The organism is Bradyrhizobium sp. WSM471 (genome assembly GCF_000244915.1).
Classification (GTDB): domain Bacteria; phylum Pseudomonadota; class Alphaproteobacteria; order Rhizobiales; family Xanthobacteraceae; genus Bradyrhizobium.
Genome location: NZ_CM001442.1, coordinates 6,129,480 through 6,184,204, shown reverse-complemented (window position 1 = coordinate 6,184,204; position 54,725 = coordinate 6,129,480). Strand labels below are relative to the sequence as shown.

Annotated in this window: 52 protein-coding genes and 1 pseudogene (2 of these 53 cut by a window edge); 24 read left to right on the top strand and 29 right to left on the bottom strand. The window is 64.7% G+C overall.

All coding sequences use genetic code 11. The annotated features are described in order from the left end of the window. From ftsZ to recN, 4 genes are all read left to right on the top strand, one after another. Positions 1 to 935, top strand: the 3' portion of a protein-coding gene (gene ftsZ, locus BRA471DRAFT_RS28130) for a cell division protein FtsZ (protein ID WP_007613529.1). 871 nt of this gene lie to the left of the window's left edge; the window shows 935 of its 1,806 coding nt (coding positions 872-1,806); its start codon lies off the left edge, out of view; the stop codon is at positions 933 to 935. Positions 936 to 1,295: 360 nt separating this feature from the next. Continuing rightward, positions 1,296 to 2,258, top strand: a complete 963-nt coding sequence (gene lpxC / locus BRA471DRAFT_RS28125; protein WP_007613528.1) for a UDP-3-O-acyl-N-acetylglucosamine deacetylase — start codon at positions 1,296 to 1,298, stop codon at positions 2,256 to 2,258. A 262-nt stretch (positions 2,259 to 2,520) separates the two neighbouring features. Continuing rightward, positions 2,521 to 3,426: an outer membrane protein assembly factor BamD gene (locus BRA471DRAFT_RS28120; RefSeq protein WP_007613526.1), complete on the top strand. Its 906-nt coding sequence runs from the start codon at positions 2,521 to 2,523 to the stop codon at positions 3,424 to 3,426. A gap of 13 nt (positions 3,427 to 3,439) precedes the next feature. Then, positions 3,440 to 5,113, top strand: coding sequence for a DNA repair protein RecN (gene recN, locus BRA471DRAFT_RS28115; protein ID WP_007613523.1), 1,674 nt, complete (start codon positions 3,440 to 3,442; stop codon positions 5,111 to 5,113). An 89-nt stretch (positions 5,114 to 5,202) separates the two neighbouring features. Here the strand turns inward: recN and BRA471DRAFT_RS28110 are convergent, their stop codons facing one another. After that, a complete protein-coding gene (locus BRA471DRAFT_RS28110; RefSeq protein ID WP_007613521.1) occupies positions 5,203 to 5,490 on the bottom strand; it encodes a GIY-YIG nuclease family protein in 288 nt (95 codons plus the stop codon). A gap of 120 nt (positions 5,491 to 5,610) precedes the next feature. On the opposite strand from BRA471DRAFT_RS28110, the gene ligA reads away from it, so the two are divergent. Then, on the top strand, positions 5,611 to 7,764 hold the full coding sequence (gene ligA / locus BRA471DRAFT_RS28105; protein WP_007613519.1) for an NAD-dependent DNA ligase LigA: 2,154 nt from the start codon (positions 5,611 to 5,613) through the stop codon (positions 7,762 to 7,764). Positions 7,765 to 7,864: 100 nt separating this feature from the next. Here ligA and BRA471DRAFT_RS28100 read toward each other — a convergent pair whose 3' ends face one another. Both BRA471DRAFT_RS28100 and BRA471DRAFT_RS28095 read right to left on the bottom strand, forming a co-directional pair. Then, complete coding sequence (locus tag BRA471DRAFT_RS28100) at positions 7,865 to 9,139, bottom strand: multidrug effflux MFS transporter (protein WP_007613517.1); 1,275 nt, start codon at positions 9,137 to 9,139, stop codon at positions 7,865 to 7,867. A 320-nt stretch (positions 9,140 to 9,459) separates the two neighbouring features. Then, positions 9,460 to 11,289 (bottom strand): aminopeptidase P family protein, encoded by a 1,830-nt coding sequence (locus BRA471DRAFT_RS28095; protein ID WP_007613515.1) that lies wholly within the window; start codon positions 11,287 to 11,289, stop codon positions 9,460 to 9,462. Positions 11,290 to 11,477: 188 nt separating this feature from the next. Between BRA471DRAFT_RS28095 and BRA471DRAFT_RS28090 the strand changes: the two genes are divergently transcribed. Further along, positions 11,478 to 11,657, top strand: coding sequence for a hypothetical protein (locus tag BRA471DRAFT_RS28090; RefSeq protein ID WP_007613513.1), 180 nt, complete (start codon positions 11,478 to 11,480; stop codon positions 11,655 to 11,657). 24 nt (positions 11,658 to 11,681) lie between these two features. On the opposite strand, the gene BRA471DRAFT_RS28085 is transcribed toward BRA471DRAFT_RS28090, so the two are convergent. Further along, on the bottom strand, positions 11,682 to 12,569 hold the full coding sequence (locus BRA471DRAFT_RS28085; protein ID WP_007613512.1) for a 50S ribosomal protein L11 methyltransferase: 888 nt from the start codon (positions 12,567 to 12,569) through the stop codon (positions 11,682 to 11,684). A 163-nt stretch (positions 12,570 to 12,732) separates the two neighbouring features. On the opposite strand from BRA471DRAFT_RS28085, the gene BRA471DRAFT_RS28080 reads away from it, so the two are divergent. Next, complete coding sequence (locus tag BRA471DRAFT_RS28080) at positions 12,733 to 12,888, top strand: Flp family type IVb pilin (RefSeq protein ID WP_085349137.1); 156 nt, start codon at positions 12,733 to 12,735, stop codon at positions 12,886 to 12,888. Positions 12,889 to 13,161: 273 nt separating this feature from the next. Here BRA471DRAFT_RS28080 and BRA471DRAFT_RS28075 read toward each other — a convergent pair whose 3' ends face one another. Next, on the bottom strand, positions 13,162 to 14,772 hold the full coding sequence (locus tag BRA471DRAFT_RS28075) for an NAD(P)/FAD-dependent oxidoreductase (protein WP_007613508.1): 1,611 nt from the start codon (positions 14,770 to 14,772) through the stop codon (positions 13,162 to 13,164). A gap of 206 nt (positions 14,773 to 14,978) precedes the next feature. On the opposite strand from BRA471DRAFT_RS28075, the gene BRA471DRAFT_RS28070 reads away from it, so the two are divergent. Then, a complete protein-coding gene (locus BRA471DRAFT_RS28070; RefSeq protein ID WP_007613506.1) occupies positions 14,979 to 17,258 on the top strand; it encodes a fused MFS/spermidine synthase in 2,280 nt (759 codons plus the stop codon). 221 nt (positions 17,259 to 17,479) lie between these two features. Here the strand turns inward: BRA471DRAFT_RS28070 and BRA471DRAFT_RS40450 are convergent. Beyond that, a pseudogene (locus BRA471DRAFT_RS40450) lies at positions 17,480 to 17,628 on the bottom strand (glycerophosphodiester phosphodiesterase); the annotation flags it as partial. Positions 17,629 to 17,801: 173 nt separating this feature from the next. Between BRA471DRAFT_RS40450 and BRA471DRAFT_RS28065 the strand changes: the two are divergent. The 3 genes from BRA471DRAFT_RS28065 to BRA471DRAFT_RS28055 are packed head-to-tail and all read left to right on the top strand — an operon-like array spanning position 17,802 to position 21,177. Beyond that, entirely contained in the window at positions 17,802 to 18,761 is a 960-nt protein-coding gene (locus BRA471DRAFT_RS28065) for an acyl-CoA desaturase (protein WP_231170980.1), read from the top strand. Positions 18,762 to 18,806: 45 nt separating this feature from the next. Continuing rightward, positions 18,807 to 20,189, top strand: a complete 1,383-nt coding sequence (locus BRA471DRAFT_RS28060) for an MBOAT family protein (protein WP_007613504.1) — start codon at positions 18,807 to 18,809, stop codon at positions 20,187 to 20,189. Between the two features lie 25 nt (positions 20,190 to 20,214). After that, complete coding sequence (locus tag BRA471DRAFT_RS28055; protein ID WP_231170979.1) at positions 20,215 to 21,177, top strand: hypothetical protein; 963 nt, start codon at positions 20,215 to 20,217, stop codon at positions 21,175 to 21,177. A 6-nt stretch (positions 21,178 to 21,183) separates the two neighbouring features. Here BRA471DRAFT_RS28055 and BRA471DRAFT_RS28050 read toward each other — a convergent pair whose 3' ends face one another. The 3 genes from BRA471DRAFT_RS28050 to BRA471DRAFT_RS28040 form a co-directional block, all read right to left on the bottom strand. Then, on the bottom strand, positions 21,184 to 22,884 hold the full coding sequence (locus BRA471DRAFT_RS28050; protein ID WP_007613502.1) for a fatty acyl-AMP ligase: 1,701 nt from the start codon (positions 22,882 to 22,884) through the stop codon (positions 21,184 to 21,186). 24 nt (positions 22,885 to 22,908) lie between these two features. Beyond that, positions 22,909 to 23,292 (bottom strand): acyl carrier protein, encoded by a 384-nt coding sequence (locus BRA471DRAFT_RS28045; protein ID WP_231170978.1) that lies wholly within the window; start codon positions 23,290 to 23,292, stop codon positions 22,909 to 22,911. A 94-nt stretch (positions 23,293 to 23,386) separates the two neighbouring features. Beyond that, a complete protein-coding gene (locus BRA471DRAFT_RS28040; protein ID WP_035975192.1) occupies positions 23,387 to 24,157 on the bottom strand; it encodes a L,D-transpeptidase in 771 nt (256 codons plus the stop codon). A 306-nt stretch (positions 24,158 to 24,463) separates the two neighbouring features. Between BRA471DRAFT_RS28040 and BRA471DRAFT_RS28035 the strand changes: the two genes are divergently transcribed. Continuing rightward, entirely contained in the window at positions 24,464 to 24,787 is a 324-nt protein-coding gene (locus tag BRA471DRAFT_RS28035) for a hypothetical protein (RefSeq protein ID WP_007613499.1), read from the top strand. Between the two features lie 107 nt (positions 24,788 to 24,894). Here BRA471DRAFT_RS28035 and BRA471DRAFT_RS28030 read toward each other — a convergent pair whose 3' ends face one another. Together BRA471DRAFT_RS28030 and BRA471DRAFT_RS28025 are read right to left on the bottom strand one after the other, a co-directional pair. Beyond that, a complete protein-coding gene (locus BRA471DRAFT_RS28030) occupies positions 24,895 to 25,656 on the bottom strand; it encodes an ABC transporter permease (protein WP_007613498.1) in 762 nt (253 codons plus the stop codon). Further along, the gene (locus BRA471DRAFT_RS28025) at positions 25,653 to 26,576 is read right to left on the bottom strand and encodes an ABC transporter ATP-binding protein (protein ID WP_007613497.1); all 924 of its coding nucleotides are present in this window, start codon (positions 26,574 to 26,576) and stop codon (positions 25,653 to 25,655) included. Before BRA471DRAFT_RS28025 ends, BRA471DRAFT_RS28030 begins: the two co-directional genes overlap by 4 nt. Before the next feature lie 278 nt (positions 26,577 to 26,854). Between BRA471DRAFT_RS28025 and BRA471DRAFT_RS28020 the strand changes: the two genes are divergently transcribed. Together BRA471DRAFT_RS28020 and BRA471DRAFT_RS28015 are read left to right on the top strand one after the other, a co-directional pair. Then, positions 26,855 to 27,568 (top strand): hypothetical protein, encoded by a 714-nt coding sequence (locus tag BRA471DRAFT_RS28020; protein WP_007613494.1) that lies wholly within the window; start codon positions 26,855 to 26,857, stop codon positions 27,566 to 27,568. 417 nt (positions 27,569 to 27,985) lie between these two features. Continuing rightward, positions 27,986 to 28,975: a putative zinc-binding metallopeptidase gene (locus tag BRA471DRAFT_RS28015; RefSeq protein ID WP_007613493.1), complete on the top strand. Its 990-nt coding sequence runs from the start codon at positions 27,986 to 27,988 to the stop codon at positions 28,973 to 28,975. 22 nt (positions 28,976 to 28,997) lie between these two features. Here BRA471DRAFT_RS28015 and BRA471DRAFT_RS28010 read toward each other — a convergent pair whose 3' ends face one another. Continuing rightward, a complete protein-coding gene (locus BRA471DRAFT_RS28010) occupies positions 28,998 to 29,849 on the bottom strand; it encodes an alpha/beta fold hydrolase (RefSeq protein WP_007613492.1) in 852 nt (283 codons plus the stop codon). 127 nt (positions 29,850 to 29,976) lie between these two features. Between BRA471DRAFT_RS28010 and BRA471DRAFT_RS28005 the strand changes: the two genes are divergently transcribed. Beyond that, on the top strand, positions 29,977 to 30,594 hold the full coding sequence (locus BRA471DRAFT_RS28005; RefSeq protein WP_007613491.1) for an ABATE domain-containing protein: 618 nt from the start codon (positions 29,977 to 29,979) through the stop codon (positions 30,592 to 30,594). A gap of 128 nt (positions 30,595 to 30,722) precedes the next feature. Next, positions 30,723 to 31,658 (top strand): LysM peptidoglycan-binding domain-containing protein, encoded by a 936-nt coding sequence (locus tag BRA471DRAFT_RS28000; RefSeq protein ID WP_007613489.1) that lies wholly within the window; start codon positions 30,723 to 30,725, stop codon positions 31,656 to 31,658. A 341-nt stretch (positions 31,659 to 31,999) separates the two neighbouring features. On the opposite strand, the gene BRA471DRAFT_RS27995 is transcribed toward BRA471DRAFT_RS28000, so the two are convergent. The 4 genes from BRA471DRAFT_RS27995 to BRA471DRAFT_RS27980 form a co-directional block, all read right to left on the bottom strand. After that, a complete protein-coding gene (locus tag BRA471DRAFT_RS27995; protein ID WP_007613483.1) occupies positions 32,000 to 32,239 on the bottom strand; it encodes a hypothetical protein in 240 nt (79 codons plus the stop codon). Positions 32,240 to 32,265: 26 nt separating this feature from the next. Continuing rightward, positions 32,266 to 32,583 (bottom strand): hypothetical protein, encoded by a 318-nt coding sequence (locus BRA471DRAFT_RS27990; RefSeq protein WP_007613481.1) that lies wholly within the window; start codon positions 32,581 to 32,583, stop codon positions 32,266 to 32,268. 117 nt (positions 32,584 to 32,700) lie between these two features. Next, positions 32,701 to 33,156 (bottom strand): Hsp20 family protein, encoded by a 456-nt coding sequence (locus BRA471DRAFT_RS27985; protein WP_007613480.1) that lies wholly within the window; start codon positions 33,154 to 33,156, stop codon positions 32,701 to 32,703. A gap of 235 nt (positions 33,157 to 33,391) precedes the next feature. Next, entirely contained in the window at positions 33,392 to 34,465 is a 1,074-nt protein-coding gene (locus BRA471DRAFT_RS27980; RefSeq protein ID WP_007613479.1) for a tartrate dehydrogenase, read from the bottom strand. A 134-nt stretch (positions 34,466 to 34,599) separates the two neighbouring features. Here BRA471DRAFT_RS27980 and BRA471DRAFT_RS27975 point away from each other — a divergent pair, with 134 nt between their 5' ends. Together BRA471DRAFT_RS27975 and BRA471DRAFT_RS27970 are read left to right on the top strand one after the other, a co-directional pair. Continuing rightward, a complete protein-coding gene (locus BRA471DRAFT_RS27975) occupies positions 34,600 to 35,517 on the top strand; it encodes a LysR substrate-binding domain-containing protein (RefSeq protein WP_007613478.1) in 918 nt (305 codons plus the stop codon). A 37-nt stretch (positions 35,518 to 35,554) separates the two neighbouring features. Continuing rightward, positions 35,555 to 36,379, top strand: a complete 825-nt coding sequence (locus tag BRA471DRAFT_RS27970) for an aspartate dehydrogenase (RefSeq protein WP_007613470.1) — start codon at positions 35,555 to 35,557, stop codon at positions 36,377 to 36,379. Between the two features lie 223 nt (positions 36,380 to 36,602). On the opposite strand, the gene BRA471DRAFT_RS27965 is transcribed toward BRA471DRAFT_RS27970, so the two are convergent. The 9 genes from BRA471DRAFT_RS27965 to BRA471DRAFT_RS27925 all read right to left on the bottom strand — a co-directional run bounded on the left by BRA471DRAFT_RS27965 (position 36,603) and on the right by BRA471DRAFT_RS27925 (position 45,060). Next, a complete protein-coding gene (locus BRA471DRAFT_RS27965) occupies positions 36,603 to 37,907 on the bottom strand; it encodes a sorbosone dehydrogenase family protein (RefSeq protein WP_007613468.1) in 1,305 nt (434 codons plus the stop codon). Positions 37,908 to 38,049: 142 nt separating this feature from the next. Next, positions 38,050 to 38,259 (bottom strand): hypothetical protein, encoded by a 210-nt coding sequence (locus BRA471DRAFT_RS27960; protein ID WP_007613466.1) that lies wholly within the window; start codon positions 38,257 to 38,259, stop codon positions 38,050 to 38,052. 332 nt (positions 38,260 to 38,591) lie between these two features. Further along, positions 38,592 to 39,218, bottom strand: a complete 627-nt coding sequence (locus BRA471DRAFT_RS27955) for an isoprenylcysteine carboxylmethyltransferase family protein (RefSeq protein ID WP_007613464.1) — start codon at positions 39,216 to 39,218, stop codon at positions 38,592 to 38,594. Between the two features lie 30 nt (positions 39,219 to 39,248). Further along, positions 39,249 to 40,280, bottom strand: a complete 1,032-nt coding sequence (locus tag BRA471DRAFT_RS27950; protein ID WP_007613462.1) for an NAD-dependent epimerase/dehydratase family protein — start codon at positions 40,278 to 40,280, stop codon at positions 39,249 to 39,251. 29 nt (positions 40,281 to 40,309) lie between these two features. Beyond that, on the bottom strand, positions 40,310 to 40,846 hold the full coding sequence (locus tag BRA471DRAFT_RS27945) for a DUF962 domain-containing protein (RefSeq protein ID WP_007613460.1): 537 nt from the start codon (positions 40,844 to 40,846) through the stop codon (positions 40,310 to 40,312). A 154-nt stretch (positions 40,847 to 41,000) separates the two neighbouring features. After that, on the bottom strand, positions 41,001 to 41,672 hold the full coding sequence (locus BRA471DRAFT_RS39150) for an OmpA family protein (protein WP_007613458.1): 672 nt from the start codon (positions 41,670 to 41,672) through the stop codon (positions 41,001 to 41,003). Next, positions 41,672 to 42,088, bottom strand: a complete 417-nt coding sequence (locus tag BRA471DRAFT_RS39145; RefSeq protein WP_035974344.1) for a hypothetical protein — start codon at positions 42,086 to 42,088, stop codon at positions 41,672 to 41,674. The genes BRA471DRAFT_RS39150 and BRA471DRAFT_RS39145 overlap by 1 nt, the downstream gene beginning before the upstream one ends. Before the next feature lie 88 nt (positions 42,089 to 42,176). Further along, positions 42,177 to 42,467 (bottom strand): type II toxin-antitoxin system HicB family antitoxin, encoded by a 291-nt coding sequence (locus BRA471DRAFT_RS27930; protein ID WP_007613451.1) that lies wholly within the window; start codon positions 42,465 to 42,467, stop codon positions 42,177 to 42,179. A 7-nt stretch (positions 42,468 to 42,474) separates the two neighbouring features. Continuing rightward, positions 42,475 to 45,060, bottom strand: coding sequence for an ATP-dependent helicase (locus tag BRA471DRAFT_RS27925; protein ID WP_007613449.1), 2,586 nt, complete (start codon positions 45,058 to 45,060; stop codon positions 42,475 to 42,477). 241 nt (positions 45,061 to 45,301) lie between these two features. Between BRA471DRAFT_RS27925 and BRA471DRAFT_RS37180 the strand changes: the two genes are divergently transcribed. Then, positions 45,302 to 45,475 (top strand): DUF1328 domain-containing protein, encoded by a 174-nt coding sequence (locus BRA471DRAFT_RS37180; RefSeq protein WP_007613448.1) that lies wholly within the window; start codon positions 45,302 to 45,304, stop codon positions 45,473 to 45,475. A gap of 123 nt (positions 45,476 to 45,598) precedes the next feature. Here the strand turns inward: BRA471DRAFT_RS37180 and BRA471DRAFT_RS27915 are convergent, their stop codons facing one another. Further along, on the bottom strand, positions 45,599 to 46,105 hold the full coding sequence (locus BRA471DRAFT_RS27915) for a thioesterase family protein (protein WP_007613447.1): 507 nt from the start codon (positions 46,103 to 46,105) through the stop codon (positions 45,599 to 45,601). Positions 46,106 to 46,192: 87 nt separating this feature from the next. On the opposite strand from BRA471DRAFT_RS27915, the gene BRA471DRAFT_RS27910 reads away from it, so the two are divergent. Continuing rightward, positions 46,193 to 47,617: an FAD-binding oxidoreductase gene (locus BRA471DRAFT_RS27910; protein WP_007613446.1), complete on the top strand. Its 1,425-nt coding sequence runs from the start codon at positions 46,193 to 46,195 to the stop codon at positions 47,615 to 47,617. A 50-nt stretch (positions 47,618 to 47,667) separates the two neighbouring features. Continuing rightward, positions 47,668 to 48,030 carry a hypothetical protein gene (locus BRA471DRAFT_RS27905; protein ID WP_007613445.1) on the top strand — a complete coding sequence of 121 codons (363 nt, stop codon included), beginning with the start codon at positions 47,668 to 47,670 and terminating at the stop codon, positions 48,028 to 48,030. A gap of 262 nt (positions 48,031 to 48,292) precedes the next feature. Here the strand turns inward: BRA471DRAFT_RS27905 and BRA471DRAFT_RS27900 are convergent, their stop codons facing one another. The 3 genes from BRA471DRAFT_RS27900 to BRA471DRAFT_RS27890 form a co-directional block, all read right to left on the bottom strand. Further along, complete coding sequence (locus tag BRA471DRAFT_RS27900; protein ID WP_007610752.1) at positions 48,293 to 49,630, bottom strand: IS1182-like element ISBrsp10 family transposase; 1,338 nt, start codon at positions 49,628 to 49,630, stop codon at positions 48,293 to 48,295. Between the two features lie 110 nt (positions 49,631 to 49,740). Continuing rightward, the gene (locus BRA471DRAFT_RS27895; RefSeq protein ID WP_007613443.1) at positions 49,741 to 51,408 is read right to left on the bottom strand and encodes a SulP family inorganic anion transporter; all 1,668 of its coding nucleotides are present in this window, start codon (positions 51,406 to 51,408) and stop codon (positions 49,741 to 49,743) included. Between the two features lie 304 nt (positions 51,409 to 51,712). Beyond that, entirely contained in the window at positions 51,713 to 53,197 is a 1,485-nt protein-coding gene (locus BRA471DRAFT_RS27890) for a caspase family protein (RefSeq protein WP_007613442.1), read from the bottom strand. Between the two features lie 194 nt (positions 53,198 to 53,391). On the opposite strand from BRA471DRAFT_RS27890, the gene BRA471DRAFT_RS27885 reads away from it, so the two are divergent. The 3 genes in view from BRA471DRAFT_RS27885 to BRA471DRAFT_RS27875 are tightly spaced (at most 18 nt apart) and all read left to right on the top strand, a layout consistent with a single transcriptional unit that may run on beyond the window. Continuing rightward, positions 53,392 to 53,607, top strand: a complete 216-nt coding sequence (locus BRA471DRAFT_RS27885) for a hypothetical protein (protein ID WP_035974343.1) — start codon at positions 53,392 to 53,394, stop codon at positions 53,605 to 53,607. Positions 53,608 to 53,625: 18 nt separating this feature from the next. Then, positions 53,626 to 54,657: a TRAP transporter substrate-binding protein gene (locus BRA471DRAFT_RS27880; protein ID WP_007613440.1), complete on the top strand. Its 1,032-nt coding sequence runs from the start codon at positions 53,626 to 53,628 to the stop codon at positions 54,655 to 54,657. A 7-nt stretch (positions 54,658 to 54,664) separates the two neighbouring features. After that, positions 54,665 to 54,725, top strand: partial view of a TRAP transporter large permease subunit gene (locus BRA471DRAFT_RS27875; RefSeq protein ID WP_007613439.1) — the 5' portion only. 1,805 nt of this gene lie beyond the right edge of the window; 61 of the gene's 1,866 nt are visible here — the first part of the coding sequence; it begins with the start codon at positions 54,665 to 54,667; its stop codon lies beyond the right edge, outside the window.

Genomic DNA, 54,725 nt, shown 5'->3' with positions numbered 1-54,725 from the left:
ACCAGGACGCCAACATCATCGTCGGCGCCACCTTCGACGAGGCCCTCGACGGCCTGATCCGCGTCTCGGTCGTCGCCACCGGCATCGAGCAGGCCGCGATCGCGCGCAACAGCCAGGCCACCAGCGCTCCCGTGGCGAATCCTGCACCGCAGGCGCAGCAGGCTCCCGCCGCTCCGGCCGCGGCTGCCGAGAGCCGTCTTGCCGATTTGACCGCACGGCTGCGCGCCGACAATCAGCGCATGGCCGAGCGCGCCCAGAAGTTCGAAGCGCAGAGCCCGGCCGCCGGAACGGGCCAGTTTGCCGCCGCTCCCACGGCTCCGCGTCCGAACGTCGAGCGCGCTGCGCTTGCCGCCATCGCCGCCGCCGTTGCGGACGTCCCGCAGGCTCCCGCGCCGATGCAGACCTATGGCGATGTCACCGTGCGCCCGATCGCGCAGAAGCCGACGCTGTTCCCGGAGCCCGAGCAGGCGCCGATGGCCATGCATGAGCCGATGACGCCGGAAACCTTCATCCCGCCGCAGGCCGAGCGTGCGCCGGTCCGCACGCCGCGGATGCCGCGTATCGAGGAACTTCCGATGCCCGCCCAGGCCGAGCTTCGCCAGGCCCGCGGCGAGGTCGAGGAGGAGACCCCGCAGAAGACCCGGCTGTCGCTGCTGCAGCGCCTCGCCAATGTCGGCCTCGGCCGTCGTGACGAGGAGAGCGAGGCGCCGATCGCAGCCCGCACCGCCGGTCCCGCGATGCCGCCGCTGCCCGATCGCCGCCCCCAGAAGACCGTGGCGCAGCAAATCGCTTCCGCCGAGCCGGTGTCTGAGTATGCCCGTCGTCCCGCGCCGCAGGGGCTGGACATGCACGGTCGTCCCGCGCCTGTTGCCCCGGCGCCACAGGGAGATGACCATCTTGATATCCCGGCCTTCCTGCGGCGGCAGGCGACCTGAGGATTGTTACAATAAGGCAGACGAAAAAAGGTCCCGGCGGGAAGCTTGCCGGGACCTTTTCTTTTGCCCCGTGCATGTCCGGATTGCGTAGCCAAGCAACTGATTTTAAATCATTAATTACGTATTCGATGGTTCAGTAAAACTGCTGAAAACGGCTCCGAACTCCGGTCCAATTTGGTTAAGCCTTGGCGCGAATACGGCGGGTTTGGGGTAACAATCGGTAAAAAAGCGTGAGTTGGCGCTGTTTGAGGCAGTGACTATGGTTTGCCGTGACTTGGGGATACGGATTCGGAACGAGCGGTCCAGGCCGCTCAGTCGGGTTCAGTATAAGTCGCGATGGTCGTAGTGGGGCGGTTCCTGATGAAATTTAGCCGGCAAACAACGCTTCGTGCGCAAGCCAGTGTGGCAGGCGTCGGCGTTCATTCCGGTCTTCCCGTCACGCTTACGCTTGGACCTGCGCCTGTCGACGCGGGCTTTGTTTTTGTCCGCACCGGGCTCGAGGGAAGCGATCGCGAAGTCCAGGCCACCGCCGAGCAGGTGATCGCGACCGATTTCGCCACCGTCCTCGGTGATCGCGACGGTCCGCTGGTTTCCACCGCCGAGCATGTGCTTGCTGCACTGCGGGGCATGGGCGTCGACAACGCCATCATCGAGATCGACGGGCCGGAAGTGCCGATCATGGACGGCAGCGCGGCAGCCTTCGTTGCGGCGATCGACCAGGCCGGCATCGTGACCCAGCCGGCACAGCGCCGCTTCATCCAGGTTTTGAAGCCGATCTCGGTCAAGATCGGCGACTCCTTCGGTGAGATCAGGCCCTATGCCGACGGGTTCCGCGCCGAGGTCGAGATCGACTTTACCAATCCTGTCATCGGCCAGCAGAGCTACGCCTTCGACCTGAACCCGGAGCGTTTCCGCCGCGAAGTCGGCCGGGCCCGGACTTTCGGCCTGATGTGCGACGTCGCGCGGCTCTGGAGCGCCGGCTATGCGCTCGGCGCCTCGTTCGACAACACCGTCGTGTTCGACGAGGAGCGGCTGCTCAACACCGAAGGCCTGCGCTACGCCGACGAATGCGCCCGCCACAAGGTGCTGGACGTGATTGGCGACCTCGCGCTGGCCGGTCTGCCGCTGCTCGGCGCCTACCGCTCGGTACGTGGCGGCCACAAGCTCAACCACGCCGTCCTGACTGCGTTGCTCGCCGACCGCACCGCCTGGCGGGTGGTTGAGGGCGAGGCAGCCCGCCGCACCACGCGTCCGGTGGCCGAAACCGGTCGCGGCATCGTCGGTGGCCGGATCGCCGCGGTCTACGGACCGGACGTTTCCTAAAAGAGAAACGGGTCCTGCGAAGACCCGTTGCCATGGGCGTCTTGTGGCGGCTTTCCCCGGGAAACTCCTGGTAACGATGATCGGCTAGGATTGCGGCGCGTTCGCCTTAATCCGGGCGGAATGCCTGCCTATCCGGTTGGTTGAAGATCGTTTTTCGGTTACACCGGCGTGGCTGCATGGCACGCACCACGGCTATATTTCGCGCCCAGGACGGGTTCATGGGCTGGCGGACACCGCATCACAGGGCGTCAGGGCAATACTCATGTCGGCACAGCGTATGACGCGCGGATATCTTCAGGTCTGGTCTCGAGAGGTCTCGTCTCGAGCCCGTGGGTTGCTTCAGGTTGTCGCCCTCTTCGTGCTCGCGCTGCCGCTGGCCGGCTGCGGCACCGGCGCGCTTTGGGACAAGTTCATCGCCAAGGACGACACCTTCGTCGAGGAGCCCGCCGACAAGATCTACAATGAGGGCCTGTACCTCATGAACGAGAAGAAGGACATGAAGGCGGCGAACAAGAAGTTCGAAGAGGTCGACCGCCAGCATCCATATTCCGACTGGGCCCGCAAATCGTTGCTGATGTCGGCCTACGCGTCCTACCAGGGCGGCGACTACGACAGCTGCATCGGCGCGGCCACCCGCTACGTCACGCTGCATCCCGGCAGCCCGGATGCGGCCTACGCGCAATATCTGATTGCCGCCTCGCATTACGACCAGATTCCGGACATCAGCCGCGACCAGACCCGCACCGAGAAGGCGATCGCCTCGCTGGAAGAGGTGGTGCGCAAATATCCGACCTCCGAATATGCGACCTCGGCCAAGGCCAAGATCGAAGGTGCGCGCGACCAGCTCGCCGGCAAGGAAATGAACGTCGGCCGCTACTACGCACAGAAGCGCGACTACACGGCGGCGATCAACCGTTACAAGGCCGTGGTGACGCAGTACCAGACCACCCGCCATGTCGAGGAGGCGCTGTACCGCCTGACCGAGGCCTATATGGCGATCGGCATCGTCGGCGAGGCCCAGACGGCCGCCGCCGTGCTCGGGCACAATTTTCCTGACAGTCGCTGGTACAAGGACGCCTATAATCTTGTAAAATCAGGCGGTCTCGAACCGAGCGAGAATCAGGGGTCCTGGATTAGCAAGACCTTCAAGAAAATGGGTCTCGGCTAGGAAATAGAATTCCATGCTGGCGCGTCTGTCGATCCGTGACATCGTCCTGATCGAACGGCTCGATATCGAATTTGCACCGGGCCTCGCGGTTTTGACCGGCGAGACCGGTGCGGGCAAATCCATCCTGCTCGATGCCTTTGCGTTGGCGCTCGGCGGCCGCGGCGATGCCGGCCTCGTGCGGCATGGGGCGGAGCAGGGGCAGGTCACTGCCGTATTCGATATCCCAAAAAACCATCCCGCGGCCAAAATCCTCGCGGAGAACGGGCTGGAGGATACCGGCGAGATGATTCTCCGCCGGGTCCAGCTCGCCGACGGCCGCACCCGCGCCTTCATCAACGACCAGGCGATCAGCGTGCAGACGCTGAAGGCGGTCGGGGCCGCCCTGGTCGAGATCCACGGACAGCACGACGAGCGCGCGCTGGTCGATGCCGCCACCCACCGCCGCCTGCTCGACGCCTTCGCCGGTCTCGAAAAGGACGTCTCGGCGGTCGAAGCGCTCTGGGACGCCCGCCGCACCGCCAACAATGCGCTGGAGGAGCATCGCGCCGGCATGGAGCGCGCCGCGCGCGAAGCCGACTACCTCCGTCACGCCTCTGACGAATTGAAGCAGCTCGCGCCCAGGGACGGCGAGGAGACCTCGCTGGCCTCCCGTCGGACCACGATGATGCAGGGCGAGAAGATCGCCTCCGACCTGCGCGAGGCGCAGGAGGCGGTCGGCGGCCATCATTCGCCGGTCGCCTCGCTCTCGGCCGCCGTGCGGCGGCTGGAGCGCCGCGGCGTCAACGCGCCGGCGCTGGTCGAGCCCGCGGTGAGGGCGATCGACATCGCCATCAACGCGCTGGAGGAAGCCGACCAGCATCTGCAGGCGGCGCTTGCCGCGACCGATTTCGATCCCTCGGAGCTCGAACGCATCGAGGAGCGGTTGTTCGCGCTGCGCGCCGCCTCGCGCAAATATTCGACGCCGGTCGACGGGCTCGCCGCGCTTGCCGCCAGATATGCCGCCGATGTCGTTCTGATCGATGCCGGCGCCTCACGGCTGAAGAAGCTGGAGCAGGCCGCGATCGAGGCCGATGCGCGCTATGCGGCGGCCGCCAAGAAGCTGTCGATGGCGCGGCAGAAATCGGCGGAGAAGCTCAACAAGGCGGTCAATGCCGAGCTCGCGCCGCTCAAGCTCGAACGCGCCAAGTTCATGACCCAGGTCCAGACCGACGAGGCAGCTCCGGGGCCGCAAGGGTTCGATCGCGTCGAGTTCTGGGTGCAGACCAACCCGGGCACCAAGCCAGGGCCGATGATGAAGGTCGCCTCCGGCGGCGAGCTGTCGCGTTTCCTGCTGGCGCTCAAGGTCGTGCTGTCCGACCGCGGCTCGGCGCCGACCCTGGTCTTCGACGAAATCGACACCGGCGTCGGCGGCGCGGTCGCGGACGCGATCGGCGGACGGCTGGCGCGCCTCGCCGGCAAGGTCCAGGTGATGGCCGTCACCCACGCCCCGCAGGTCGCTGCCCGTGCCGACCAGCATCTGCTGATCTCCAAGGACGCACTGGACAAGGGCAAGCGCGTCGCCACCCGCGTCAATGCGCTCGCCGCCGACCACCGCCGCGAGGAGATCGCGCGGATGCTCGCCGGCGCCGAGATCACCGCCGAGGCGAGGGCCGCCGCGGACCGGCTGCTCAAGGCGGCGACGGCTTGATTGCCACCGTCATTCCGGGCGCACGAAGTGCGAACCCGGAATCTCGAGATTCCGGGTCTGGTCCTTCGGACCATCCCGGAATGACTCTTTCAATTGCAGATCGACTCGTAACGATCATCCCAATTCGGATTGTCTTTCTCGATCAGTTGAATCTTCCATGCGCGCTTCCACTTCTTCAGCTCTTTTTCGCGCGTTATCGCCGAGACTGGGTCATCATAAGTCTCGAACCAAACCAGCCGCGTGATGTTGTATTTCGCCGTGAAGCCCGGAACGGCTTTGATTTGATGCTCATAGACGCGCCGTATGAGGTCGTTGGTGACGCCCACATAGATTGCTCCGTCGCGCCGGCTTGCTAGGATATAGACGTAATACGCCATGACTCCCGAGCCTTTCTCAACTGTCATTCCGGAGTGTACGAAGAGCGAGCCTGGAATCTCGAGGTTCCGGGTCTGGTCCTTCGGACCATCCCGGAACGACGAGGCACAACCATAAGTATAATGACAAGAGCAGCAAAATCGAAATCAACACCGCTTCGCGACGTTGCCGGCCTCACCAAGGCGCAGGCCAAGGTCGAGCACATGCGGCTCGCGCTCGAGATCGAGGGGCACAACGAGCGCTACTACCAGGACGACGCGCCCACCGTCACCGACGCCGAGTATGACGCGCTGCGCCAGCGCTTCAACGCGATCGAGAAGCGTTTTCCGGAATTCGTCAGTGCAGACTCTCCGTCGCAGAAAGTCGGTGCTGCACCGTCGGGCCGCTTCAAGAAGGTGCGGCATGCCGTTCCCATGCTGTCGCTCGACAACGCCTTTGCGGAAGAGGATCTGCGCGACTTCGTCGGTCGTATCGTGCGCTTCCTGAAGCTCGACGACGACAAGATCGATTTCTCCGCCGAGCCGAAGATCGACGGCCTCTCGATGTCGCTGCGCTACGAGGGCGGTGAACTCGTCACCGCGGCGACTCGCGGCGACGGCGCGGTCGGCGAGGACGTCACCGCCAACATCCGCACGCTCGAGGACGTGCCGCAGAAGCTGAAGGGCCGCAACGTCCCCGACATCTGCGAGGTGCGCGGCGAGGTCTACATGACCAAGAAGGCCTTCCTGGCGCTCAACGAGCGGCAGAAGGCGGAGGGCAGCACCATCTTCGCCAATCCGCGCAACTCGGCCGCGGGCTCGCTCCGGCAGAAGGATCCGACCATCACCGCCTCGCGCCCCCTCGGCTTCTTCGCCTATGCCTGGGGTGAGATGAGCGCGATGCCGGAGGGCACGCAGAGCGGCATGATCGGTTGGTTCGAGCGCTGCGGCTTCAAGACCAACCCGCTGACCAAGCTCTGTCACTCCGTCGAGGAGCTGCTGGCGTTTCATCACGCGATCGAGGAGCAGCGCGCAAAGCTCGACTACGACATCGACGGCGTCGTCTACAAGGTCGATCGCATCGACTGGCAGGAACGGCTCGGCTTCGTCTCGCGCACGCCGCGCTGGGGTATTGCCCACAAATTTCCGGCCGAGCGCGCCACGACGGTGCTGCGCGACATCGAGATCCAGGTCGGCCGTACCGGCTCCTTCACGCCGGTGGGCAAGCTCGAACCGGTCGGCGTCGGCGGCGTGATCGTGCAGAACGTCACGCTGCACAACGAGGACTACATCAAGGGCATCGGCAACAAGGGCGAGGTGCTGCGCGAGGGCCGCGACATCAGGATCGGCGACACCGTCGTGATCCAGCGCGCCGGCGACGTCATCCCGCAGGTGGTCGACGTCGTTCTCGACAAGCGGCCGAAGGCTGCCAGGGAATTCCAGTTTCCGAAGAAGTGCCCGTGCCCGCTGCATACCGACGTCGTGCGAGGAGAGACGGCCGCTGGCGAAGAGGAAGCACGCGCCCGTTGTACCGGCGAGTTCGCCTGCCCCTATCAGAAGATCGAGCACCTGAAGCTGTTCGTGTCGCGGCGCGCCTTCGACATCGACGGCCTGGGCGAGAAGCAGCTCCAGTACTTCTTCGACGAGGGTTTTGTGAAGGAGCCAGCCGACATCTTCACGCTGGAAAAGCGCAATTCGAAGCTCAAGCTCGAGGACATCGAGGGTTACGGCGCAACTTCGGTGCGCAATTTGTTCAGCGCGATCGAGAGCCGTCGCAAGATTGCACTGGAGCGCTTTATCTACGCGCTCGGCATGCGCCATATCGGCGAGACCACGGCGCTGGCGCTGGCGCGCGGCTACGGCTCCTGGGACGCCTTCCACGACGCCAGCCTGAAGGTCGCCAAGGGCGACGAGGAGGCGATGGCCGAGATGGATGCGCTCGACCAGATCGGCGAGACCGTGATCAAGAGCATCGCCGATTATTTCGGCGAGAGCCACAATCGCGGCATCGTCGAGCGGCTCACCAGGGAAGTCGAGATCATCGACGCCGAGAAGCCGAAGAGCAACTCCGCAGTCGCCGGCAAGACCGTGGTGTTCACGGGCTCGCTGGAGAAGATGACGCGCGACGAGGCCAAGGCCACCGCTGAGCGGCTAGGCGCAAAAGTGTCCGGATCGGTGTCCAAGAAAACCGATTTCGTCGTCGCCGGCCCCGGCGCGGGCTCGAAGCTCGCGGAAGCCAACAAGCATGGCGTCAAGGTGCTGACCGAGGACGAGTGGTTGCAGCTGATCGGGGAGTGATGTTTTCTTCCGTCATTCCGGGGCGATGCGCAGCATCGAACCCGGAATCTCGAGATTCCGGGTTCGCACTTCGTGCGCCCCGGAATGACGACTTAAACCCTCACATCATCCCGCTCTCTTCCTCTTCCGCCTGCCCGATCAGCGTCTCGCTGACCATGATCTCGCGGCGGGGGACGACGAAGATCATCGTGCAGGCGCAGAGCAGGGAGATCGCCAGCACCGCGGCGGTGAGCGGCAGCGTGGTCGCGGAATGGCCGCCGAGATAGGCGCCGAATTGCGACATCAGCGCGCCGATACCCTGCTGCAGGAAGCCCATCGCACCTGATGCGGTGCCGGCGGCCTCGGGACGGATGCTGATCGCGCCGGCGGCCGAGTTCGCCATCACGAAAGCATTGCCGACCATCACGATCATCTGCGTGCCGAACAACCAGGCGGGTGCCTCGTTCCAGCCAGTGAAACTCCACAGCAGGTTCAACAGGCTGCCGCAAAGCTGCAGCGCGAGGCCGAACCAGATCAACTTCTCCAACGAGTGCCTGGGCGCGAAGCGCACGCAGAGCAGATTGCCGACGAGATAGGCAAAACCCGTCGTCGCGAACCACGCGCCGTATTCGGCGCTGGTCCTGCCCATCTGCGTCACCACGATATAGGGGCCGCCGCCTGCGAAGGTGAAGATGATCTGCGAGGCCAGCACCTGGCACATCACGTAGCCGACGAAGGCGCGGTTGCGGATCAGGATGCCGACATCGCCGCGAAAGCCGCTGCCGGCGGCGCGGTCTCGCCGCGTCTCGGGCAGCGCGAATGCGATGCCGACGGCGACGATGATCGCGGCGACGGTGATGGCGTAGAAGATCGCGCGCCAGCCGAATGCGGTTTCGATCAGGCCGCCGGTGAGCGGGGAGACCATCTGCCCGATCATCAGCGCCGCGACGACGAGGCTGATCATCGAGGCGACGCGATCGCGCTCGTAGATGTCGCGGATGATGGCGCGGCTCACCACCATGCCGGCGGCGCCGCCCAGCGCCTGGAAAAAGCGTGCGGCGATCAGCTGCGGCAGGGTTTCCGCGAAGATGCAGGCGACGCTGGCGACCACCATCAGCGCCAGTCCTCCGAGCAGCACCGGGCGCCGCCCGAAACGGTCCGACAGCGGACCCATGATGAGTTGCGACAGCGCGATGCCGACCATGTACAGCGACACCGTCATCTGCGCGACCGAGATGTCGCTGCCAAATGTCGTCGCCAGCACCGGCAGCGCCGGAACCAGCATGTAAAGCGAGATCGGCGCGATCCCGGTCATGACGACGAGCAGCAGCAACACCAGGCGCGAGGTCGCGAGGTTCTTCGCCGTTTCCGGCGGCTTGCTGATCATGCCGTGCATGCGTGTCCGTCTCGTGGAAATTCGAATCGGACTGTAGCGCGCTCGCGCAAGACGGATATCGGCGTTTCGGAATGCGGCTATACGGATTCCGGGAGGGTAACAATGACAGCGCGATGACGATGAATTGGGCGCGCTGCTCGCGTCAAAAACTCGGTGTCATTCCCCGCGAAGGCGGGGAATCCAGTATTCCAGAGGCAGTCGTGATTGAATCGAGAGGCCGCGGCGTACTGGATGCCCCGCTTTCGCGGAGCATGACAGCTGTGGTGGAGAAGCAGCCTTGCACAAAGCGCGTGGTGCCATGCGGCTTCGCGACGACGCGCTTACGCCTTCAGCTCCGCCGTGGCCTGGTCCAGCCAGGCCTTCGTCGTCGCGTCCAGCGCCGGCCGCACCTCGGCCCTGACGCGCGCATGGTAGGCATTGAGCCAGTCGAGCTCGTCCTTGCCCAGCATGGCCACATCGATCAGCCGGCGGTCGATCGGTGCCAGGGTCAGGGTCTCGAACGCGTTCATCGATTTTTCCGCGCCCTTGATGTCGGCCGCGACCACCAGTTCGAGGTTCTCGATGCGGATGCCGAAACCGTCGGTCTTGTAGTAGCCGGGCTCGTTGGACAGGATCATGCCGCGCTTCAGCGGCGTGGTGCCGAGCTTCGATATCCGCGCCGGTCCTTCGTGCACCGAGAGATAGCTGCCGACGCCGTGGCCGGTGCCATGCTCGAAATCGACGCCGGCGGCCCAGAGATATTGCCGTGCCAGCGTGTCGAGCTGCGCGCCGGTGGCGCCGTCGGGAAAGATCGCGCGGGCGATTGCGATGTGGCCGCGCAGCACACGCGTGAAGCGGTCGCGCATCTCGTCGGTCGGCTCGCCCACGGCCATGGTGCGGGTGACGTCGGTGGTGCCGTCTTCATATTGTGCACCTGAATCGATCAGCAGCAGATCGCCAGGCACGATCCGCCGGTTGCTCTTGCGGGTGACGCGGTAGTGCACGATGGCGCCATTCGGGCCGGTGCCCGATATGGTCGGGAACGACACGTCCTTCAGCGCGCCGGTGTCGCGGCGGAACGTCTCCAGCGCCTCGACCGCGTCGATCTCGGTGAGCTTCCCGCTTGCCGCCTCGCGGTCGATGAAGGCAAGGAAGCGCGCCAGCGCCACGGCATCGCGCCGATGCGCCGTTTGCGTGCCCTTGATCTCGGTCGGGTTCTTGACCGCTTTGAGCAGCGCGATCGGATCGCTGCCGCGCACCGGCTTGCCGCCGGCGCCCGTGATCAGCCGGCTAAGCGCGTCGGCCGCGGTCGCATTGTCGAGCGCAATCGATCCACCGCTCTTGGCGAGCGCCATCAGCGTCGGCGCCATCGCATCGGGCTCGCGCACGTCGGCGGACTGCTCGAGATGGTCGCGGGTCAGATTGGAGAGCTTGCGGTGATCGATGAAGATGGTGGGACGGCCGTCCTTCGGCACCAGCGCATAGGACAGCGGCAGCGGCGTATGCGCGACGTCGGCGCCGCGGATGTTGAAGGTCCAGGCCACGGCATGGCTGTCGGACAGCACCAACGCATCGACGCCGAGCTTGCCGATCTCGCTCCTGATCTGCGTCAGCTTCTCGGCTTCAGTCACGCCGGCATGTTGCATCCCGTGCACCGTGACCGGCGCAATCGGCGGCTGTGGCCGGTCCTGCCAGATCGCATCGACCGGATTGCTGTCGACGGCGACCAGCTCGGCACCGGCCTTGGTGCAGGCGGCGGACAAACGCTCGGCTGCCGCAAAAGTGTGCAGCCACGGATCAAATCCTAGGCGGTCGCCGGCCTTCAGGTGTGCCGACATCCAGCTTTCCGGCGGGGGATCGATCAGAGACTCCACGGCCCAGGCCCTTGAATCGACCTGCTTGGCCGCCTGGATCGTGTAGCGGCCATCGACGAAGACCGCGGCCTCGTGCGTCAGCACCACCGCCAGTCCCGCCGAGCCCGTAAAACCGGTCAGCCAGGCCAGACGCTCTTCCGACGGCGGCACATACTCATTCTGCTGCTGATCGGCGCGTGGAATCACGAAACCGGTCAGCTTGCGGCGGGCGAGTTCTTCACGGAGCGCGGCCAGCCGGGCCGTCAATGCGACGCCGGCCTCGGGCTCCTCGAATGTCTGGAAGTGCGCTTCGAACATGGTGGATCACTTTAGGATCATGCGGATCAGTCCGCAATGTAGACGCATTTGAGGTCGCATCTGGCATGGACTGTGCTTGAACAAGTTCCATTCGAATTGAGTGGAGTACAGGATGCGGCAGTTGCGCTTCGTCCGGATAACAGGGAAATTCGAGCAAGTTGTTCATCTCAACGACGAGGGGACACTCGATGCCAGCGTTCACGTTTGAGAAGATTACGCCGCCGGTGCGCCGCGCTCCGACTGCGGCGACACCGAAGAAACCGCGCGGCCTCATCAACCAGATGATCGAGCGTTTCGCCGAACGCCGCGCGAGGCGCGCCTCGCAGGCCGAGCGCACGATGCGCCGGGACGAGAAGGCGTCAAAGTAGCGGCATCTACGGCAGCACCCGTACTCACCCCATCTTCCGCAGCAACAGGCTGCTCCACCCCTCGATCCGCAAGTGCTTCAGAGGCACGAGGCCGCGTGCGCGGTAGGCGGCGATCACGGCGGGGACCTGGGGCGTCAACAGGCCGGATAGGATGACGCGCCCGCCAGGGGCGAGGTGGCGCGTCATCGGGCCCGCCAATTGCCGTAACGGATTGGCAAGGATGTTGGCCAGCACCAGGTCGAACGGACCGCATCTGCCGAAATCAGCCGCAGCGAAGCCGGTGGCGCGGATCACGCGCACATGGTGACCGACCTCGTTCAACAAGGCGTTCTCGGCTGCCACCTTGACCGAGGCCGGGTCGATGTCGGAGGCCAGCACCGCGCGATGCAGCGCCTTCGCCGCCGCTATCCCCAGCACGCCGGTCCCGGTGCCGAGGTCGAGCACGCGGCCGGGCCGGGTGCTTTTCAGGACATGGTCAAGCAGAAGTAAACAGCCGCGTGTGGTGCCGTGATGGCCAGTGCCGAAGGCGAGAGCCGCCTCGATCTCGATGGCGAGCTTGTTTGGCGCCACGCGGTCGCGGTCATGGCTGCCATGGACGACGAAGCGCCCGGCCGGCACCGGGACGAGATCTTCCAGGCTCGACTTGACCCAGTCCCTGGCTTCGACGGTGTCGAAGGCGAGCGTGTCCGCGATCTCATTTCCTGCTGAGGTTGCAACGAGTTCGCGCAGCCACGCCCGGTCCGGCGCGTTCGCGAAATGCAGCGCGACGTCCCATTGTCCGTTCGGCTGCTCGAAGGCGGCGATCGCCGCATCGTCCTCGAAGAACATTTCGGTGAGGACGTCGACAATGCGCCTGGCGGCGATCTCGCTGCCCATCGAAAAACTGGCGCGATGTGTGGGGGAAGGCTGCATTCTCAGGGTTCCGTCCGGTTCAATTTTTGGAACTTTTGTTCCCAATTTTTCCCATAACTTGCGTTCCGGAGGTTAACCCGACCGCAGGTTGTAGGACGTAGATTTGCGGGTGTTGGACAACCCACACAGCTCTAAATGGAATAGGAGGCGAGACTTGAAGCGCATGATTTTGAAGTTCTGGACCGACGATTCAGGTGCAACCGCAATCGAATACGGCCTGATCGCAGCCGGTATCGCGCTGGCGATCATCACCGTGGTGAACGGCCTGGGCACCACGATGAACGAGAAGTTCACTTCGATTAGCAGCTCCTTGAAGTAATTTCCGCCTTCCATTTCCCGGCGGGGCCAATTCTCCATACGACTGCTTCCGAGCCGCGCCCGTCGGGGGATTCCCCTGACGGGCGAAGTCGTTTTTGGGATTGGCTTGCACAGAATGCCCACAGGCTATCCGGCGGTTTTTCCGGACTTTGTCCACGGATTATCCCGCCGTTCATCCCCGGATTTTCCACCAACTTGTACCAGGCTTGGACGGGCGCAACCCACCCCTCTTCCACAGCTCTGCCAACAGTCTGTCCACAGCCCATCCACAGGCTTATCCACGGCTACCGAACAACGACCGGTGATCCCTCAGGATCGTCTGCGCGGCGTTGTGGCCGGGCGCGCCGGTGACGCCGCCGCCGGGATGGGCGCCGGAGCCGCAATGATAGAGGCCCTTCACGGGCCCGCGATAATCGGCGTGGCCCAGCATCGGCCGCGCCGAAAACAGCTGGTTCAGCGTCAGCGCGCCGTGGAAGATGTCACCGCCGAGCAGGCCGAACTGCCGTTCGAGATCGAGCGGTGACAGGATCTGGCGGCCGAGCACGCTTGTCGCAAAACCCGGCGCGTATTTGTCCACCGTCGCGATCATGAGGTTGGCGACCTCGTCGCGATGGTCGTCCCACGACTTTCCATCAGGAAGCTCCGGCGCGACGTGCTGGCAGAACAGGCTCGCGACATGTTGTCCTGCGGGCGCGAGCGTGTCGTCGAGCGTCGAGGGGATCAGCATTTCCACCACGGGCTCCCGGCTCCAGCCGTATGCCCGGGCATCGAGAAAGGCGCGGTCCATGTAGCCGAGGTCAGGGGCCAGGATGATGCCCGAGGTGAGATGATCGCCGTCGCCCGGCAGCGCCGTGAAGGAGGGCAGGCGGTCCAGCGCGACGTTCATGCGAAAGGTGCCGGAGCCGTTCTTCCAGTGCCGGATGCGGGCGAGGAAGTCGGCCGGCAGCGCATCGGCGGCGACCAGCCGCGTGTAGAGCAGCTTCGGATTGACGTTGGCCGCGACATATTTCGCGCGGATGGTCGTGCCGTTCTCCAGCGCCACACCGACCGCGCGGTCGCGCTCGACGATGACCTCGCGCACGCCCGCATCGGTGTCGATCACGACGCCGCGGTCGCGTGCGGCGCGCGCCATGGCTTGCGTGATCGCGCCCATGCCGCCGATGGCGTGACCCCAGACGCCCTTCTTGCCGTTCACCTCGCCGAAGGCGTGATGCAGCATCACATAGGCCGAGCCCGCGGCGTAAGGGCTGGCATAATTGCCGACGATGGCATCGAAGCCGAACAGCGCCTTGACCAGATCATGCTCGAAACGTTCGTCCAGCATCTCGCCGGCTGAGCGCGTGAAGAGATCGAGCAGGCTGCGGCTCTGCTCCAGCGACAGCCCACGCAGGATGTTGGCGCTCTGGAATGCGTTCACGGCTTCGCGGATCGAGGCCGTGCCGAAACCATCGAGCAGGTTTGGCGGCGCGCGCAGCACGAATTGCCGGAGCACGTCGGCGATATCTTCCAGGTCGCGCGAAAACCCGTCGAGCGCATTTGCGTCATGCGCGCTCAGCCGCGCGACGGACGCCTGCGTCCGCCCCTCGCCGGTAAGGAGATAGCTGCCGTCCGCCGCGGGCAGAAAATTCTGCGCGCGCCGTTCAACGATGCGCAGGCCCTGTTCGGCCAGCTGCAAGTCACGGATCACCTGCGGATTGAGCAGGCTCACGGTGTAGGCCGCGACCGAATTGCGGAAGCCGGGATGAAATTCCTCCGTGACCGCGGCCCCGCCGACCACCTTGCGGCGCTCGACCACGCGCACGCGCAAGCCGGCCATCGCAAGATAGGCCGCGCAGGTGAGGCCGTTATGGCCAGCGCCGATGATGACGACGTCGGTTTCGCTCATGATTCCCTGGTGTCATTCCGGGGCGATGCGCAGCATCGAACCCGGAATCTCTAGGTTCCGGGTTCGCCTCTTCGAGGCGCCCCGGAATGACATCTGTATATCAAGCATTTCCCTCTGCAACATCACGAGACCCTTTATTGCCCGTTCAGGCGCCTTGTGCTCCATTGCGCGCGCCCGGCGCCCGCCGGGATTATGCCGGAGCTTCCATGGATTCGATCGTGCAACCCGCCGCCACGGAGCAGCCGTCCTCGTCGCGTAACCGGCTGCTGCTGACGGTCTACACCGCCGCGATCTTCGTCAGCGCGCTGTTGCTGTTCTCGGTGCAGCCGCTGTTCACGAAGATGGTCCTGCCGCGGCTCGGCGGCTCGCCGGCGGTGTGGTCGGTGGCGATGGTGTTCTTCCAATCGCTGCTGCTGGCGGGCTACGCCTATGCGCATGTGTTGATGCAGGTGAGGAACCGCATCGTTCCGGTGGTGGTGCATCTCCTGCTGCTGATCGCAGCCTTCGCCACGCTGCCGCTCGGCATCGCCTCGGCCTATGGCGAGCCGCCCGGCTCGGGCTACGCGGTCTGGCTGCTCGGCCTGTTCGTGATCTCGATCGGGCTGCCGTTCTTCGCGCTCGCCGCCAACAATCCGTTGCTGCAGGCCTGGTTCGTCCGCACCGGGCATCCTGCCGGACATGATCCCTATTTCCTCTATGCGTCCTCCAACATCGGCAGCTTCCTCGCCCTGCTGTCCTATCCGTTCCTGCTGGAGCCGATGTTCACGCTGCACACGCAGAACCGGCTCTGGACCGGCGGTTACGGCATTCTGATCCTCCTGATCGCCGCATGCGGCGTGCTGCTGTTGCGCTCGCCGAAACTGGCCATGGTCGACGCGCGAACCGAGGATTTGAATGCGCCGGCGCCCGGTTTCATGACACGGCTGCGCTGGATATTCCTCGCCGGAGTGCCGTCGGGCCTGCTCATCGCCGTCACCGCGCACATCTCGACCGACGTTGCGGCCGCGCCGCTGCTGTGGGTGCTGCCGCTGTCGCTGTACCTCTTGACCTGGGTGGTGGTGTTCCAGTCGCGGCCGCTGCTGCCGCACAAATGGATGCTGATGCTCCAGCCGGTCGCGATCGCGGGCGTCGTCTTCCTGCTGGCGTTCGGCGGCGAGCAGAACCTGCTGCTGACGCTCGGCGGGCATCAATTGTGCTTCTTCGTCATCGCGATGGCCTGCCACGGCGAATTGGCGCGGACCCGGCCGGCCGCGAAATATCTCACCGGATTCTATGTCGCGTTGTCGTTCGGCGGCATGGTCGGCGGCCTGTTCGCAGGGCTCGTTGCGCCGTTCACATTCTCCTGGATCGCCGAATACCCGATCCTGGTCGCGCTTGCCGCGCTGTGCCGGCCGCCCGCGAACGAGCGGTTGGCGGGCATCGTCAAATGGTACTGGCTGGCGCTTGCCGTGCTCGCCGTCGTCCTCGTTGCTCCGTCCATCACGACGGGCGGGCTGTCGACCTGGTTCGAGGATCACCGGGTCTGGATGGCCGGCGGTGTCGGCGTGCTCGCCGCGCTGCTGGCGCTGGCGGTCAACGCCGGCCGCTGGAAGATATTCGCCACCGTCGCGTTGGCGCTGGCGTTGATCCGGGTTTATCCGGCGGACGAAGGCCGCGTCACCACGGTGCGCAGCTTCTTCGGCGTGCACAAGATCGTGGTGACGCCCGGCGGCTATTTCCATGTGCTGATGCACGGCACTACGATCCACGGCGCCGAGCGCTTCCTCAACAATGACGGCACGCCGGTCACCGGCCGGCCCGAGCCGATCACCTACTATCACAGGGACGGCGGCATCGGTCAGGCCGTCACCGCGATCCGCGAGCGCAAGGGCGCGCCGCTGAAGGTCGCCGCGATCGGCGTCGGATCGGGCACGCTCGCCTGCGCCGCCGAGCCAAACGAGAGCTGGACATTCTTCGAGATCGACCAGTCCATGGTCGACGCGGCAAGCGATCCGAAGAATTTCCGCTACATCTCGAGCTGCATGCCGGGCCTGAAGCCGGTGATCGGCGATGCCCGCCTCACCTTCGCGAAGGAGCCGGACGGCGCCTATGATCTCATCATCGTCGACGCCTATTCGTCGGATGCGATCCCGATCCATCTTGCGACCGAAGAGGCGATGAAGATCTACAAGGACAAGCTCGCTCCGCACGGCGCCGTGGTGATGCACGTCTCCAACCGCCACCTCGATCTCGAGACCGTCGTGGTCGGCATCGCCGATGCCAACGATCTCAAGAGCTGGGTCTACAACGAGGATTCGGGGCGCGATGGCGACTACATCTTCTCGACCGACGTCGTCATCTCCGCCCGCGAGGATGCCGACGTCGGCAGGCTCGCATCGTCGAAAGCATGGGAGCAGACCGAAGCCGACGACAGGGTGCGGGTCTGGACCGACGACTACTCCAACATTTTGGGCGCGCTGTACCGGCGCTTGCGGGACGGGGAGTAGGGACGACATGGCAACACTCTCGTGCCCCGGACGCAGCGCAGCGCTTCTTTAGCGATGCGCTGCAGAGCCGGGGCCCATCGCAGCTTCTGGGTCCCGGCTCTGCGGAGCAGCGTTGCACGCTGCACCGCGTCCGGGACACGAGACTTGCCTCACGGCTCCACCGGTGTCCCCGAGGGCAACGCAATTGCCTTCTCACCCGCGACCTGTCGCAGCAGGTCGGGCGCGTTGGCGAACGCGGGAAGCGTGTTTTCCGGCAGCAGTCCCCGCCCGCCGCGGTGAGCCTCCGAATCGAATGCCAAATCAGCCCCCATGGCCGGTCCCGAAATGAGAAGTGACAGCACGTCAAGATCGTCGCAGCACGTGACGGCATGGCGGCTCGTGGGGCAAGGGGAAAGGGGCGATATTTCAACGCGTTTTGGCGCGTCCGGCCGATTGTATAGGCTTTCGTGGCTGTTGAAACCTTGGGCGGTGGCTTCGGCGGTGGCTTGGGTTGTAGCCGTCGCGGGGGTATGTACTCATAGTCGGTGCCCTGGAATCCCGCCCGTGCAGCAGCAACGCGATCATCGAATTATCCGTAGCCGGCATTTTCGCCGGATGCAGCGCCGGCATTTCATCATCTTCGACGTCTTGCCCTTCCTCGGCACGCTGCTGGCACTGGTGCTTCTGTTCTACCGCCCGATCGGCGCGGTGGAACTGGGCTTGTTCGTCGGCTTCTGGCTGGTCACCGGCCTCGGCCTCACCGTCGGCTATCACCGGCTCTTCACCCACCGCGCCTTCGCGACCTCCACGGCGATGAGTGCGATCCTGGTCGTGATGGGATCGATGGCCGGCCGCGGCCCCATGCTGTCCTGGGCGGCAATGCACCGCCGGCACCACGAATTGTCCGATCACGACGGCGATCTGCATTCGCCGCGGCTGCATGGCGACGGCGCGTTCGGCCGCCTGCGCGGTTTCCTGCACGCGCATTTGACCTGGATGATCGAACACGATTATCCCAACGTTGCGCACTATGTCCCGGACCTGATAGCGGATCGCAGGCTGGTTGCCGTCAACAGCTACTATTACACTTGGGTCGGTCTCGGCCTGGTGCTGCCGGCCGCGATCGGCGGCCTCGCCACGATGAGCCTGTGGGGCGTGCTGACCGGCTTGCTCTGGGGCGGCGTGGTGCGCATGTTCGTGGTCGAGCAGACCATGTCCGCCATCAACTCCGTGATGCATAGCTTTGGCGCGCAGCCCTTCGTCACCCGCGACGACAACAGCCGCAATCTCGGCGTGATGGCCTGGCTTGCCTGGGGCGAGGGCTGGCACAACAACCACCATGCCTTTCCCTACTCCGCGGCCTTCGGCCTGCGCTGGTTCGAGTTCGATCCGGGCTTCATCTTCATCAGGGCGCTGGAGGCGCTGGGACTGGCCTGGGACGTCAAGGTGCCGAGCGAAGAGAAGATTGCGCGACGCATGCTGCGGCAGCCGGGTGACGCTGCGCCCGACCTCGAAACGGGCTGAGCATCATCCGCCGGCTCACCCCGGCGATGGCGCGGCTATGAACCGATGCTGTTCAACGACTATCCCTTTCTCCTGGTCTTCCTGCCCGCGGCGCTGCTGATCTATCGCCTGGCCGATCCCTATCCGCGGTTGCGCATCGGCGTGCAGGTCGCGCTGTCGCTCTCCTTCTATGCCTGGGGCAGCCCGTCCTTCATCATGCTCCTGGTCGGCTCGATCGCGATCAACTGGCTCGCTTCGGTCGCCTATGGGCGCGTGAAGTGGCCGGCGGTGCTGACGCTGGTGATCGGGCTCGATCTCGCGGTGCTGGCGCTGTTCAAGTACGCCAACTTCCTTCTCGCTAATCTGGGTCTCGTGCTCGGTACGACGCTGCCGGTGCTCGACGTCGGGCTGCCGCTCGGCATCTCCTTCTTCACCTTCCACCACATCATGTATCTGGTCGACCTGAAGCGCGGCAGGGCGCCGCTCTATGCGCTCGACCGCTACGCGCTCTACATCGTCTTCTTCCCGCAGGCGATCGCGGGCCCGCTGGCGCGCTGGTCGGAGGTGATGCATCAGTTCGGCAGGCAGGTCTACGTTCCGGGCTGGCAGCGCCAGTTTTGCGTCGCGACCTGTTTCATCGCGATCGGCCTGTTTGAAAAAATCGTGATCGCCGACGGCCTCGCGCATCTGCTCGATCCCATCTACGCGCAGGCAGCGAACGGGCCGCTCGCGAGCGGTGACGCCTGGCTCGCCTTCTGCTTCTCCTTCCAGATCCTGTTCGATTTCTCCGGCTATTCCGACATCGCAATCGGCCTCGGCCTCTTGTTCGGCGTACAGCTGCCATACAATTTCAATGCGCCGTTGCGCTCGACCAATATCCAGGATTTCTGGCAGCGCTGGCACATCACCCTGATGCTGTTCCTGCGCGACTACGTGTTTTATCCGCTGGTCAACCTGCGTCTTTTGCCGCGGCGCTGGCTGCCCGTGCAGTTTTTCGCCGCCATGATGATTACGATGGCGCTGTGCGGCCTCTGGCACGGCGCGAGCTGGACCTTCGTGTTGTGGGGCGTGCTGCACGGGCTTGCGCTGGTCGCCTGCACGCTGTGGCGTCGCTATGGCCCGGAGTTCCCGTCATGGCTCGGCTGGGCGCTCACCGTGCTGTTCGTGCTCGCGACCGGCGTGATTTTTCGCGTGGGATCGGTGGAGGCGGCATGGCATGTCTTCGCCGGGCTGATTTCGCCGCTGCCGCTCGAGCGCGGAAAGCATTTGTGGCCGCTGATTGCAGCGCCGCTGTTCGCCTTCCTGCTGCCGGCGAGCCAGGACATCGTGGCGGTGCTCACGCGCCGTCCCAATCCGTGGCTCGCGGCTCTGCTCGGTCTTGGGCTATTCGCATTGCTGCTCCATATGGGTGGTCGGAATCTGCATGACTTCGTCTACTTCAAGTTCTGAGACCGACCCCGGCTGGGGCCGGAGCTTGCTCGCGTGTCTGGGCACGCTGATCGGGGCTGCGCTGCTGGTGCTCGCACTCGTGGTGGTGGTCGATCCCTATGACAGCGGCAAGCTCGGCCTGCTCGGTATCGACGGCGTCGACAATCGTCTCACCCAGATCACGGCCGCGAGCCGCGCCAGGAATCCGGATTTCAATGCCGCCATCCTGGGCAACTCGACGGCGCAGATGATCGAGCCGATGGAATTGTCGCGCGCAACCGGCCTGCGATTCGTGCAGCTCTACATGACCGGTGCGTTTCCCCGCCAGGAACTCGCGGTGCTGGACTTTTTCCTGCGGAATCACCGGGAGGTCGGCGCACTGGTGATCGTGACTGACCCCGGCTGGTGCGCGCATGCCCGGGTGAAGGAGGAGGGCGGCGTCCCATTCCCCGGCTGGCTCTATGACAGAAGCGTCGTCACCTACGCTGCACGGCTGATCTCCTGGCAGGCGATCGAGCACGCTTTTCAGCGGATCAGCATCGGGCTTGGCCGGCGACCGCGGATGAATCCCAACGGCTTTGTCAGCTATGAGGACATCTGGCCGCCGGGTCAATTCAAGGAAGTCGGCTGGCCCAGGGATCCGGCGGCGTCCTCGTCTGCCGGGATGCGGGCGACATTTCCCGAGATCGCTGCGCTGGCCGATATCGTCAGGACATTGCCGGCCGATGTGCCCGTCGTCATCATCGTGCCGCCGACCTTCGCAACCACTGTGCCGAAGCCCGGCACGGAAGCCGCCCTCGAGCGCAGCGCCTGCGACGCCGCGCTGAAAAAAGTGGTCGCGGGCCGACCGCGCAGCAATTTCATCAGCTACCGCGTTGACAACGATCTCACGCGCGACCGCGCCAATTTTGCCGACTTCATCCACTATCGTCCAATCCTCGCGCGCAAGATCGAGCAGGGGATCGCTGCGAGCCTGCGCGATGGGGAAAGCGCGAAGATCGATTTCTGAGCCGGCTCAGCCGAACTGCTCAAAACCGCCATCGAGCCAGAGCTTGCGTGCCAGCTTGCGCTGGATCTTGCCGCTGGTGGTCTTCGGCAGCGTGCCGGGCCGGATCAGCGCGATGTGGCGCGCGGAGAGTTCGTGGTTGTCGGCGATGGCCTCGCGAATCAGGCCCCTGATCGCTTCAGTGTCGATCGAGTGGCGCGCGGTGCGCTCGACTTCCTGAATGATGACGAGTGTTTCTTCGCCGGTCTCGTCCGGCACCGAGAACGCCGCGCCGCAATTTTCGCGCAAAGCTCCGTCGAGCGATTGCACCGTGCGCTCGACGTCCTGCGGATAATGGTTGATGCCGCGGATGATGATGAGGTCCTTGATCCGTCCCGTGACGTACAATTCGCCGGTGGCGTCGACGAAGCCGAGGTCGCCGGTGCGCAGCCACGCTCCATTTTCGCCGGAAATCCGCGCATTGAGCCCCTCGCGCGTCACCTCGTCGTTGCGCCAATAGGCACGGGCAATATTGGCCCCACTCACCCATATCTCGCCGACGCGGTCCGCGGGCAGGCGTGTGTGGCTCTCTGCGTCCACGATGGCGATCCGCTCGCCGGTGAGTGCGCGGCCGCAGCCGACGGCGACCTGCGTATCTTCGGCGTCGGCAGGCGCCTCCGCCGTATGCGCCTGAAGCGCCGTGCGGCTCACGCTGCGGGTGACATGACCGCCGCCGCGGCTTCCGCCGGAAATCAGGAGCGTCGCTTCCGCCATGCCGTAGGCGGGGTACATCGCGCGCGGATCGAAGCCGTGCGGCGCGAATGTCCGGACGAACCGATCGATGGTCTCCGCATGCACCGGCTCTGCGCCGTTCAGCGCGATCCCCAGCGAGGACAGGTCGATGCCCTCCATCTGGTCGGCGCGATAGCGGCTGACGCAGAGGTCGAAGCCGAAATTCGGGCTGCACGCCACTTCGGCGCGATAATGCGAGATCGCGCGCAGCCAGCCGAGCGGCCGCTGCATGAACGCATTCGGTGCCATCAGCACGCAGGTCGCGCCGACATAGAGCGCCTGCAGTGCGTTCAGGATCAGCCCCATGTCGTGATAGAGCGGCACCCAATTGACGTAAGTCGATTGCCGGGTGTTGCCGAGCGCGAGCCGGATCATCTCGAGATTAGCGAGCAGATTGGCGTGGCTCACCATCACGCCTTTGGGCTCGGAGGTAGAGCCGGAGGTGTATTGCAGGAAGGCGATATCGTCCGGCGCCGGCTCCGGCAGTTCGATTGTCTCACCGTCGGCCGCGGCGAGATCGACCTCGATCCAGCGAATGTCCGCTTGCTCGAAGCGTGCCCGCAGATCACCACGGAGCAAGACGGCCGAATTGGTCAGCGCCACCGCCGGCGTGCAATTGGCGAGTATCGCGGCGCTGGCATCGCGCGCGCTGTTTCGCCGCGGCATCATCATCGGCACGGCGATGATGCCGGCCATCAGACAGCCGAAGAACGCCACCATGAACTCGATGCCGGGCGGAAACACCAGGATGGCGCGGTCGCCGGGACGCGCGGTCGCGGTCAGTCGTGACGCGAGCGCGCCCGCGGCATCGTGCAGCTGTCGAAAGGTGAGGGCAGCTTCCTCCGTCCCGCGATCGGAGACGAAGACATAGGCGCAGTCGTCGGCCTGGTCCGCCGCACGCCGGGCCAGCACTGCCACGAGCGAGCGGAAGGTTTCCATGGGTTGCGTCGGCTTCAGCCGCCCTCAGGCGGCGGGGCGGATTGCGCGCTTGTCGGCGAGAAATCGCGACAGCGCCTCAACGGTCGGATGGTCGTAGAAGTCGTCTGTCGATAGTTCGAGGTCGAGCTTCTCCTCGAGTTCCATCATCAGGTAGACCAGCATCGCCGAATCGAGGCCGAGGCGGCTGAACTTCGTGCCGAGGTCGACGCGGTCCCTCGAAATTCGCAGGATATTTGCCAGGGCGTTAACGCAGAAATCCGAAATCTGCTCGCGTGTCATGTCATGTCCCAGAAACAATGGGAACGACAATACGGGCGACCCTCCGGTTGTCAATTTTGCCGGGTCGCCGCTGCGTTGAAGGTTGTGGACTGTTGCTTCCTTGCGTCGGCCGGTGCCCGATCCGCGCACCGGCTGGCGCTATTCCTGCGGTCGACTGCGGCAAGCGCCGGTCGCGGCGGCGGCTTTCTGATTCGCTGGCGCGGCAACGCCGCGTTCAGATAGGTCAATTCTGGTAGTAATAGCCACGCGGTTGGTAAACCTGCCGGGGCTGCGGCTGATAATAGGTACCGTAGCCCTGATTGTAATATTGCTGCGGCTGCTGCTGATAGACCTGTGCGTCATAGAGCGGACGGCTGCCGCGCGGGGCGGGGTAGCGCGCGACGGTGTCGCTGCCGTCGGCCGGATAGATGTAGTTGTCATCCTGCGGCATGTAGCGGCGGGCAGGTGCGGCCTGAGGCGTCAGGTTCACGGGATCGCCTGATGTGGCGTACTGCTCTTCGGCGGGCTGCGGCGCGCGGGCCACGGCCGTGGGGTTGCGGCCACGCGGATTGCGCGCGAGCGCCACCTGCGCCGAACCGGTCAGCGTTACCGTGGTGTTGAGCACGCCCTGCTGCTGCACCAGCGCGTAGAGCGTCGTGGCATTCTGGCGCGACAGCCGCACGCAGCCATGCGAGGCGGGCGTGCCGAGCCGGCCGACCGAGTCGGTGCCGTGGATGGCGTGCCCGACTTTGGTGAAGAAGATCGCGTGCGGCATCGGCGCGTCGTCGAATTCCTTGGAATAGTGATCCTCTTCCATGCGGAAGGTGCGGAACGCGCCGTTCGGCGTCTCCCGCGAGGGGATGCCTGTCGACACCGGCCAGTGGTAGCGCGCGACGCCGTCGACGGCGACGGTCATCTGCTGATTGTCCTTGTCGACCGTGATCTCGACCTTGGCCTGCGCGGTGCCCGCGCTCAAAAGCATCAGGGAGGTGAAAGCAATAAAAAACGAACGCATCTGACTCGTGGCCTCCGGCCTGTTCACACTAGGCGCCGCGGCTCTCCGTCCCCCGGCGTGCATTATGCCTGCAATCCGGCTTTCGTTCCAGCGGCCTGCCCACCCATCGTTAACGGGACGCCCGGCGTAAGCAAGGCCGCTTTGTGCCGCAACGCCAGCGGCGGTGCTGACATTTTCGCGAGCCGGAGATGCGTTCACAACGCCGACAATTCGTCACAATGGCGCAACCATTTGGCTGCATCGGGGTTAGGAGTGACCTGCCTCGACCGGCGGCTTCCGCGGCCGGTTTTACCTTTGGGAATGAAGATGAACAAAGTTTGCGTCGCCGCCGCTTCACGGCCGGCTGGTCTGCCTTTCCGTCTGCTCTTCGCTGGTGCCGCCATTCTGGCCGCGCTGTCCTGCGTCCCACAGCCTGGTCATGCCCAAGGCATCGTTCGGGGCGCCCAGGAAGGTTCTTATGAAGGCAACCGGATCGCCGGCCCCGTCGGCGGCGTGGTGGGTGGTGCGGTCGGCGCCGGTGTCGGCGGTGCCGTCGGCGCGGTCGAGGGGGTGTTCGGCATTCCCCATCGCGGACACCGTCGCTGCCGCGGCTATTACGACGGATACAACCGCTTCCACTGCTATCGGTGATGTCGTCGTAGCCCGGATGGAGCGAAGCGCAATTCGGGGCCTCTATCGTCTGAAAGCCGCGCCTGTCCCGGATTACGCTTACGCTCCATCCGGGCTGCGCCTCTCGGTCAGTTCTTCAACCGATACCCCGTGCGGAAAATCCACCAGATCACCACCAGACAGATCACCAGGAACGCCGTCGTCATGCCGATGCTGACGGCCATGCTGACGTCCGCGATCTCGTAGAAACTCCAGCGGAAGCCGGAGATCAGATAGACGACCGGATTGAGCAGCGCCACCGTGCGCCAGGCGGGCGGCAGCATGTCGATGGAATAGAAGCTGCCGCCGAGGAAGGTCAGTGGCGTCACCACCAGCATCGGGATCATCTGCAGCTTTTCGAACCCGTCGGCCCAGATGCCGATGATGAAGCCGAACAGGCTGAACGTCACCGCCGTCAGCACCAGGAAGGCCAGCATCCAGACCGGATGATGGATGTGCAGCGGCACGAACAGGCCGGCCGTGGCGAGGATGATCAGGCCGAGGACGATCGATTTGGTCGCCGCCGCGCCGACATAGCCGAGCACGATCTCGAAATAGGAGATCGGCGCCGACAGGATCTCGTAGATCGTGCCGGTGAATTTCGGGAAGTAGATGCCGAACGAGGCGTTGGCGATGCTCTGCGTCAGCACCGAGAGCATGATCAGGCCCGGCACGATGAAGGTGCCGTAGCTGACGCCCTCGACCTGGCTGATGCGCGAGCCGATGGCCGCGCCGAACACCACGAAATACAGCGAGGTCGAGACCACCGGCGACACGATGCTTTGCAGCAGCGTTCGCCAGGTGCGCGCCATTTCGAACAGATAGATGGCGCGGACAGCCCGGTAGTTCATGACGCCCTCACGAGATCGACGAAGATGTCCTCGAGCGACGATTGCGTCGTGTCGAGATCGTTGAAGCGGATGCCGGCGGTGCGGAGGTCGCCGAGCAGGCTGGTGATGCCGGTGCGCTCGCCCTTGGTGTCGTAGTCGTAGACCAGCGTGGCGCCGCCGTCGCAGAGGTCGAGCTCGTAATGCCCGAGGCTCTCCGGCAGGGCATCGAGCTTGCCTTGCAGATGCAGCGTCAGCCGCTTCTTGCCGAGCTTCTGCATCAAGGTGGCCTTGTCCTCGACCAGCACGATCTCGCCCTTGTTGATGACGCCGATGCGGTCGGCCATCTCCTCGGCTTCCTCGATGTAATGCGTGGTCAGGATGATGGTGACGCCGGATTGCTGGAGCGTGCGCACCACCTCCCACATGCCCTTGCGCAGCTCGACGTCGACGCCGGCGGTCGGCTCGTCCAGGAACAGGATCTGCGGCTCGTGCGACAGCGCTTTCGCGATCATCACGCGACGCTTCATGCCGCCGGAGAGTGTGATGATCTTGCTGTCCTTCTTGTCCCACAGCGAGAGGTCCTTCAGCACCTTCTCGATATGATCGGGGTTCTTCGGCTTGCCGAACAGCCCGCGGGAGAAGCTCACGGTCGCCCACACGCTCTCGAAGGCATCGGTGTGCAATTCCTGCGGCACCAGACCGATCAGCGAGCGCGCCTTGCGATAGGAGGTCTGGATGTTCTCGCCGCCGACGAGGACCATGCCTTCGCTCGGATTGGCGATGCCGCAGATGATCGAGATCAGCGTGGTCTTGCCGGCGCCGTTGGGGCCGAGCAACGCGAAGATTTCGCCGCGCTTGATGTCGAGATTGACGTTCTTGAGCGCCTTGAAGCCGGACCCATAGGTCTTCGACAAATTGGCGACGGAAATGATGGAGGACATGATGGCCGCAAGTCTGAGGGGCTAAGGCTGGGGAGGGAGGCTGGAACCTGCCGGGAGGGGCGGGTCAGCGGAGCCCTGAGATAGGAAGGCCCTTGCGCGGCTGCAATTAGCCGGAGAAAAATGGCCCCAAAACAGGCCCTTCCGTGGCAGGTTTCGGGTAAGTGTTGCGCGATGGTCACGGCTTGCTGCTAAGATCGTCGTTCACGCGGCTCTTTGTTGCGTCTGCGAGCGGGCCAGGGCTACGATTCCGGCGAAGCATATTCCCAGGGAAAAGATCGATGAGTCTTAACGGCCGTCATACCGCCGGCGTGAGCCAGTTGTCCGCCTTCCGCGCGTGGGCGATGGGCCTGCTCCTGCTGTCAGCTGTTGCCATCAGCCCGACCACCGCCAAGGCGGCGCCGAGCCAGGCTGCGGTCGCGACCACGCATGTCTACCTGCTCCGCGGCGTGCTCAACATCTTCTCGCTCGGGCTCGACACGATCGGCGCCCGCCTTCAGGCGCAGGGCATCCCGGTAACCGTCGCGAATTTCGTGTCGTGGTCGTCGCTCGCCGATGAGGCCGCGACCGCCTATAAGGCCGGCCGGCTCAAGACCATCGTGCTGGTCGGACACTCCTCCGGCGCGACCGCACTGCCGGACATGATCGCCAAGCTCAACCAGCTCGGCGTGCCCGTGAAGCTCGCGGTGGGCCTCGACTCCGTGTTCAAGACCAAACTCTCTACCGGCGCCGAACGCTACATCAACATCTATATCGGTGATGGTCCCGGCGAGCCGGTGCGGGCCGCGGCCGGCCTGCGCGGCAAGCTCGACAATGTCGACGTCCGGGGATCCGGCGTCGGCCACATCTCGATCGACAAGAACGAGGCGATACAGCGCCGCGTGATTGCCGAGATCGACGCCGCAATCATGCGCTCGCGCGCACCTGCTCCAGTTGCTGAACCCGGTGCGCCCAGGCCGGCGCGGTCGGCGGCGGCAACGGCTCCCCGGAATTAAGCCCTTCGCGGCAAGCCGCTGAATTGACAATGCCGCCGTCACCCCGACGGCGGCATTGTCGTATCTGCACAAGCCAGACGTCTGCACAGGACAAGGCTTGAGCACCTGCCGGTCGAAGGAAGGGAACTCGGCACCCGATCTGGTGTTGTCACACCATGACAAGGAAACGAAACGTCGGCCCCATGGCGGTTCAGCCCGAGCGGGCATGGGCCGGTCGCCCTGTTTCCGAAAATGTCCTTGAGAAAAAGCCGCAGCCTCAATCGCGCCAGTTGAGCGCGACGCGTGCCGGCCTGTTGAGACAGCACGCGCTCCGAACGCAGCGGGCGTTGCTGGCCGGCAACCGCGACGGTCGCAAGAGTTAAAAGTTCGATTGACAGGCCGGTGTTCCGGTGTGCCGTCTGTCTGGGGCCAGTCCACGTGAAATTTTTTCAGTGCCCGTCATGCCGCCATCCTGTCTCGTTCGAGCACGTCGCGTGCGCGAATTGCAGCACCGAGCTGGCGTTCGATTCCTCGCGCATCGAGATGGCGAAACTTGCATCTCATCAAGCTTGCCGTAACCGCGAGATCATCGGCTGCAACTGGTGTGTCGAGGGCGCGGACTGGTATTGCGGCTCATGCCGCCTCACCCGCACCACGCCAAATCTCGGCAGCACCAGAAACGTCATGCTCTGGCGCCGCATGGAGGAAGCCAAGCGCCGTCTTCTCTATGATCTCAGTCGCCTCAGGCTTCCGCTCGCATCGCGCAGCGGCGCAGCATTGGCGTTCGACATTCTCTCGGACGAGGCCAGTCCGATCCTGACGGGGCATCTCTCGGGCCTGATCACGCTCAGTCTTGCGGAGGCCGACGATGTCGAGCGAGAATCTCGCCGCGTGGCATTCCGGGAGCCGTACCGCACGCTGCTTGGGCATTTCCGGCACGAGATCGGTCACTTCTATTGGGACCTGCTCGTTGACGGCACGACATTCCAGGCCCCGTTCAAGCTGATCTTCGGTGACCAGGCGCAGGACTATCAGGCTGCGATCAACTCCTATTACAGCCGCGCCGATCGTTCATACGACCGAAGCGGCTTCATCAGCGAGTACGCCACGTCCCATCCCTGGGAGGATTGGGCGGAAACGTTCGCGCATTTCCTGCATATCGTGTCGACGCTCGACTCGCTGGCAGGTTTGCCGTTGTCGCTCGACGAGCGCGCCCGCCAGACCTTGACGGATCCCTATCTCGAGAGCGACTTCGAGGCACTCCTGGCCCTGTGGATGCCGCTTGCCCGCAGCATCAACGAACTCAACCGCTCGCTTGGGATGAGCGACGCATATCCCTTCGACATATCGCCGGCGGTCAAGGGCAAGCTGCATCTCGTCCACATGGCGATCAGTGCATTCCGCGATCAGCAGAGCCTGGCGGCGTAAATTTCGCGGAGGACAGCCCCCGTTACGTCAGGAAGGTACGAATGCTGTCCGCGATCTCCTTCGCGTGCGTCTCCAGCGCAAAATGACCGGTGTCAAAGAACTGCACCACGGCGCTCGGATTGTCGCGTTTGAACGCTTCGGCGCCGGGCGGAATGAAGAACGGATCGTTCTTGCCCCAGACCGCGAGGAACGGCGGCTTGTGCTTGCGGAAATAGTCCTGAAAGGCGGGATAGAGCGCGACGTTGCTCTTGTAGTCGCCCATGAGATCGAGCTGCACGTCATCCGCGCCCGGGCGCGCAAGGTAGAAATTGTCGAGATTCTGTCCGTCCGGTGACACGGTCGTCGGATCGGGGACGCCATGCGTGTACTGCCAGCGCGTCGCTTCCGGTGTGAGGAAGGCGCGCAGCGCATTGCGATTCGCGGGCGACGGATCCTGCCAATAGGCCTTGATCGGTGTCCAGCCGTCGCTGAGGCCATCCTCATAGGCGTTGCCGTTCTGCGAGATGATCGCCGTGATCCGCTCGGGGTGACTGAGCGCAAGCCGGAACCCAGTCGGCGCGCCGTAGTCGAAGACGTAGACCGCGAACCGGTCGAAGCCGATCACTTCGGCGAAGCGTTCGATCACGCGTGCGACATTGTCGAACGTGTAGCGGAAGCCTTCGCGCGAAGGCATGTCGGATTGGCCAAAGCCGGGAAGGTCGGGCGCGACGATATGAAACCTGTCGGCAAGCAGCGGGATGAGGTCGCGAAACATGTGGCCTGCGCTGGGGAAGCCATGCAGCAGCAGGAGTTTTGGCGCTCCGACAAGACCGGCCTCGCGATAGGCCACTTTGAAACCGTCGACATCCGCGCTGCGGTACGTGATTGAGGCCATGACATTCTCCATTTGAAGTAACCGTATAAGAGCTGGTTAAGAGGTTACTATCAGGCGTCGTAACTTGTCAATGCCGTTTTAACTGGTTATCTATGCCCATGTTCTCCCGACCGGCCAAGGACCGCTCATGGACCGCCCGCCTGCCATGTTCATCGCCGACTCGCTCGGCCTCGACTTCCTCAACTCGGTGGCGACGCCGGTCGATACGCCCGTGGACTGGATCGACGATGGCGAGGGCCTGATCGACTGGCTGGCGCAGGCGAAGCTGGTGCCGGCGGATGATCTGCACGCGCTGACGGCCCGCGCCACGCCGGACGAGTTGGACAAGGTCGCGGATCAAGCGCGCGCCTTGCGCGAATGGTTCAGGGGATTCGTGCGTAAGCATGCGGGCCGGCCGCTGACGACGGATGCATTGCGCGAGCTCGGTCCATTGAACAGCCTGCTGGAGCGCGACGAAGCGTTCAGCCGGATCGAGCCCGGGCATGACGATGGCGACGCTCTCGCATTGCGAATGAAGCGGCGCTGGCGATCACCGGAAGCGCTATTGCTGCCGGTTGGCGAAGCCATGGCGAAGTTCGTCTGCGAGGAGGACTTTTCCAACGTCAAGGCGTGCGAGGGTCACAACTGCACCATGCTGTTCGCCGACCACACGCGCAGGCGCGCGCGGCGATGGTGCATCATGGCTGTCTGCGGCAACCGCGCGAAACAGGCCGCCCACCGCAGCAGGCTCAAGAGCATCCAGTGATTGGGCATCGAGATGCTCAAATCAGCGGCGATCGAGCCCTGGTTCCGTGCCCCAAATTCCACCCAATCGGCCGTCACTAAGCGCCTTTGGGGGAGGCTGCAGCCTCCCGGAGTGGGACTGCTGGACTGATGATCGATTTGAGGCGACTCCTCGCGCTGGCAGCCGTTGCGCTGCTCGCCTTGAACACCGGGACGGCCGTTGCCTCACCTGCCAAGACGAAGCCCGCCGCGGCCGCACCCGCCGCGCCACCGCCCCCCCCACCGTTCGAGCCATTGCCGCCGCCGAAAATCTACCTGTTCCGTGGCGCCATGGGGCCGTTCTTCTCCACCGGCATGGACCGGCTCGAAGAGAAGCTAACGCAGGCCGGCTTTTCGGCCAACGTCTATGAATTCACCATCTGCCGATGGATCGGCGAACGTGCCATCTCCAGCTACAAGGAAACGCCGGCGCCGATCGTGCTGATCGGGCATTCGATGGGCGGCCTTTGCTCGATCGTCATCTCGGAGATGGCGGCCAAGGAGAACGTCCCGATCAGCCTCGTCATCACCATCGATCCCGCGCATGCGACCGGCGACGTGCCGCTCAATGTCGAGCGCTTCATCAACATCTACCTCTCCGACAGCGTGCTTGGCGGCGGCAACGTGGTCGCGGTGCCGGGCTATCGCGGTCACTATGCGAGCTATGACCTGAAGGAGAACGCGCGGGTCAGCCACATCAACATCGAGAAGTCCGACGACATCCACCGTCAGATCGTCGATATGGTCACGCAGTTGCCGCGCATTCCGCCCCAGACGCAGGTGGATGCCGTGCCGCTGCGCTATCTCGTGCCGGCGAATACGCTCGTCGAATTGTGGGACAGTGGCGTGCGGCTACCGGTGCGCCGGGGCGACACCATGGAGAGCATCGCGGCAGCCAATCGCGTGCCGTTGTGGTCGCTCGCGCAGAGCAACTCGTTGCCGGAGAACGCAACACTTACCCCCGGCCAGTCCATCATCGTCCCGCGCCACCTGACGCCGCCGGACCCGACAGCTGCCATGGCGACCCCACCGCCCGGACGGCGGTAAGCGTCAGCAATGGAGGTGGCCGGGATGGGCTTGGCTGATGCCAGGCACCATCCCACGCGGCCCCTGTCATTCACGCATCTTGTGCCGCGGCAGCGATCTTGATGCGGGTGTCGCCAGGGAGGAGCGCGCCGTGGCGGAAGCCCGGCCCGCCGGGCGATAGGGCGCGGCGAGAAGCATCAGAAACAATGCCCTTTCAGCCGCATATTTGGCGGCGGGTCGGCCGTTTTCGAAGCCGTGCATGACCAGGCGTCCTTCCGTCGTGCAGACACGCCACCGCCATGTCCTTCGACCGCATTTCTTCAGGAACACTTCGAATGTCGGGAGGTGTTCGGGCATGTCGATTACCCGTGGCTGCTTGCCGTCAGGCGCGTCGTTGCGTTCCCAATCGCCCGGTTCGGAGCCTGAAAGGTGAGCGGAAAAGCAGAGACGGCGAGCTTCTCGATCGCCGAACGTTCCTCGGACACACGTCTCTCGATGAACCGCCGTTCGAACTCGGTCAGCTCGGTCTTGAGCAACCGCTGATAGCGGCTGATGTTGCTGCGGTGGCCGCGCAACAAGGCCAGCTCTTCATCAAGCATCATCGCAACCCCGTTGAACTGTCGTGGCCTTAGGCTGCGAGGCCGGTTCGTTCGACGGATCGCGTGCGGACCGGCTTGCCACCCGGAGGTCCCTTCGGATGGTGGTCGAGGCTCGCGAGCGCTTCCAGAATTTCGTCGATGGTGACGGCTTTGTTCGAGCCGGGCAGCTCCCGCAATGTCGGATTTGAGGCGACGCTGGCTGCGTCCGAAGCCCAGGACGCGAGGATCGCACGCTTCTCGCCGATCGACAGAGTTGGATCGGCTATGACGTCGCGGGGATGATCATAGACAGAGCCAGGGTGCAATATCGCATTCAGATCGATGATGTTGTCGACATGATCGAGCATGAGAGGTCCTCCTCCTTTCTCTAAACCTCTGACTTGCATTCGGGTACGCGATCGAAGGCCATGGTCGATCCCGCCCGACGTTCGGACGGGATCACGCAGGTCTCCGACAGACCGAATTCAGGCGGCTTTGCCCTCGAGTTGATGCACGTTGCCGGACGGCGCGGCATTGATGGCAATTCGCCGCGGCTTCATGGCTTCAGGGATTTCCCGGACCAGTTCGATCTTGAGCAGGCCGTTCTCGAACGAGGCGCTGTGCACCTGAACATAATCGGCCAGGTTAAACTGCCGCTTGAACGGCCGCGCGGAAATGCCCCGGTAGAGATATTCGCGTTCGGTTCTGTCCGGCTTGTTTCCCTCGACGGTCACCGCGTTCTGCTCGGCCGTCACCGTGACCTCGTTGGGTGCAAAGCCCGCAATCGCAAGCGAAATCTGGTAACGATCCTCGCCGACGCGCTCGATGTTGTAGGGAGGATAGTTGTCCTCGCCGGCACGCTGTGCCGTTTCAACGAGGTCGAAAAGGCGGTCGAAGCCGACGGTCGAACGCCACAAGGGAGAGAAGTCGTAAGTGCGCATAGCCAGATCCTCCAAGGAGCAAAATGGATACGAACGACACCGGACACGACCGGTGCCCGTCTCAGCTTCCCGACCCTACAGGCGTCGGGAACGCCACCTCTCGGCGGCAGCGGAAAAATAAAAAAAGCCCGTTTTGGTTTCAAGAGGGGGGTCCAAAATTTTTTGGAAATCCCCGGCGCCTCCCGCCCCAACCCTCTCCCCGGTAGAACGGGGGAGGCAGGAGACGCACCTCGGACTACACGTTCGATCCGTGGATCGCCTCGATCACGGCATCCGTCACGTCCTTCGTCGTCGCCTTGCCGCCGACGTCAGGCGTGAGCACGCCGGCTGCACATACTTTCTCCACCGCCGCCATCAGCCGCGCCGCCGCGTCCTTCTCGCCCAGATGCTCCAGCATCTGTGCGCCGGTCCAGAACGTCGCGACCGGGTTGGCGATGCCCTTGCCGGTGATGTCGAAGGCCGAGCCGTGGATCGGCTCGAACATCGAGGGGAAGCGGCGCTGCGGATCGATGTTGCCGGTCGGCGCCACACCGAGGCTGCCCGCCAGCGCGCCCGCGAGGTCGGAGAGGATGTCGGCGTGCAAATTGGTCGCGACGATGGTATCGAGGCTCTTTGGATGCAGCGTCATGCGCACCGTCATGGCGTCAACCAGCATCTTGTCCCAGGTCACATCAGGGAATTCTCCCGCGACCTCGGCGGCGATCTCGTCCCACATCACCATGCCATGACGCTGGGCGTTCGACTTGGTCACCACGGTCAGGAACTTGCGCGGACGCGATCGCGCGAGCTCGAACGCATAGCGCATGATCCGCGTCACGCCGACGCGGGTGAACACCGCGACCTCGGTGCCGACCTCTTCCGGGAGACCCCTGTGGGCGCGACCGCCCATGCCGGCATATTCGCCCTCCGAATTCTCGCGCACGATCACCCAGTCGAGGTCGCCGACGCCGACATTGCGCAGCGGCGAGGCGACGCCCGGCAAGATCTTGGTCGGCCGCACATTGGCATATTGGTCAAAGCCCTGGCAGATCGGCAGGCGCAGGCCCCACAGCGTGATGTGATCGGGCACGTCGGGCGCACCGACCGCGCCGAAATAGATCGCGTCGAACTTCTTGAGCTCCGCGAGGCCGTCGGCCGGCATCATCACGCCGTGCTTCTTGTAATAGTCCGAACCCCAGTCGAACGTCTTGATGTTGAAAGCGAGGTCGCCGCTGCGTTTTGCCAGCGCCTCCAGCACGCGGACTCCGGCGGAGATGACCTCGGGGCCGATGCCGTCGGCGGGGATCGCTGCAATCGAATGGGTACGCATGAGGATGCTCCGTCCAGATGTCGGTGGGATTGCGTGACGTCAAGGAACCTAGGCAGGGAGGGGCAGGAACTCAATCGGCACTGGTTTATACAAAAAAATGATATAATCCCGTCACAGGATCAGAGGACCGGTGGATGGAATTGCATCAGTTGCGATGCTTCGTGGCGGCGGCCGAGCAGTTGCATTTCGGCCGCGCGGCGCAGCATCTCCAGATGCTGCCCTCCGCACTCGGCCGCCAGATCAAGCTGCTGGAGCAGGATCTGGGTACGCGGCTGTTCGCGCGGACGACGCGTGCGGTTTCGCTGACGGAAGATGGCGCGACGCTGCTGCGCGATGCCCGTGCCATCCTCGCCCGCGTCGAGGCGGTCGAGAGCAATCTGCGCAATCGCGCGCGCCCGGGCGCTGCTCGAAAACTCCGGGTCGGCGCCGTCGACAGTGCTGCGGCCGGACTGTTGCCGGCGTTGCTGCGCGATTTTCGCGCAAAGCATCCTGATATCGCGGTGCAGCTTCTGGAGGAGAAGACCGTCCGGCTCTTGCCGAAGATTTTGACCGGCGCACTCGATCTTGCCTTCGTGCGTCCGCCGGCTCAGCGGGACAAGCGGCTTGAATTCCGCGATCTGCTGCAGGAGACAGCCATCGTGGCCTTCCCGCAGCGCCACGCGCTGGCCAAACGCAAGTCGATCACGCTGGCGGAGATCGCCGAGGAGGCGATGCTGGTGCCGGATCGTCGCTCGCGGCCGCACAGCCACGACCTCACGATAAGACTGTTCGAGCAGGCAGGCCTCACGCCGCGTATTGTGCAGGTCGCCGACGAGAAGCAGACGATCATCAATCTCGTCGCAACCAGGCTCGGGGTCGCGATCGTGCCGCGCTGGACCACGCGGATGGCGGTATCAGGCGTGCGCTTCGTACCGCTGCGGCCAAAGCAGATCGGGCCCGTCGGCCGGCTGCCGCTCGCTGCCGCATGGCTGCGCGGCTCGCGTGATCCGGCCCGCGACGCAATGCTGTCCGTGCTCGAGACGCGTCTGCGCAGCTATGCGCGCGACGCCTGAGGCGCTATGACATCGGCTGGGCGAGAGGGGTGATGCGATGATTGAACCGAGAGCTTCGAATGAATTGCGGGTTGCCATCGCGGGGCTCGGCTCGATCGGCACCAAGATCGCGACCGCGCTCGATCAGGGCATCGAGGGACTGACGCTCTCCGCCGTGGCGGTGCGCGATCCCGCAAAGCATCAGAAATTGCTCGGCAGCCTGCGTCGTCCGCCATCCGTATTGCCGCTCGACCAGCTCGGCGACGCCGCCGACATCGTCGTCGAATGCGCGCCGAGCAGCCAACTGCGTGCGATCGTCGAGCCCGCTGTGAAACGCGGCAAGGCCGCGGTCGTCGTCAGCGTCGGTGGGCTGCTCGATAATTTCGATCTTGTCGATCTCGCCCGCGCCAATGGCGGCCGCATCATGGTGCCGACCGGCGCGCTGATCGGGCTCGACGCCGTCAACGCGGCTGCGATCGGCACCATCCATTCGGTGAAGATGGTGACACGCAAGCCGATCGACGGCTTGAAGGGCGCGCCGTTCATCGTCCAGAACAACATCGATATCGACAAGCTGGGCGAGCCGCTGAAGCTGTTCGAGGGCACGGCGCGCGAGGCCGCAAAAGGCTTTCCGGCCAATCTCAACGTTGCGGTCGCGCTGTCGCTCGCGGGCGTCGGGCCGGATCGCACCCAGGTGCAAATCTGGGCCGATCCGACCGTGACGCGCAATGTTCACCGCATCGAGGTCGAGGCGGATTCGGCGCGCTTCTCGATGTCAATCGAGAACATCCCCTCCGAAAATCCCAAGACCGGGTTGATCACGGCGCTGTCGGTGATCGCGCTGCTCCGCAAGCAGCGCGCCACGCTCTGCGTCGGGACGTAAGTTTCAGACCGTGACGAGTTGAGGTCGAGTCAGGTTCGACCAACAGCATCGCTCTCTCCGTTCCCTCCCCCCTTGTGGGGGAGGGGCAGGGAGGGGGGTGCCACACGGGGATTCTTTCGTCGCACACCGACCAGTGCATCGGCAGGAACGAGCACCTCTTCCTGGGCTACCCCTCTCCCTAGCCCTCCCCCACAAGGGGGGAGGGAACGCACCTCCGTCGCGGTTACGCGCCCGTCACACGCCAAATCACGTTGCCGACGTCATCGGCCATCAGCAGCGATTTCTTGTCGGGACCGATCACGACGCCGACCGGGCGGCCGTAGGATTCCTTCTCATCCGGGGCCAGGAAGCCGGACAGGATGTCGCGTGCGGCACCCGAAGGCTTGCCGTTCTCGAACGGGATGAACACCAGTTTGTAGCCGGACAGCGTGCTGCGATTCCACGAGCCGTGCTGGCCGATCGCCATGCCGTCCGGGAAGCCGGGCAGCGTGCCCGCCGGCATCCAGCACAGGCCGAGCGAGGCGGTGTGGCCGCCGAGTGCGTAGTCGGGCGTGAGCGCCTTGGCGACCATCGCCGGATCCTGCGGCACGCGGTCGTCCACCGTCTTGCCCCAGTAGCAATAGGGCCAGCCGTAGAAGCCGCCGTCGCGTACCGAGGTCAGATAGTCCGGCGGCGTTTCGTCGCCGAGGCCGTCGCGCTCGTTGACGACGGTCCAGAGCACACCGGTCGTCGGCTCCCAGGCGAGACCAACCGGGTTGCGCAGGCCGGCGCCGAAGATGCGGTGCGTGCCGGCGACAAGGTCGAGCTCATAGACCGCGGCGCGGCCTTCCTCGACCTCCATACCCATCTCGGCGATGTTGCTGAGCGAGCCGACGCCGGCATAGAGCTTCTTGCCGTCGGGACTTGCGAGCAGGCTGCGGGTCCAGTGGCCGCTCGGCTTGAAAGTGGTAAGGCGCTTGCCCGGCGCGGTGATGCGATCGGCATTCGCCACGTACGGGAAGGCCATCACGCCGTCGGTGTTGCCGACATAGAAGGTGTCGCCGACCAGCGCCATACCGAACGGCTGGCTGAGATTTTCCATGAACGCGCCGCGATACTCCGCGACGCCGTCGCCGTCTTTGTCGCGCAGCAGCGTGATGCGGTTGGCGCTGACGCCGAGCGCGGCGGCGCGCCGCATCGTCGCCTGCATCGCGTAGTGAAATACGGACCGCGGCGCCCCCGCGATCTGCGTCGCCTCCGCGATCAGCACGTCGCCATTGGGCAGCACCTCGATCCAGCGCGGATGGTCGAGGCCGGTCGCGAAGGCGTTGACCTTGAGCCCGGGGGCGACCGTCGGCTTCTGTCCTTCGCTCCAGCCCCGCGCCGTCGGCATCTTCAGTGTCGGGATGGCGCCTTGCGGCTTGGCTTCGGGAATGGCGGGCGACTGACCCCAGGCCGGCGCAGGCACGGTGCCCGACAGCTTCCGCCATTGCAGCGCGATGCCACCGAGAAGCGCAACGAACTGCGCAAAGATGCTGGAAAAAGTCATGAGAGGCCCCTGTTTGCGCGCGCATCCAACGGGCTGGCGGGGCAGACGTCAACCTGTGCGACGGGCCGCGGGGCTCTATTCCCGTGGAATGGCAGCCGTTCGAATTTGCATGGGACCAATCCCGACAGGCTGGGTCCGGAGATCAGCGGCCGATCTGCCGCTCCGCCCGGCGTGCCGCGCGAAAATCATCCAGATGATGGATGTTCGGCGCGAGCGCGGCCTCCCTGGACAGCAGATGATAGACACGCGCCACCGTGCGCTGCTTCTGCTTCGGCCGCCCGGGCGGCAGCGCCCGGGCCTTGCGGACGGCGGCGATCGCGTGCTCGCGAAAATAATCGTAGGCGTCGGACATGGCTCGATGCTCTGCGGTGTGTGGCAGGTATCGAGGGGCTAACGGGCTGGAGCAAGGGCGGTTCCTCGGCCGGAATGTTCCGAGGGCGCTAATCCATCGCCGTCATCCTGAGGTGCGAGCCATGGGGCGCGAAGCGACGCATGGGGAGCCTCGAAGGATGAGCGGCCCGGCTGCATCCCGGCCGTGCATCCTTCGAGGCTCGGCTCGCGATGCATTCGCATCGCAAACCTCGCACCTCCAGCGACAATGGCTTCGCCATTGCGCGGGGATGACGGAATTAGCAGCGGCATCGTTGCTGGCGATGTAGAGGCAAGAGCGAAGCGCTTACGCTCTCACCGTGGCGACAGGAACGGGATGATCATCGGCACGCGGCGGCAGTAGGCGCCGTAGGCGTCTTCGCCGAGCTCCTTGGACAGGAACACCTCTTCCATCCGGCCCTTCTGCCACATGCCGAGCGAGATCAGGATCGCGCCGAGGATCGCGGTGACCGTGCCGACCGCGATGCCGGTCACCAGCATGCCGAGGATCAGGCCGGTGTAGATGGGATGGCGAACGATGCCGTACGGGCCGGTGTCGATGACGCGATGGTCTTGCTTGTGGGTGATGGTGTTGGACCAGAATTGTCCGAGATGCAGCCGTCCCCACCAGGTGAAGGAGATGCCGGCCAGCACGATCAGCGCCACGACGTAGACGGCTGTATTGCTGAACACCCAGAGCGGCTTTTCGCCGAGCACTTCCGCGGTCCAGGGCGTGAACAGGATGCCGCCGACCAGGATCGGGATGCGATAGCGGCCGGACTCCAGCGTCATCACCTGCTTCTGGGTGCGGCCCTGCCAGAACGAGGCGCCGACCCAGCTTGCGAGCCAGGCGAGCCAGATCAGGGCGAGCAGTTGCGTCGGCCAGGTCGTGGTCCAACCACCCCAGGCGACAGAGAGAAGCTTGCTGAAATCGAAGGACATGCGGAAAGGTTCTTTGGGTTGGGCGGCAGCTCAGCTGGCGCGCGAGGAGAGCGCGTGATGCTCGATGGCGCCGGAGGCAAGCGCGGTGCCGCGGGCGAGAAGATGGCTGATGGTCTCGCGCAGGACCGGCTCGATCGGGCGCGGTGCGTAGCCGAGTTCGGTGCGCGCCTTGCCGATCGAGAGGTCGCTCGCGGCGAGCGCGATGCGCACGCCCTCGGCGGTGCCGTTGGGCGGCCTGCGCGTGATGCGGTCGGAGAGATATTCGAGCATGATGCCCGACAGCTCGGCCATCTTGCCGGGAACGACGACCGGGAATTGCCGGCGGCCGCTCATCGCGGACATCATCCGCAGAATCTGGCCGAGCCTGACGCAGTCGCCGCCGAGGATGTAGCGCTGGCCGTTACGCCCGCGTTCCATGGTCAGCACGAGGCCCATGGCAACGTCGCGGACGTCGACGAGATTGACCGGGAAGTCGAGATGCGGCTGCACTTTCTTCTGCAGGAAGTACCACAGCATCGCGGTCGGCGGCGTCAGATTATGGTCGGCGGCACCGATCGGCATGGTCGGGGTGCCGATCACCAGCGGGAAGCCCGCGGCTGCGGCCTTCGCGGCGCAATGCTCGGCCAGCGATTTCGACCGCGTATAGGCGCCCGGCATCGCATCGGCCGGCTGCAGCGCTTCTTCGGCGGGAACGCCGTTGAGGTCGGAATAGGGGAACAGGATCGATTCCGTCGAGCAGTGCAGGAAGCGCGAGACGCCGCGCTTCATCGCGGCCGCGAGCACGATCTCGGTGCCGCGGCAATTGACGTCGTGAAAGGCCTGCTTGTCGGCGACCCACATGCCGGGCAGGCCGGCGAGGTGATAGACTTGATCGACGCCCGCAATCGCGGCATCGACCGCGGCGCCGTCCAGCACCGAGCCTTGGGCATATTCAACGTCGGCATACGGCGTGGCCGGCGCACGGACGTCGAGAACTCGCACCCGCTGCCCACGGGCGCGGAGCGCTTCGACGAGATGATGTCCGATGAAGCCGCTGCCACCGGTAACCAGTACGAGAGCCATGCAGAAGGTTTGCTGTTTCGCGTCTAGAACTATCGGGTTGAAAGGGAATTGGTCGGAAGAGGCGCCAGAATCGCGGCAAGGTCGCGACGGAAGCCCAATGCAATGAATAATTTTGCCATGACAAACATCGGTCCAAGCAGAAAATGGGTGGGGTGGTCGACCATCGACGGCTGCCGCTCCTCGAAAACCTTGTGGCCGACGATCTGCGCGGTGACGCCAAGTCCGATCAGCACCGCAAAAATCGACCACATCATGACGATCGAGACCTGATTGCCGATCGCGGTTGCGACCGAAAGCAGCACGATCATCGCGGCGAGGATGGCGAGTCCGATCCCGGCGTCCAGCATCAGCCAGTAGACCAGCACCGGCAGGGCAAGAATCACGGCGAGGCTCACCTCGATCCCGAACAGCGGGAAATGCACCAGCGTCAGCGGCAGCACGGCGCCGGTGAAGAGCAGGAGGATGCCGACCACGTGCATCGCGCAGTTCCAGGGATCGCGATGATATTCGACGTAGTCGGCCAGCTGGCGTTGAAAATAACTGGCCATCTCGGTCTCGTGCAGCATGGGGTCGGGAAGGACGAAAAAAGCCTATAGCACCTGATAGGGCGGTGCACAAACCGGCGCGATTGTCGCGCGAAACCGCGCTGTCGCGCTGTGAGACAGGTCACAAAACGATCGGGACTTCAAAGGGTTCCGTCAGGCGCCGCGGCGCGTGTGCTCAGCGCTTCTTGGCGGGCTTTTTCGCCGCAGGCGCAGGTGTCGCAGCCGGATGCGCAGGCGCTTCCTCCGGTACCTTGGCGTAGGTTGCGATTTGCAGCTGGCCGTTGACGGCCGACGTCGGCCTAGCCCGGTCGAGAAACTGCTCCTCGCCGAGGCCGATCGGATGCAGCCGCTTGGTCGAGATCTTGAACGTGTTCACCAGCACGTCGCGAATCGCGTCCGCCCGGCGCTGGCTCAGGATCGCGTTGGCCTCGCGCGTCTTCGCGTTGGATTCGACATGGCCGACGATCAGGAACGTGTAGGGCAGCAGCGAGGCATGGACCAGCGCATCGGCGAGGCGCCCGACGGTCTGGTAGGACGCCGGCTGGATGATCGGCGTGTCGGCGTCGAACTGGATCTGCGCGGTGAAGGTCGGCAGATTGACCAGATCAGGCGCGATCAGCGGCCGGTTCACCGGACCCGGATCGTTCTTGATCCTGGCCTTGGCCCGCTCCATCACCTGCAGCTTCAGCGCGGGGATATCGATCTCGGCGGATTGTTCGAAATGGTTGAGCTTGCCGACGATGTCGTCGCGGGTCGGCGGCGCCGTCTGCGCTTCGGCTGTGCCCGCGAGCAAAGCGAGGCCGAGCGCGATGCATAGTCCGGCGGTGGAAAGCCTGTTCGCTGGCATCACCGATACCCCGCGTCGTCGACGGCCTTCAGGCAGTTGTTGCTGATGCCCTTGGGCGTCGAGACCAGGCAGGGGACCGCCTTGCTGGTCTCCTTGGTCGAGCCGCCGCAGACCTTGACGATCTCGCGCTGGCAGGCGTTCGCCACCGTGACGCGGGCGGCGACGCGCTTCTGGATCGCGTCGAACGCGCCGAGATAGTCGCTCTGGCACTGCTGGGAGAGCACGTCGCGGTTGCGCGACAGGCACTCCTTCAGGCGGGTCGAATCCGGGTTGACGCCGCGGCAATTGGCGACGATTTCCGCACCGCAGCTTTTCGCCAGCATCCCGATCGAATCGCCAAAGCTCATGGTCTCCGCCGCTGCAAGCGACGGCATACCCAATGCCAGTACGATCAGTGTGATGGAGCCCCGGACCATGGCCGCATCTGATACGGGGAAGTTCGCGGTGGTCAAGGGCTGTTCGGACCTGAACTGTCGAGAGTCCGACCAGTGCGGCGAACAGTCCTCACCCCGTGGCCTCGGTGAGGGGCGGCCATTCGATCAGGGCGACCGTGTGCTTCCCGAGGTCGTCGGCCACATCCGGGTCGGCCTTGAGCTCGTCCAATGTCCGCGGCGGGGGAAGCTGGCGGCCGTCCGCGATCAGTTCCTGTGCATAGAAGGCGAGTGCCTCGGGCGCATTCTCCAGGGCCTCGTCGACGTCGTCGCCGCCGGAAATGCAGCCGGGCAGGTCGGGAAACCACACGCCAACGGCTTCGTCGGGGCTGGCGTCCTCGATGATGGCAATGTAGTGCGGCATGCCCGCCTCACGCCCGCTGCACAAAACTGTCCACGACCTTCTTTTCCCCCGCCTTGTCGAAGGCGATGGTGAGCTTGTTGCCGTCGATCCTGGTGACGCGGCCATAGCCGAATTTCTGGTGGAAGACGCGGTCGGCGAGGGAGAATTCCGAGGTCGTGCCGGTGGATTTGGCCACCAGCTCGCCCTCGATCGTCAGGGGCCCGCGGCGGCGCGAGGAGAAGCTGCCGAAATCGGGCGAGGACGACTGGGACGAAAACGACGAGGCCTGTTCCTCGAAGCTGCCGCGGCCGCCATTGCCGCCCCCGCCGCCGCCACGATTGCGATTGGCCTGGGCGCGCTGCCAGCCCGGGGTCGAATAGGTGGAGCCGAACGCTTCCATGTCGTCGAAGCGGGAGGCGCCGTAGCCGCCCGTGCCGCCCCAGGCCGAGCCGCCCTTGGATTCCGTGATCTCGACATTGGCCGCCGGCAGCTCGTCCAGAAAGCGCGAGGGAATCGTGGTCGACCAGGTGCCATGGATCCGGCGGTTGGTCGCAAAATAGATCTTGGCGCGGCGGCGGGCGCGGGTCAGGCCGACATGGCCGAGCCGGCGCTCTTCCTCGAGGCCGGCGCGGCCCTGTTCGTCCAGCGTGCGCTGACTCGGAAACAGGCCTTCCTCCCAGCCGGGCAGGAACACGTTGTCGAATTCCAAGCCCTTGGCCGAATGCAGCGTCATCAGCGACACGGCGTCCTCGTCGGCGCCGCTGTCGCGGTCCATCACCAGCGAGATGTGCTCGAGGAAGCCTTGCAGGTTCTCGAACTCCTCCATCGAGCGCACCAGCTCCTTGAGGTTTTCCAGCCGGCCCGCCGCGTCCGCCGAACGGTCCTTCTGCCACATCTCGGTGTAGCCGCTCTCGTCGAGCACGATCTGGGCGAGATCGGTGTGCGACGTGACCTCGCGCTGGGCCCGCCAGCGGTCGAACTGGGCGACGACGTCGCGCAAGGAGCCGCGCGCCTTCGGCTTCAGCTCGTCGGTCTCGACCACCGCGCGCGCCGCCTCGAACAGCGGAATGCGGCGCTTGCGGGCGTGATCGTGCAGCATCTGCACGGTGGCATCGCCAAGTCCGCGCTTGGGCGTGTTGACGATGCGCTCGAAGGCGAGATCGTCGGCCGGTGAATTGATGACGCGCAGATAAGCCAGCGCATCGCGGATCTCGGCGCGCTCGTAGAAGCGCGGGCCGCCGATGACGCGATAGGGCAGGCCGAGCGTGACGAAGCGGTCCTCGAACTCGCGCATCTGGTAGGAGGCACGCACCAGGATCGCGATCTCGTTGAGCTTGTCGCCCTGGCGCTGGATCTGCTCGATCTCCTCGCCGATGCCGCGGGCTTCCTCTTCCGAATCCCACGAGCCTGTCACCGTGACCTTCTCGCCGTCATGGTCCTCGGTGCGCAGCGTCTTTCCCAGCCGGCCCTCGTTGTGGGCGATCAGGTGCGAGGCGGCGGCGAGGATGTGGCCGGTCGAGCGGTAGTTGCGCTCGAGGCGGATGACCTTGGCTCCGGGGAAATCATGGTCGAAGCGCAGGATGTTGTCGACCTCCGCGCCGCGCCAGCCATAGATCGACTGGTCATCGTCGCCGACGCAGCAGATGTTTTTGGTGGGGCCTACAGGCACAGCCGTCATTCCGGGATGCGCCGAAGGCGCAGACCCGGAATCTCGAGCTGAGGACTCATCTCCGGATTCCGGGTTCGGCTCTTCGAGCCGCCCCGGAATGACAGTGGGTGAGGTTGGCTTCGACGGCGCCTGCGACAACAACCGCAGCCACAGATACTGCGCGACGTTGGTGTCTTGATACTCGTCCACCAGGATGAATTTGAAACGCTGCTGGTACTGCCGCAGGATATCCGGGTGCTCACGGAAGATGCGGATGTCCTCGAGCAGCAGATCGCCGAAATCGGCGGCGTTGAGGATCTTCAGCCGCTCCTGGTAGCTCGCATAGAGCTTGCCGCCCTTGCCGTTGGCGAACACGGCGGCTTCGCCCGACGGCACCTGCGACGGCGTCAGGCCGCGGTTCTTCCAGCCGTCGATCAGGCCGGCCAGCATGCGCGCGGGCCAGCGCTTGTCGTCGATGTTGTCGGCTTGCAGCAGCTGCTTCAACAGCCTCACCTGATCGTCGACATCGAGCACGGTGAAGTTCGACTTGAGCTGCGCCAGCTCGGCGTGGGTCCGCAGGATGCGGCCGCCGATGGAGTGGAAGGTGCCGAGCCACGGCATGCCTTCGACGGCATGGCCAAGCATCTGGCCGAGCCTGTGCTTCATCTCGCGCGCGGCCTTGTTGGTGAAGGTCACCGACAGGATTTCGGAGGGGCGGGCGCGGCCCTGGCTCAGGATATGGGCGATACGGGTGGTCAGCACGCGGGTCTTGCCGGTGCCGGCGCCGGCCAGCACCAGAACCGGGCCGTCCAGCGTCTCCACCGCCTCGCGCTGTTCCGGATTGAGCCCGGACAGGTATTGCGGACCCACGGAGGCGCGCGCGCGCGCGGCGATGCCGCCGGCTGCGGGCTGGTGATCGGGGACGCCCTGGGACGTGATTTTGCTCGGCTCGGTCATGCGAATCATTTGCCCCACGTTGGCACCGCGGGGTGGTGAAAGGGGAGCCTTCTTAACAGGGATTGGTCCCTATATGGGGCCGCGGGCAGGGGTTTTCCACGTGCGCGGAAAGCCAATTTGTTCCCGTCGCTCAGGCGAATTTCCGGCTCCAGCGACCCGGAACCAATGTTCCGCATCGGCGATTGGTTCTGCAAGTGAGGCGCGTCAGCCGCGCCGATCGCAGACAGACATCGAAACAGAGGTTCGGATCATGCTTAGCTGGGTAGTGACGTTTCTGGTTATCGCCCTGATCGCCGGTATCCTTGGCTTTGGCGGCCTCGCCGGCGCGTCGATCGAAATCGCCAAGATCATCTTCTTCATCGCGGTCGTGTTGTTCCTGGTCTCGGCCGTTGTTGGTTTGGCCCGCGGCCGCACAAGGGTCTAGCAATGTGATCCTCATGGTGAGGAGCGCCGAACGCGCGTCTCGAACCATGAAGGCCCGGCTGTGGCCTTGCATCCTTCGAGACGCCCGCTTTGCGGGCTCTTCAGGATGAGGAGTTGGAAGCCGTTACCGCTTCGAGGGCATCGCCACGTTGCGGCCGATGCCCTCGGGCCGCGGCACGGCACTGTGGGCCTTGATCACTGCCGCAATGCGCTCACGAATGTCTGGTGGAAAGGCCGCCACCTTTCGTGAGCCCATGTCGATGTGCAGCGACATGTTTTCGGAGGTCGCCGACAACCAGCCTTCGGTCGCGTGTCGCAACTCCTGGAAGGTGTGCAGCCGCTTGTCGTCGGCTTCGAGCAGCCAGACCGACACCTGCACGGGATCGCCGAGGTGGATTTCGCGCAAATACCGCACGTGGCATTCGGCGGTGAAGGTCGAGCCGCCCCGCTCCTTCATGTAGCCCGGGCCGATCCCGAGCGTCAGCCACATCTGGTCGATCGCGCGGTCGAACATCACGTTGTAATAGGCCATGTTGAGATGGCCGTTGTAGTCGATCCATTGCGGCTCGATCTGCATGATCGAGGCGCGGAACGGTGCGCCCTCGATCGTCGTGGCAGCAGTCTCCGGCATGTGTCCTTCCCCAGCTATGCGTCCGGTCGCTTGACTTGACCGGTGAGATGTCCTTTGCCACGGTTCGTCTCGTCGGGAGGAACGTCCGTGGGTACGACCATCACCAATAATCCGCCGCGGCCGGCGCCGAAAGCCCTCGCGAGCACGCTGCAGCAGCTTGCCGCGCGGTTCGGCAATCGCCTCATCACCTCGCAGGCCGTCCGCGAGCAGCACGGCCATACCACCACATGGATCGTGAACCAGCCGCCGGACGGCGTGGTGATGGCGCAGGAGACCGCCGACATCCAGGACGTGGTGCGGATCTGCGCAAAAAACGGCGTGCCCGTCATCGCCTTCGGCACCGGCACCTCGCTCGAGGGCCAGGTCAACGCACCCGCCGGCGGCATCTGCATCGATCTGCGTGACATGAACAAGGTGCTCGCGGTGCATGCCGAGGACCTCGACTGCGTGATCCAGCCCGGGGTCACCCGCAAGGCGCTCAACGAGCACCTGCGCGACCAGGGCCTGTTCTTCCCGATCGACCCCGGCGCGGATGCCTCCCTCGGCGGCATGGCCTCGACCCGTGCCTCCGGTACCAACGCGGTGCGCTACGGCACCATGCGCGACAGTGTGCTGGCGCTGAAAGTGGTCCGCGGCGACGGCGAGATCATCACGACCGGCACGCGTGCGAAGAAATCATCCGCCGGCTACGACCTGACGCATCTGTTCGTCGGCGCCGAGGGCACGCTCGGCATCATCTCGGAACTGACCATCCGCCTGCGCGGCATCCCCGATACGATCGCGGCCGGAGCGGTGTCGTTCGAGACCGTGCACGGGGCGTGTCAGGCCGTGATCCTGGCGATCCAGACCGGCATTCCCGTGGCGCGCATCGAGCTGCTCAACGCCGCGCAGGTGCGGGCCTGCAACGCTTATTCGAAGCTGACCCTGCCGGAAACGCCATTGCTGCTGATGGAATTCCACGGCAGCGAGATCGAGGTCGCCGAACAGTCCAAGGCCTTCGGCGAGATCGCAAAGGACTGTGGCGGCGGCGATTTCTCCTGGACCACCAAGCCGGAGGATCGCACAAAATTGTGGCAGGCGCGGCACGACGCCTATTGGTCGGTGAAGGCGCTGCGGCCCGGCGACAGCATCGGCGTGGTGGCGACCGACGTCTGCGTGCCGATCTCGCGCCTTGCCGAATGCGTCGGCGAGACCGAGGAAGATCTCAAGCGTCTCAACCTGTTGTCGCCGATCGTCGGCCATGTCGGTGACGGCAATTTCCACTGTTCGCTGGTCTGCGACACCAACGATGCCGACGAAATGGCGCGCGGCGAAGAGTTCATGCATCGGCTGGTCGAGCGCGCGCAGGCCATGGACGGCACCTGCACCGGCGAGCACGGCATCGGCCAGGGCAAGCAGAAATACCTCAAGGCGGAGCTCGGCCCCGAGGCGATCGACGCGATGCGGGCGCTGAAAAAGGCGCTCGATCCGCAAAACATCTTCAATCCCGGCAAGATCGTGCCGGAGGCGTAGCGCGCGGCGCGGCCGCCGTTTATGCTCGCTCCCTCACCACGGAGCAGGCAATGCAGTGGTTCGCCCGCAAGACGCGCCGGGACATCTGGGACGAAGCGATCGAACGGCCGCTCGGCGACATCGAGGCCGCCGAGCGCATCCGTGCGATCTGTGACGCCGCGGCGGCGAGCGCGGCAAGCAGTGCGCGCAACGACAAGCGCGACAGCGAGCGCTACGAGCGCGCGGCGAAGGTCGCGATGGAAATCGCGATGAAGATCGCGGACGGACTGATGCGCGACGACGCAGTCCGTCGCATCGTCGATCTCTGCATGACAGCAAACGACCTCAAGACGGCGCAGATCCTGTTTCGCGCGATCCACGCCAGCTGGATCCGCGAGACCGTGCAGCGGGATCACCCGGCATTGGCGCAGTGAAGGCGGCTTTCCCGATCTCCACTGCATCCAGACCCTCATGGTGAGGAGCGCGTCTTCGCGCGTCTCGAACCATGCAGGCCTGGATATCGCCCGCGGCCATCCTTCGAGATGCCCGCCTTTGCGGGCTCCTCAGAGCTTGAGAATGTTTCGCTCCCGCCGAGAGAGCTTTGCATTGCCTGGAGAGCAGTGACCCCAAGGTTTTCAGCTGAACCGGCCCGCTGATGGGGGCTTTGTTGGCGCCTATTGGTGCGGGCTCGCCTATTTATGCCGCTTGCGCCTTGGCGTGTAAGGCGAAGAAGCGCATCATGTTGTGAGCGACCGCGAACCACAACAGGTGGATGCGGGCCTTGATCTTGCCGCGCAGGGATAACTGGCGCAGGCCCATGCGTCGGGCATGGGCGTTGATGCATTCGTGTTCGCAACGCAGCCGGTAGAACGCCTTGCCATCGTCGCTCTTCATGCGTTCACGCCAGTCCGCGACGCCAACACCGTCACCTTTCTTAGGGGCATAAGGGTCGGTGCCGTGTTTTGTCTGCGCTGGCGGACACCACACTTTTATACCGTTGGCATGGGCCCACTCAATGGCTTCGTTTTTGGTGAAGCCGCCATCGACCAGATAGTTGGAGGGTTGGTAGCCTTCGGCATGCACCATCTCGATCCCCGGCTGGGCCAAGCCCCGATCCGAGCCGCTGGTATCGATATCGACCGCAACGATCACCTGGTGTTCCGGAGCCGATACGATCTGTGTGTTGTAGGCCGGGCGCCATCCGCCATCGGCCATCTTCATCACCCGTGCGTCGGCATCGGTGGTGGAAGCGCGCGGCGACTTCTGCTTGGCCACCTCTTTCTTGTTGGTTTTCTCTCGCCGCTCCCGCTCGGCTTCCAGCTCCTTCATGCGTTCCTGCGCCGCCGCGATCCGCTCCGCACGCTCGCGGGCGCCACGCTCCTTTGCCGCACGCCGACGCCGATCATCGGCCGCAGGATCGGTCTCGACTTCAAAGCGCAGGCGCTCCACCCGCGTCTGCGCTGCCGTCTTCAACTCATCAAGCCGTGGCCGCCGGCGGAACGAGCCCGCTCCGGCCGCCGCGCGCACCCGCAAACCATCCTGCGCCAAGGTGTCGAGCGACACCAATCCAGCGTCCACCATCGACGCGACGCCCTGTGTCAGCAGCCGTTCCAGAACCGCCATATGGGCGATCCGGAAGTTCGACAGGCTGTGATAGTTCATCGACACTCCGCCGCACAACCAACGATAGATCAGATGATCCCGGCACAGCCGGTCCAGTTGGCGAGCGCTGCCCACTCCATCGATCGTGGCCCAGAGCCAAAGCGCCAGCATCAGCTTCGGCGAGGCCGGCGGATGTCCGGGCTCGCCCTCCCGCGCCTTGATGACGTCGTACAGCGCCGACAGATCCAGCCCCTCGACAAACGACCAAACCGCGCGGACCGGATGATCATCCCCTACCAGATCGTCCAATGCCGCGACCTGCATGCTCATCTGGCTGCGTTCCGGTTCTCGCAACCGCACCGCGCCGCGTCCCTTGGGTAGTGGCTTATCCTGCTCGGGCAAGTCTTCGAACAATTGATCGTCAGCCATCATCTGCCCCTGCTTCGCCCCGTCATCGAATCATAGCAAAGCGGCTACGGCAAATGCCCGTTTAGACGAAAGATTCTCACCCTCTCAGGATGAGGATCGAGTGCGGAGCAGGACTATCTCACCAGCTTGCGCACGGCCTCGTCGACGCTGTGGAAGACGTTCTGCCGGGGCAGCGCCTCGAACAGTTTGAACCGCTCGAACGCGTCCTGCGCGCGCACTGATTCCAGCCGGGCCAACGCGACCGTGACGCCCTGTTCGCTGCATGCCCTGAACACGTCGAGCAGGATCTGCGCGGCGGTGAAGTCGATCTCGACCATGCCGCTCGCCTCCAGCACCAGCAGCTGCGGGGGCGTCGTGCCGAGCACCTTGGTCACGTCGCTGCGAAAGCCGGGCGCGTTGAGGAAGGACAGCGGCGCCTGCAGTCCGATTACGGCGACGCCGGCGATCCGCTCGCCGGCGATGTGAGGATGCGCCGGCCACCAGATTGTGGTGCCCGGCACGCGCTCGAACTCGACCAGCCGCGCGCGCGTCGTGCTCCAGATGCCGTGCAGCAGCGACAGCATGATGCCGAGGAACGCACCCTGCTGGATCGGCAGCACGACGATCAGCGCGGCGGTGGCAGCGATCAGCAGGAATTCGCTCGGGGATTGGCGAAAGATCGTGACGATCTGCTTCACGCGGATGATGCGCAGGGCGACGAACAGCAGGATGCCGCCGAGGGCTGCGTCCGGAACGTGCTGCAGCAATCCCGTTCCAAACGCGAGCAGCGCCAGCATGATTGCAGCCGCGGCGAGGCCCGCGAGTTGCGATTGTCCGCCGGTCTCGGCGACGATGCCCGTCCGCGGCGGGCTGGCATTGACCGGAAACGCGCCGAACAGGCCCGACAGTACGCTGCCGGCACCCGCACCGAGAAAGTCGCGATCGACATCGGCCGGCTTGTCGGGATCGGACGGGAACGAGCGCGTCGTCGCCGCAGTCTGCACCATCACCACGACCGTGATCACGAACGCGAGCGGCACGAGGCGGATCCATTGCTCCGGTGCAAGCTCGGGGAAGGTCGGCCGTGGCAGCGTTCCCGGCACGGCGCCTACGACATTGACGCCCTTGCTCTCGAGGCCGAGCACGATCGTGGCCAGGGTCGCGGCGACGAGCCCGATCAGCGCGCCCGGGATTTTTGCGCTGACCTTCTCGGCGACGAAGACCACGGCCAGCACACCGAAGCCGATGCACAGCGTGAAGGGATTGCTGCGGCCGAGCTCGCTTGCGAGCACACCGATGCGATCGAGCGTCGGCCCGGTCGGCGAGCCCAGACCCAGCACGCCCGGCAATTGCGAGACGATGATGTGGACGGAGATGCCGGCGAGGAAGCCGACCATGACGGGCACGGACAAGAGATTGGCGATGCCGCCAAGGCGGAAGGCGCCTCCGGCCAGCATCATCGCGCCGACCATCAGTGCCAGCGCGATCGCGAGCCCCTGATACTCAGGTGAGCCGGCGGCGGCCAGCGCCGCCAGACCGCCGGCGAAGATCGGCGTGATCGTGGAATCGGCGCCGCAGGACAGGAAGCGGTTGCCGCCGAGCATCGCAAAGCCGAGCGACCCCGCCATGAAGGCGAAGAAGCCGATCTGCGGCGCGAAGCCGCCGAGCCGTGCGGTCGCCATCTGCTCGGGAATTGCGATCGCCGCGAGCGTCAGGCCGGCCATGAGGTCGCCAGGTAGCGAATAGGACGCAAGCGAGCGGAATAGCGGCCATGCGCTTCGGGCGCGAGAGTCGTGCGGCATCGTGCTGAAGTCCCCGGAAGGCCTGCGTCGAACGTCGAACGATCAGACTACAGCATTTCCGGATCGGAAGGCGGCGGATGGCGGATATCCGCAACTCTCCCGTGTCCCGGACGCGCTGCAGCGCGTAGCGTTGCTGCGCAGAGCCGGGCCCCAGGATGCTGCACATTGCGCTGTTGCATGGGCCCCGGCTCTGCAGCGCACCGCCGAAGAGCGCTGCGCTGCGTCCGGGGCACGGGAGCCGCATCAACAGAAATGTCCGCAAGCCATGGGCTCGCGGACATCTCTCTCGACGTGGGCGAAAGCCTCAGTACCGGCCGCGGTCGTTGTGATAGTCGCCGCCGCGGCCGCCACCCATTCCCATGCCAATCCCGATCCCGACACCGATGCCTTGCATGATGGCGCCAGGCGGCGGGCCGCGATCCGGTGGCGGCGCGCGCTCGTAGATCACCTCATCAGGCGGCGGCCGGCGCTGCCTGGGCGGCGTGTCGACCACCTTGCGCTTCGGCGGCGTGTCGTCGACGCGCTTCTTGATCACGGGCGCGATTGTCGGGTTGACCGGCGAGGCCGGCGTTGTGGGTGTCGAGCACGGGCAGGTCGGCGCCATCGCGACGGCGACCGGGGCGGGAGCGGCCGCGACCGCGGCAGGCAAGACATAGTTGCGGTTCTGCACGCGGAGCAGCAGCCTGCGTGCGGTCGCAGCCAGGTCGCTGTTGTCCCAGTTCGCCAGATACGCCTCGAACGAGGCGCGGGTGTTGATCGCGGTGGCGCGCTCCCACGCCAGCATCTGGCGCTGGCGTTCCATGATCGTGCGCAGCCGCGGCGTACGTGTATCCTGAGCATACAACTCGATATAGGCCTGATACGCAGGCACGGTGTCGTCGGTGATCACCATCTCATAGGCGACCATGGCCGGCTTGCCCTGCAAATCCTTGCGCCAGTCCTCGAGGCTGCGCGTGCCGCCCGCAAGTGCCATGGAGGATGCGCCAGGAACCGCAGTCTGAGCGCTGCTGTCGCCCCCGAAGAACTTAAAGTCGGTCGTCAGCGACGAGCTTTCCCAGGGGATCTGGCGTCCGTCGGTCGATTGCGCCACGGCGACGCGAATGCGCTTGAACACTTCCTCGATCGGCAGATTGGGCTGCTTGGCGACGGTCAGCGCCGCGGTGGTGTAGGGACTGTCGATGCCGGAGCCATCCTCGGCTTCGGAGCCCGGCGAGGTCGAATAGGAAATGAAGGAGCCCGGCGCGCCGGCCTTGGTGTCGACGATCGCAAGCCCGTGTCCGGCGCCGCTCAGCGCCGGGAACGGATTGTTGCGGCAGGCATCGAGCATGAAGATGCGGGCTCGTGTCGGCAGCGCGCCGAGCGTGTTGAGCAGGTCGTTGAGCCGCACACCCTGCAGCGGAATGTCGGCTTCGCGCTTGGGGTCGAGATCGACGGGAACGAGATAGTTCTCGCCGTCGATCTGGAGGCCGTGGCCGGCGTAGAACACCAGCGCGACGGTGTCGGCGCCGCTGGCGCTGACCTTGCCGGCGAAATCCGAGATCGCCTGACGCATATCGTTCTGCGCCAGATTGGATGCCGTGGTGACGGTGAAGCCGGCATTGCCGAGCAGTTCCGTCATGCCCTTGGCGTCGTTGGCCGCGTTGGGCAGTTCCGGCACGGTGCGATAGGCCGATTGACCGATCACGAGTGCGAGCCGCGCTTCGGCCGCGGCCTCCGTCGGAATCGTCAATTGCGTAAGCGCGAGAAGACCGGATGCTAGAAACAAACTGCGAAGAATTGGACGGCGCATGGTGTCACCTCCATCGGCAATGCGCGCGATAATGTCACCTTTTCTAGGTGGCCGCCATGCGTCCGTCTGTGCACTGGATCACGTTGAGCTGCGGCAAAAAGGGGCAGGGGGTCTGCCAGAGCTGGTGCGGCATCGTTCTGGAGCTATCCATGTGAATCGCGCATTGATCCATGCGCCAATTGGATTGATCGCCGATGTCGCGCGAAAGCATCCTCGCGCACAATCGGCCCGATGCAGGTCTGGGCGAGAATCCCGCAAAAAACACGGTTGTTTCGCCGCGCGCTGAAGTCGTCGATCTTCGCGACATGCCGCTTTGCAACGGCCGGCCGCAAGTCTTGCCTGCGCCGTCGCTTTGGCCATACAGTCCGCGCAACGGGCTGCGGCAACGTCCGCGGCGCGAAAAACAATAATCGGGGAGAGACCGCACCATGTCCATCGTGCCCGTGAACCGTCGCGCGTTCATCAAGTCGTCGACGGGACTTGCCGCCGGCCTCGTGTTTTCCCCCGCACTCATCGGCCGCGCCGAAGCCGCGACGTTGAAGCTGAAATGCTCCTCCTCGCTGCCGAACGATCCCAAATTCGCCAACGGCCGCGTCTATTACGACAATCTCGTGAAGAGCCTGAAGGCGAACGGCCTCGGTGAGCAGGTCGAGGTCGCGTTCTTTCCCGACAACCAGTTGGGTCAGGAAATCGATGTCATCAACTCGGTGAAGCTCGGCGTCATCGACCTCATGGTGTCGGGCTCGTCGATCTCGGCCAACCTGGTGCCGCTGGTCGGGACCTTCGATCTCGGCTTCCTGTTCTCGAGCTTCCCGCAGCAGACCAAAGCGTTCGATTCGGGCGCCGCCAAGCCGATCGAGGACGCGCTGCTCAAGGGCAGCAACATCCGCATCATCGCCTGGGCCTATAATTTCGGCTCGCGCAGCGTGCTGGCGCGGAAGCCGGTGAAGACGCCGGAAGATCTCGCCGGTCTCAAGATCCGCACGCTGCCAAATCCCGTCATCACGGAATGCCTGCGCCTGATGGGAGCCGCCGCGACGCCGCTGGCGTTCGGCGAAATCTACACGGCATTGCAGGCCGGCGTGCTGGACGGGCTGGAGCACGATCCGCCGACCATCCTGGCCAGCAAGTTCTTCGAAACGGCGAAATTCTATGCACTCACGCAGCACAATTTCTCGCCGCTCGCGATCTATTTCAGCGACGCGACCTACAACCGCATGGATCCGAAGCTGCGCGAGGGTTTTCTCGATGCCGCGAAGAAGGCCGCGGCCGACACGCGGACCCACGGGCTCGCCGTCGAGAAGGAGGCGCTGTCGGCTCTGACCGAAAAGGGCGTGACGGTGGCCGAATGCGACCGCGAGGCGTTCAAGAAGCGCGTCGCGCCGCAAATCGAGAACTTCATCAAGGCGCGGCCGGACTCCAAGGCCGTCATTGACATCATCCGCGCCACGCAGGCCTGACGTGGCAATGACAGCTGCCGTACCTCTCTCGGGCGGCCGCCACGGGAGCATCGCCCTGCTGCTTCGCG

What these genes read in the sequence shown, in the direction of transcription:
- lpxC (WP_007613528.1), top strand. Translation starts at nt 1,296, where the DNA reads ATGAAATTTAGCCGGCAAACAACGCTTCGTGCGCAAGCCAGTGTGGCA.
- BRA471DRAFT_RS28120 (WP_007613526.1), top strand. Translation starts at nt 2,521, where the DNA reads ATGTCGGCACAGCGTATGACGCGCGGATATCTTCAGGTCTGGTCTCGA.
- recN (WP_007613523.1), top strand. Translation starts at nt 3,440, where the DNA reads ATGCTGGCGCGTCTGTCGATCCGTGACATCGTCCTGATCGAACGGCTC.
- BRA471DRAFT_RS28110 (WP_007613521.1), bottom strand. Translation starts at nt 5,490, where the DNA reads ATGGCGTATTACGTCTATATCCTAGCAAGCCGGCGCGACGGAGCAATC.
- ligA (WP_007613519.1), top strand. Translation starts at nt 5,611, where the DNA reads ATGACAAGAGCAGCAAAATCGAAATCAACACCGCTTCGCGACGTTGCC.
- BRA471DRAFT_RS28100 (WP_007613517.1), bottom strand. Translation starts at nt 9,139, where the DNA reads ATGCACGGCATGATCAGCAAGCCGCCGGAAACGGCGAAGAACCTCGCG.
- BRA471DRAFT_RS28095 (WP_007613515.1), bottom strand. Translation starts at nt 11,289, where the DNA reads ATGTTCGAAGCGCACTTCCAGACATTCGAGGAGCCCGAGGCCGGCGTC.
- BRA471DRAFT_RS28090 (WP_007613513.1), top strand. Translation starts at nt 11,478, where the DNA reads ATGCCAGCGTTCACGTTTGAGAAGATTACGCCGCCGGTGCGCCGCGCT.
- BRA471DRAFT_RS28085 (WP_007613512.1), bottom strand. Translation starts at nt 12,569, where the DNA reads ATGCAGCCTTCCCCCACACATCGCGCCAGTTTTTCGATGGGCAGCGAG.
- BRA471DRAFT_RS28080 (WP_085349137.1), top strand. Translation starts at nt 12,733, where the DNA reads ATGATTTTGAAGTTCTGGACCGACGATTCAGGTGCAACCGCAATCGAA.
- BRA471DRAFT_RS28075 (WP_007613508.1), bottom strand. Translation starts at nt 14,772, where the DNA reads ATGAGCGAAACCGACGTCGTCATCATCGGCGCTGGCCATAACGGCCTC.
- BRA471DRAFT_RS28070 (WP_007613506.1), top strand. Translation starts at nt 14,979, where the DNA reads ATGGATTCGATCGTGCAACCCGCCGCCACGGAGCAGCCGTCCTCGTCG.
- BRA471DRAFT_RS28060 (WP_007613504.1), top strand. Translation starts at nt 18,807, where the DNA reads ATGCTGTTCAACGACTATCCCTTTCTCCTGGTCTTCCTGCCCGCGGCG.
- BRA471DRAFT_RS28050 (WP_007613502.1), bottom strand. Translation starts at nt 22,884, where the DNA reads ATGGAAACCTTCCGCTCGCTCGTGGCAGTGCTGGCCCGGCGTGCGGCG.
- BRA471DRAFT_RS28040 (WP_035975192.1), bottom strand. Translation starts at nt 24,157, where the DNA reads ATGCGTTCGTTTTTTATTGCTTTCACCTCCCTGATGCTTTTGAGCGCG.
- BRA471DRAFT_RS28035 (WP_007613499.1), top strand. Translation starts at nt 24,464, where the DNA reads ATGAACAAAGTTTGCGTCGCCGCCGCTTCACGGCCGGCTGGTCTGCCT.
- BRA471DRAFT_RS28030 (WP_007613498.1), bottom strand. Translation starts at nt 25,656, where the DNA reads ATGAACTACCGGGCTGTCCGCGCCATCTATCTGTTCGAAATGGCGCGC.
- BRA471DRAFT_RS28025 (WP_007613497.1), bottom strand. Translation starts at nt 26,576, where the DNA reads ATGTCCTCCATCATTTCCGTCGCCAATTTGTCGAAGACCTATGGGTCC.
- BRA471DRAFT_RS28020 (WP_007613494.1), top strand. Translation starts at nt 26,855, where the DNA reads ATGAGTCTTAACGGCCGTCATACCGCCGGCGTGAGCCAGTTGTCCGCC.
- BRA471DRAFT_RS28010 (WP_007613492.1), bottom strand. Translation starts at nt 29,849, where the DNA reads ATGGCCTCAATCACGTACCGCAGCGCGGATGTCGACGGTTTCAAAGTG.
- BRA471DRAFT_RS28005 (WP_007613491.1), top strand. Translation starts at nt 29,977, where the DNA reads ATGGACCGCCCGCCTGCCATGTTCATCGCCGACTCGCTCGGCCTCGAC.
- BRA471DRAFT_RS28000 (WP_007613489.1), top strand. Translation starts at nt 30,723, where the DNA reads ATGATCGATTTGAGGCGACTCCTCGCGCTGGCAGCCGTTGCGCTGCTC.
- BRA471DRAFT_RS27995 (WP_007613483.1), bottom strand. Translation starts at nt 32,239, where the DNA reads ATGATGCTTGATGAAGAGCTGGCCTTGTTGCGCGGCCACCGCAGCAAC.
- BRA471DRAFT_RS27990 (WP_007613481.1), bottom strand. Translation starts at nt 32,583, where the DNA reads ATGCTCGATCATGTCGACAACATCATCGATCTGAATGCGATATTGCAC.
- BRA471DRAFT_RS27985 (WP_007613480.1), bottom strand. Translation starts at nt 33,156, where the DNA reads ATGCGCACTTACGACTTCTCTCCCTTGTGGCGTTCGACCGTCGGCTTC.
- BRA471DRAFT_RS27980 (WP_007613479.1), bottom strand. Translation starts at nt 34,465, where the DNA reads ATGCGTACCCATTCGATTGCAGCGATCCCCGCCGACGGCATCGGCCCC.
- BRA471DRAFT_RS27975 (WP_007613478.1), top strand. Translation starts at nt 34,600, where the DNA reads ATGGAATTGCATCAGTTGCGATGCTTCGTGGCGGCGGCCGAGCAGTTG.
- BRA471DRAFT_RS27970 (WP_007613470.1), top strand. Translation starts at nt 35,555, where the DNA reads ATGATTGAACCGAGAGCTTCGAATGAATTGCGGGTTGCCATCGCGGGG.
- BRA471DRAFT_RS27965 (WP_007613468.1), bottom strand. Translation starts at nt 37,907, where the DNA reads ATGACTTTTTCCAGCATCTTTGCGCAGTTCGTTGCGCTTCTCGGTGGC.
- BRA471DRAFT_RS27960 (WP_007613466.1), bottom strand. Translation starts at nt 38,259, where the DNA reads ATGTCCGACGCCTACGATTATTTTCGCGAGCACGCGATCGCCGCCGTC.
- BRA471DRAFT_RS27955 (WP_007613464.1), bottom strand. Translation starts at nt 39,218, where the DNA reads ATGTCCTTCGATTTCAGCAAGCTTCTCTCTGTCGCCTGGGGTGGTTGG.
- BRA471DRAFT_RS27950 (WP_007613462.1), bottom strand. Translation starts at nt 40,280, where the DNA reads ATGGCTCTCGTACTGGTTACCGGTGGCAGCGGCTTCATCGGACATCAT.
- BRA471DRAFT_RS27945 (WP_007613460.1), bottom strand. Translation starts at nt 40,846, where the DNA reads ATGCTGCACGAGACCGAGATGGCCAGTTATTTTCAACGCCAGCTGGCC.
- BRA471DRAFT_RS39150 (WP_007613458.1), bottom strand. Translation starts at nt 41,672, where the DNA reads ATGCCAGCGAACAGGCTTTCCACCGCCGGACTATGCATCGCGCTCGGC.
- BRA471DRAFT_RS39145 (WP_035974344.1), bottom strand. Translation starts at nt 42,088, where the DNA reads ATGGTCCGGGGCTCCATCACACTGATCGTACTGGCATTGGGTATGCCG.
- BRA471DRAFT_RS27930 (WP_007613451.1), bottom strand. Translation starts at nt 42,467, where the DNA reads ATGCCGCACTACATTGCCATCATCGAGGACGCCAGCCCCGACGAAGCC.
- BRA471DRAFT_RS27925 (WP_007613449.1), bottom strand. Translation starts at nt 45,060, where the DNA reads ATGATTCGCATGACCGAGCCGAGCAAAATCACGTCCCAGGGCGTCCCC.
- BRA471DRAFT_RS37180 (WP_007613448.1), top strand. Translation starts at nt 45,302, where the DNA reads ATGCTTAGCTGGGTAGTGACGTTTCTGGTTATCGCCCTGATCGCCGGT.
- BRA471DRAFT_RS27915 (WP_007613447.1), bottom strand. Translation starts at nt 46,105, where the DNA reads ATGCCGGAGACTGCTGCCACGACGATCGAGGGCGCACCGTTCCGCGCC.
- BRA471DRAFT_RS27905 (WP_007613445.1), top strand. Translation starts at nt 47,668, where the DNA reads ATGCAGTGGTTCGCCCGCAAGACGCGCCGGGACATCTGGGACGAAGCG.
- BRA471DRAFT_RS27900 (WP_007610752.1), bottom strand. Translation starts at nt 49,630, where the DNA reads ATGATGGCTGACGATCAATTGTTCGAAGACTTGCCCGAGCAGGATAAG.
- BRA471DRAFT_RS27895 (WP_007613443.1), bottom strand. Translation starts at nt 51,408, where the DNA reads ATGCCGCACGACTCTCGCGCCCGAAGCGCATGGCCGCTATTCCGCTCG.
- BRA471DRAFT_RS27890 (WP_007613442.1), bottom strand. Translation starts at nt 53,197, where the DNA reads ATGCGCCGTCCAATTCTTCGCAGTTTGTTTCTAGCATCCGGTCTTCTC.
- BRA471DRAFT_RS27885 (WP_035974343.1), top strand. Translation starts at nt 53,392, where the DNA reads ATGTCGCGCGAAAGCATCCTCGCGCACAATCGGCCCGATGCAGGTCTG.
- BRA471DRAFT_RS27880 (WP_007613440.1), top strand. Translation starts at nt 53,626, where the DNA reads ATGTCCATCGTGCCCGTGAACCGTCGCGCGTTCATCAAGTCGTCGACG.